Origin of the sequence: Methylophaga sp. UBA2513 (assembly GCF_002341285.1) — a bacterium.
GTDB lineage: Bacteria > Pseudomonadota > Gammaproteobacteria > Nitrosococcales > Methylophagaceae > Methylophaga > Methylophaga marina.
In genome coordinates, this window is record NZ_DDNT01000008.1 from 1 (window position 1) to 57,671 (window position 57,671).

The 57,671-nt window shown below is 40.9% G+C and carries 54 protein-coding genes (1 of these 54 running past the window's edge); 50 read left to right on the plus strand and 4 right to left on the minus strand.

All coding sequences use genetic code 11. The annotated features are described in order from the left end of the window. The first annotated feature begins 190 nt into the window (after nt 1-190). The 31 genes from B3V56_RS04445 to B3V56_RS04595 all read left to right on the plus strand — a co-directional run bounded on the left by B3V56_RS04445 (nt 191) and on the right by B3V56_RS04595 (nt 32,412). Nucleotides 191-862: a TorF family putative porin gene (locus tag B3V56_RS04445; protein ID WP_289281588.1), complete on the plus strand. Its 672-nt coding sequence runs from the start codon at nt 191-193 to the stop codon at nt 860-862. 1,356 nt (nt 863-2,218) lie between these two features. Continuing rightward, complete coding sequence (locus B3V56_RS04450) at nt 2,219-4,450, plus strand: TonB-dependent receptor (RefSeq protein WP_289284004.1); 2,232 nt, start codon at nt 2,219-2,221, stop codon at nt 4,448-4,450. A gap of 50 nt (nt 4,451-4,500) precedes the next feature. Then, nucleotides 4,501-5,184 (plus strand): Fe2+-dependent dioxygenase, encoded by a 684-nt coding sequence (locus tag B3V56_RS04455; protein WP_284722093.1) that lies wholly within the window; start codon nt 4,501-4,503, stop codon nt 5,182-5,184. A gap of 2 nt (nt 5,185-5,186) precedes the next feature. Further along, nucleotides 5,187-6,293, plus strand: a complete 1,107-nt coding sequence (locus B3V56_RS04460; protein ID WP_289281590.1) for an alpha-hydroxy acid oxidase — start codon at nt 5,187-5,189, stop codon at nt 6,291-6,293. A gap of 204 nt (nt 6,294-6,497) precedes the next feature. Then, a complete protein-coding gene (gene rfbB / locus B3V56_RS04465) occupies nt 6,498-7,571 on the plus strand; it encodes a dTDP-glucose 4,6-dehydratase (protein WP_289281591.1) in 1,074 nt (357 codons plus the stop codon). Beyond that, entirely contained in the window at nt 7,568-8,452 is an 885-nt protein-coding gene (gene rfbA, locus B3V56_RS04470; RefSeq protein WP_289281592.1) for a glucose-1-phosphate thymidylyltransferase RfbA, read from the plus strand. The genes rfbB and rfbA overlap by 4 nt, the downstream gene beginning before the upstream one ends. Further along, nucleotides 8,453-9,001: a dTDP-4-dehydrorhamnose 3,5-epimerase gene (gene rfbC / locus B3V56_RS04475; RefSeq protein WP_289281593.1), complete on the plus strand. Its 549-nt coding sequence runs from the start codon at nt 8,453-8,455 to the stop codon at nt 8,999-9,001. Then, nucleotides 9,001-9,879, plus strand: a complete 879-nt coding sequence (rfbD, locus tag B3V56_RS04480; protein ID WP_289281594.1) for a dTDP-4-dehydrorhamnose reductase — start codon at nt 9,001-9,003, stop codon at nt 9,877-9,879. The genes rfbC and rfbD overlap by 1 nt, the downstream gene beginning before the upstream one ends. 80 nt (nt 9,880-9,959) lie before the next feature. Beyond that, nucleotides 9,960-11,873, plus strand: a complete 1,914-nt coding sequence (locus tag B3V56_RS04485; protein WP_289284005.1) for a nucleoside-diphosphate sugar epimerase/dehydratase — start codon at nt 9,960-9,962, stop codon at nt 11,871-11,873. A gap of 72 nt (nt 11,874-11,945) precedes the next feature. After that, nucleotides 11,946-13,811 carry a glutamine--fructose-6-phosphate transaminase (isomerizing) gene (glmS, locus tag B3V56_RS04490; protein WP_289284006.1) on the plus strand — a complete coding sequence of 622 codons (1,866 nt, stop codon included), beginning with the start codon at nt 11,946-11,948 and terminating at the stop codon, nt 13,809-13,811. A 4-nt stretch (nt 13,812-13,815) separates the two neighbouring features. Further along, entirely contained in the window at nt 13,816-14,985 is a 1,170-nt protein-coding gene (locus B3V56_RS04495; RefSeq protein ID WP_289281598.1) for a nucleotide sugar dehydrogenase, read from the plus strand. Nucleotides 14,986-15,448: 463 nt separating this feature from the next. Continuing rightward, the gene (gmd, locus tag B3V56_RS04500) at nt 15,449-16,567 is read left to right on the plus strand and encodes a GDP-mannose 4,6-dehydratase (RefSeq protein WP_286305416.1); all 1,119 of its coding nucleotides are present in this window, start codon (nt 15,449-15,451) and stop codon (nt 16,565-16,567) included. Between the two features lie 3 nt (nt 16,568-16,570). After that, nucleotides 16,571-17,533 (plus strand): GDP-L-fucose synthase, encoded by a 963-nt coding sequence (fcl, locus tag B3V56_RS04505; protein WP_289284007.1) that lies wholly within the window; start codon nt 16,571-16,573, stop codon nt 17,531-17,533. A 30-nt stretch (nt 17,534-17,563) separates the two neighbouring features. After that, nucleotides 17,564-18,853, plus strand: a complete 1,290-nt coding sequence (locus B3V56_RS04510; protein ID WP_289281645.1) for a flippase — start codon at nt 17,564-17,566, stop codon at nt 18,851-18,853. Beyond that, entirely contained in the window at nt 18,850-19,530 is a 681-nt protein-coding gene (locus B3V56_RS04515) for an SAM-dependent methyltransferase (RefSeq protein ID WP_289281601.1), read from the plus strand. The genes B3V56_RS04510 and B3V56_RS04515 overlap by 4 nt, the downstream gene beginning before the upstream one ends. Nucleotides 19,531-19,630: 100 nt before the next feature. Next, complete coding sequence (locus B3V56_RS04520) at nt 19,631-20,227, plus strand: FkbM family methyltransferase (RefSeq protein WP_289281602.1); 597 nt, start codon at nt 19,631-19,633, stop codon at nt 20,225-20,227. Beyond that, on the plus strand, nt 20,224-21,117 hold the full coding sequence (locus tag B3V56_RS04525) for a glycosyltransferase (protein ID WP_289281603.1): 894 nt from the start codon (nt 20,224-20,226) through the stop codon (nt 21,115-21,117). Before B3V56_RS04520 ends, B3V56_RS04525 begins: the two co-directional genes overlap by 4 nt. A 17-nt stretch (nt 21,118-21,134) precedes the next feature. Further along, nucleotides 21,135-21,911, plus strand: a complete 777-nt coding sequence (locus B3V56_RS04530; protein ID WP_289281646.1) for a TIGR04325 family methyltransferase — start codon at nt 21,135-21,137, stop codon at nt 21,909-21,911. Next, complete coding sequence (locus tag B3V56_RS04535) at nt 21,904-22,632, plus strand: class I SAM-dependent methyltransferase (protein WP_289281604.1); 729 nt, start codon at nt 21,904-21,906, stop codon at nt 22,630-22,632. The genes B3V56_RS04530 and B3V56_RS04535 overlap by 8 nt, the downstream gene beginning before the upstream one ends. Continuing rightward, nucleotides 22,625-23,575, plus strand: a complete 951-nt coding sequence (locus B3V56_RS04540; RefSeq protein ID WP_289281605.1) for a glycosyl transferase — start codon at nt 22,625-22,627, stop codon at nt 23,573-23,575. The genes B3V56_RS04535 and B3V56_RS04540 overlap by 8 nt, the downstream gene beginning before the upstream one ends. 1 nt (nt 23,576) lies before the next feature. Next, entirely contained in the window at nt 23,577-23,936 is a 360-nt protein-coding gene (locus B3V56_RS04545; protein ID WP_289281606.1) for a sugar 3,4-ketoisomerase, read from the plus strand. Next, the gene (locus B3V56_RS04550) at nt 23,936-25,021 is read left to right on the plus strand and encodes a DegT/DnrJ/EryC1/StrS family aminotransferase (protein ID WP_289281607.1); all 1,086 of its coding nucleotides are present in this window, start codon (nt 23,936-23,938) and stop codon (nt 25,019-25,021) included. The genes B3V56_RS04545 and B3V56_RS04550 overlap by 1 nt, the downstream gene beginning before the upstream one ends. An 89-nt stretch (nt 25,022-25,110) precedes the next feature. Next, entirely contained in the window at nt 25,111-25,938 is an 828-nt protein-coding gene (locus B3V56_RS04555; protein ID WP_289281608.1) for a glycosyltransferase, read from the plus strand. 3 nt (nt 25,939-25,941) lie between these two features. Then, nucleotides 25,942-26,691 carry a glycosyltransferase family 2 protein gene (locus B3V56_RS04560; RefSeq protein ID WP_289281609.1) on the plus strand — a complete coding sequence of 250 codons (750 nt, stop codon included), beginning with the start codon at nt 25,942-25,944 and terminating at the stop codon, nt 26,689-26,691. Continuing rightward, nucleotides 26,688-27,305 carry a DapH/DapD/GlmU-related protein gene (locus B3V56_RS04565; RefSeq protein ID WP_289281610.1) on the plus strand — a complete coding sequence of 206 codons (618 nt, stop codon included), beginning with the start codon at nt 26,688-26,690 and terminating at the stop codon, nt 27,303-27,305. Before B3V56_RS04560 ends, B3V56_RS04565 begins: the two co-directional genes overlap by 4 nt. After that, complete coding sequence (locus B3V56_RS04570) at nt 27,289-28,209, plus strand: glycosyltransferase (RefSeq protein WP_289281611.1); 921 nt, start codon at nt 27,289-27,291, stop codon at nt 28,207-28,209. The genes B3V56_RS04565 and B3V56_RS04570 overlap by 17 nt, the downstream gene beginning before the upstream one ends. Next, entirely contained in the window at nt 28,209-29,498 is a 1,290-nt protein-coding gene (locus B3V56_RS04575) for an oligosaccharide flippase family protein (RefSeq protein WP_289281612.1), read from the plus strand. Before B3V56_RS04570 ends, B3V56_RS04575 begins: the two co-directional genes overlap by 1 nt. Further along, nucleotides 29,485-30,498, plus strand: a complete 1,014-nt coding sequence (locus B3V56_RS04580) for an EpsG family protein (RefSeq protein ID WP_289284008.1) — start codon at nt 29,485-29,487, stop codon at nt 30,496-30,498. Before B3V56_RS04575 ends, B3V56_RS04580 begins: the two co-directional genes overlap by 14 nt. 21 nt (nt 30,499-30,519) lie before the next feature. After that, entirely contained in the window at nt 30,520-31,470 is a 951-nt protein-coding gene (locus B3V56_RS04585) for an NAD-dependent epimerase/dehydratase family protein (RefSeq protein WP_289243990.1), read from the plus strand. Beyond that, entirely contained in the window at nt 31,467-32,018 is a 552-nt protein-coding gene (locus tag B3V56_RS04590) for a sugar transferase (RefSeq protein WP_289281614.1), read from the plus strand. The genes B3V56_RS04585 and B3V56_RS04590 overlap by 4 nt, the downstream gene beginning before the upstream one ends. Before the next feature lie 124 nt (nt 32,019-32,142). Continuing rightward, nucleotides 32,143-32,412 (plus strand): ComEA family DNA-binding protein, encoded by a 270-nt coding sequence (locus B3V56_RS04595; protein ID WP_289281615.1) that lies wholly within the window; start codon nt 32,143-32,145, stop codon nt 32,410-32,412. A 43-nt stretch (nt 32,413-32,455) separates the two neighbouring features. On the opposite strand, the gene glnD is transcribed toward B3V56_RS04595, so the two are convergent. Together glnD and map are read right to left on the minus strand one after the other, a co-directional pair. Continuing rightward, a complete protein-coding gene (gene glnD, locus B3V56_RS04600) occupies nt 32,456-35,074 on the minus strand; it encodes a [protein-PII] uridylyltransferase (protein WP_289281616.1) in 2,619 nt (872 codons plus the stop codon). Between the two features lie 15 nt (nt 35,075-35,089). Continuing rightward, a complete protein-coding gene (map, locus tag B3V56_RS04605; RefSeq protein WP_286305391.1) occupies nt 35,090-35,857 on the minus strand; it encodes a type I methionyl aminopeptidase in 768 nt (255 codons plus the stop codon). Nucleotides 35,858-36,128: 271 nt separating this feature from the next. On the opposite strand from map, the gene rpsB reads away from it, so the two are divergent. The 13 genes from rpsB to lpxA all read left to right on the plus strand — a co-directional run bounded on the left by rpsB (nt 36,129) and on the right by lpxA (nt 48,464). After that, a complete protein-coding gene (gene rpsB, locus B3V56_RS04610; RefSeq protein WP_289281617.1) occupies nt 36,129-36,881 on the plus strand; it encodes a 30S ribosomal protein S2 in 753 nt (250 codons plus the stop codon). Between the two features lie 105 nt (nt 36,882-36,986). After that, nucleotides 36,987-37,868: a translation elongation factor Ts gene (gene tsf / locus B3V56_RS04615; protein WP_289281618.1), complete on the plus strand. Its 882-nt coding sequence runs from the start codon at nt 36,987-36,989 to the stop codon at nt 37,866-37,868. A 3-nt stretch (nt 37,869-37,871) separates the two neighbouring features. Continuing rightward, nucleotides 37,872-38,597: a UMP kinase gene (gene pyrH, locus B3V56_RS04620; protein ID WP_289281619.1), complete on the plus strand. Its 726-nt coding sequence runs from the start codon at nt 37,872-37,874 to the stop codon at nt 38,595-38,597. Between the two features lie 8 nt (nt 38,598-38,605). Then, the gene (gene frr / locus B3V56_RS04625; protein WP_289281620.1) at nt 38,606-39,163 is read left to right on the plus strand and encodes a ribosome recycling factor; all 558 of its coding nucleotides are present in this window, start codon (nt 38,606-38,608) and stop codon (nt 39,161-39,163) included. A gap of 33 nt (nt 39,164-39,196) precedes the next feature. Beyond that, a complete protein-coding gene (locus B3V56_RS04630) occupies nt 39,197-39,940 on the plus strand; it encodes an isoprenyl transferase (protein ID WP_289281621.1) in 744 nt (247 codons plus the stop codon). Then, nucleotides 39,933-40,760, plus strand: a complete 828-nt coding sequence (locus B3V56_RS04635; RefSeq protein ID WP_289281622.1) for a phosphatidate cytidylyltransferase — start codon at nt 39,933-39,935, stop codon at nt 40,758-40,760. Before B3V56_RS04630 ends, B3V56_RS04635 begins: the two co-directional genes overlap by 8 nt. Continuing rightward, nucleotides 40,761-41,948 (plus strand): 1-deoxy-D-xylulose-5-phosphate reductoisomerase, encoded by a 1,188-nt coding sequence (gene ispC, locus B3V56_RS04640; protein WP_289281623.1) that lies wholly within the window; start codon nt 40,761-40,763, stop codon nt 41,946-41,948. It begins immediately after the preceding gene. Continuing rightward, the gene (rseP, locus tag B3V56_RS04645; protein ID WP_289284009.1) at nt 41,936-43,273 is read left to right on the plus strand and encodes an RIP metalloprotease RseP; all 1,338 of its coding nucleotides are present in this window, start codon (nt 41,936-41,938) and stop codon (nt 43,271-43,273) included. Before ispC ends, rseP begins: the two co-directional genes overlap by 13 nt. Nucleotides 43,274-43,331: 58 nt before the next feature. Then, complete coding sequence (bamA, locus tag B3V56_RS04650; protein WP_289281626.1) at nt 43,332-45,608, plus strand: outer membrane protein assembly factor BamA; 2,277 nt, start codon at nt 43,332-43,334, stop codon at nt 45,606-45,608. Between the two features lie 19 nt (nt 45,609-45,627). Continuing rightward, a complete protein-coding gene (locus B3V56_RS04655) occupies nt 45,628-46,134 on the plus strand; it encodes an OmpH family outer membrane protein (RefSeq protein WP_286305383.1) in 507 nt (168 codons plus the stop codon). 9 nt (nt 46,135-46,143) lie between these two features. Then, a complete protein-coding gene (gene lpxD, locus B3V56_RS04660; protein WP_289281627.1) occupies nt 46,144-47,160 on the plus strand; it encodes a UDP-3-O-(3-hydroxymyristoyl)glucosamine N-acyltransferase in 1,017 nt (338 codons plus the stop codon). A gap of 87 nt (nt 47,161-47,247) precedes the next feature. Beyond that, nucleotides 47,248-47,697, plus strand: a complete 450-nt coding sequence (gene fabZ / locus B3V56_RS04665; protein WP_286305381.1) for a 3-hydroxyacyl-ACP dehydratase FabZ — start codon at nt 47,248-47,250, stop codon at nt 47,695-47,697. Next, a complete protein-coding gene (gene lpxA / locus B3V56_RS04670) occupies nt 47,694-48,464 on the plus strand; it encodes an acyl-ACP--UDP-N-acetylglucosamine O-acyltransferase (protein WP_289281628.1) in 771 nt (256 codons plus the stop codon). The genes fabZ and lpxA overlap by 4 nt, the downstream gene beginning before the upstream one ends. Before the next feature lie 30 nt (nt 48,465-48,494). Here lpxA and B3V56_RS04675 read toward each other — a convergent pair whose 3' ends face one another. Continuing rightward, nucleotides 48,495-49,679, minus strand: a complete 1,185-nt coding sequence (locus B3V56_RS04675) for an ammonium transporter (RefSeq protein ID WP_289281629.1) — start codon at nt 49,677-49,679, stop codon at nt 48,495-48,497. A gap of 288 nt (nt 49,680-49,967) precedes the next feature. Between B3V56_RS04675 and B3V56_RS04680 the strand changes: the two genes are divergently transcribed. The 3 genes from B3V56_RS04680 to der are packed head-to-tail and all read left to right on the plus strand — an operon-like array spanning nt 49,968 to nt 53,174. Further along, nucleotides 49,968-50,609 carry a YfgM family protein gene (locus tag B3V56_RS04680; RefSeq protein ID WP_289281630.1) on the plus strand — a complete coding sequence of 214 codons (642 nt, stop codon included), beginning with the start codon at nt 49,968-49,970 and terminating at the stop codon, nt 50,607-50,609. Further along, the gene (gene bamB, locus B3V56_RS04685) at nt 50,599-51,771 is read left to right on the plus strand and encodes an outer membrane protein assembly factor BamB (protein WP_289281631.1); all 1,173 of its coding nucleotides are present in this window, start codon (nt 50,599-50,601) and stop codon (nt 51,769-51,771) included. Before B3V56_RS04680 ends, bamB begins: the two co-directional genes overlap by 11 nt. Further along, nucleotides 51,768-53,174: a ribosome biogenesis GTPase Der gene (der, locus tag B3V56_RS04690; protein ID WP_289281632.1), complete on the plus strand. Its 1,407-nt coding sequence runs from the start codon at nt 51,768-51,770 to the stop codon at nt 53,172-53,174. The genes bamB and der overlap by 4 nt, the downstream gene beginning before the upstream one ends. On the opposite strand, the gene B3V56_RS04695 is transcribed toward der, so the two are convergent. After that, nucleotides 53,171-53,509, minus strand: a complete 339-nt coding sequence (locus tag B3V56_RS04695) for a hypothetical protein (RefSeq protein ID WP_289281633.1) — start codon at nt 53,507-53,509, stop codon at nt 53,171-53,173. The two genes, der and B3V56_RS04695, sit on opposite strands and share 4 nt — an antisense overlap. A 116-nt stretch (nt 53,510-53,625) precedes the next feature. On the opposite strand from B3V56_RS04695, the gene B3V56_RS04700 reads away from it, so the two are divergent. The 3 genes in view from B3V56_RS04700 to B3V56_RS04710 are tightly spaced (at most 2 nt apart) and all read left to right on the plus strand, a layout consistent with a single transcriptional unit that may run on beyond the window. Next, nucleotides 53,626-55,806 carry a type I secretion system permease/ATPase gene (locus tag B3V56_RS04700; RefSeq protein WP_289281634.1) on the plus strand — a complete coding sequence of 727 codons (2,181 nt, stop codon included), beginning with the start codon at nt 53,626-53,628 and terminating at the stop codon, nt 55,804-55,806. A 2-nt stretch (nt 55,807-55,808) separates the two neighbouring features. Further along, nucleotides 55,809-57,140, plus strand: a complete 1,332-nt coding sequence (locus B3V56_RS04705; protein WP_289284010.1) for an HlyD family type I secretion periplasmic adaptor subunit — start codon at nt 55,809-55,811, stop codon at nt 57,138-57,140. Beyond that, on the plus strand, nt 57,137-57,671 hold the 5' portion of the coding sequence (locus tag B3V56_RS04710) for a helix-turn-helix transcriptional regulator (RefSeq protein ID WP_289281637.1). Its footprint extends 137 nt past the window's final position; the window shows 535 of its 672 coding nt (coding positions 1-535); it begins with the start codon at nt 57,137-57,139; the stop codon falls past the right edge of the window. Before B3V56_RS04705 ends, B3V56_RS04710 begins: the two co-directional genes overlap by 4 nt.

Below are 57,671 nucleotides of genomic sequence, written 5' to 3' on the forward strand. Positions count from 1 at the left end.
CTGCAGTCTCATGTTTGGAATGTAACACCTTAAAAATATATCAATTTTTTTGCAGATAATACCGGCTTTCATGAGCTAATTTTTATAAAAGTTACGTTCCCTGATACTCATCAGGAGTTGGGCAGATATGGGGCATGTTACAAAATATGGGCTATTGAGGAGATTTTGCCTGCTTATCATTATGATAAGTGTGCCCGGAACTTCCTTCGCTGAGACATCAGTCAGTGCCAGTCTAAAATCGAAATATATTTGGGGTGGCGTACTGATGGGGGATGGCGCTGTCGTTCAGTCTGACCTCAAATATACTTCTGAAAACGGTCTGTTTATCGGGGGAATGTTTTCTACGCTGGATTTTAGCAATTCCGGTAATAACCAACTTGATGTAAAAGCAGGGTACAGTGGTTCAGTGGGTGGGCTTGAGTATGAGGCTGGTTTCGTCAGGCATGGCTTCACTGGCGATGCCCCCACTGATGAGGACGCCGGTGTCCTGAGAACTTTCTTTTCAGGTTCAATTGGAAGTTTCAATTTCATTTTGAAAATTCCGCTTAACGATGCCAGCTGGACCTCGACGGGGGATATTTATACCAATATCGGTTTGGTGAAGACATTCCCGGCCGACTTTCATGTCAGCATCAGGGCAGCGGCGTATTATTTCGCTGATGATGCGGTCTTTGATAATGGCATGGTCGCTTTTGAGAAGAAACAGTCATTTGCTTTTCGCAATGCCACATTGACTATTGAGCATGCAGTTACCGGAATGCCTCTGGATTTAGGACTACATTATTCAATTGGTGGCGAGCGCCGCAATGGCATTGAGCTGGATGACCATGTCTGGATTAGTCTTAATATGCATCTCCCATGAAAACGTTGATGTTTTTTCACTAATTCTTCTAATGTTAGGAGGTAATTGAGTAAATCAGGCCGTTCAAATAATGTTTTATGTAGCCATGATTCACTGAACGTTGGTTCAGTAGCGAACTCCAACTCTCAATGGCGAGATATTTTGTTCGACTGACCTGTTCCACACTTTCTAATCCACCAAGTCCGTCCTCAGTCCCAGCTTCAGGCGGCGTGTACTGGTTCACTTAAGCCGGACACCATTTTGCGGGGAGGGGCAATATAAACATTATGGTGGATTCAAAGGGGGGAAGGACCGGTTCATTTAATGGCAAATAACAATGAAGCAGTTGCAATTATTTGAGCTAATATTACTTTCGCCATGCAATTCCAGTCCGCTTTAATTCAGTGCCTTATGAGCATAAAATAAGCGTTTTGGCGAAAGTGAAAGCGAGCCTAAGTCATTGAATGAATTATATTCCTCTGTGGCCTTCTAAGCCGAGGGTAGCAGGTTCGAGTCCTGCCGGGCGTACCATATCTCAAGTCATTTCCTGCGGTTTTCTAATCTCATCACTTTCGCCATCGCCGATAGCCTAAGCTTTCATTCAAATTTACTTCATCATTGCTATTGGCGCATCACATTAAGTTTATGGTTTCTAGTATTTCTAACTTTAAATGTTTGACTGAATTTCTATGGTTCTGATCCTGTGAGGACTAAGCTAAAACCCTTATTGTCTCTACTGCATAATGAAAATCAGCAAGCAGTTAATATCATCTGCAGATAGTTTGAGCTGAATATTCCTTATCAACACTAGCTCGTTAGTCTAGATATAGTTGTAAATGAGAGTAAGACAAAATTAGCCTTATCTTGTGCTTGCAACTCTAAAGGATAATCATTATTATTACCGCCTTCGATTTGTCGCGTGCGTCATTAAGGTCTACAAGTTTGCTAGTAGGAACACTGATATTTAATTTAAATAGATTGATATGTCAGGGTTATGAAGGTATTGAGCCTGGCTGATTAATGGAGAAAAGTCAGTCATAGTGGTGTAGCTGAGCTCAATTCTGCTTATGTAGCTTGTCAATGCAGTAAAAGTAGGAATTAATTTTCTGGCGGTACTGATTAGGTTGATAAAGTCCTAAGTATGAGTTTGAGCATCTCATCAATAGCGTTTTCTAGTTGGTCAGAAGCCACTTTTGATCTAAAACTAAGGCTTTGTTCTTCTGCCTTAAGCTTAAGTAACCTGTGCGCTAAGTTATAGTCCGACTCAATCTGCAATTACTAGACTTGATTCCCTGTCAGGGAAAGCGATGAATCATTTTTAATATTATATTGAATACTAATTGTTCGTATTTTAATTTATAGGGTGAAGGAATCTTAATGGCAAAAAAAGAGACAAAATTGGGGCGTAGTGGCTTTACTAGTCGAGCCAATAGTCAAAAATGGGTGATGTCGACATTGGCTATGGCACTATCATCAGCAATGACAACACCAGCCTTTGCTGAAGAAGTCGATCTCGATACTGTTGTTATCGAGGGAGACAAATCTACTGCAGAAAGTAATCCTTACGCAGAGCCTGATGCGCCTTATAAAGCCAACCGTTTATCTGATAACAAGCGTACGCGCGACATTGCCGAAACGCCACAAACCATGACTGTTTTGACAAAAGAGTCGATTATCGACTCAGGTAAGACAGAATTAAAAGATATTCTGAGCGCACAGCCTGGCATTACATTGGGTACGGGTGAGGGCGGTAATTCTTTCGGTGACCGTTATATTATTCGAGGCTACGAAGCACGTAATGATGTATTCACCGACGGTTTGCGTGACCCAGGCCTTATCACCCGTGAAACTTTTGCGCTTGAGCAAGTTGAAATTACAAAAGGTCCTAGTTCAACTTTTGCAGGGCGTGGGTCTACGGGTGGTGCCGTAAATAGCGTGACTAAAAAGGCGAGCCTGGATGATGACTTTACAACGCTATCGGGTGGACTGGGTACGGATGAATATCAGCGCTATACCCTGGATACGAATAAAGTGCTAAGCGATGACTTCGCTGTTCGCTTTAATGCTTTATACAGTGAGGCAGATGTCCCTGATCGAGATCCAGCAGAAAAACGACGCCAAGGTGCTTTGTTGTCTGCAGTTTATCAGCCGACCGATGAACTTAGCCTGACAGCAGATTATTATCACTTTCGTGCCGATGATCGAACGGATCCGGGTGTTGCTCTGGATCGAGATACCAACAAAATACTTAAGTATGATTATGTTGGCCAGGACGGACTAGACTTCCAACATTCCAAGGCAGATATTTTTACATTTGGTCTTGATGTTGAGTTAACAGAGGGCATGCGATTAGAAAATAAATCGCGTATTGGTAAAACTGAAAACGAGTATATCGTGACTGCTTACAGTGCTCGCTCAGCAGGTACGCGGTCATTCACCGGTTGGCAGGAAAATGATTACCTTGGCAACCAGACAAACTTAATTATCGATCAGAACCTTTGGGGCAAGCGCCATACGATAGTTACAGGTATTGAATTTGCTAAAGAAGAAATGGATGCCGGGAATTATGATGTTAACCCATCGAGCGTAGCGGTTGACCCATACAATCCCAACAATAATGCTTGGTCGGGTACGGCTAGTAGAAACGATGCATCGACTCAGTTAGAGCTGAAGACAGTCTCTGCTTATTTGATGGATACAATCACCCTGAATGAAGATTGGGAAGTCTTCGCTGGGATTCGTTACGATTATTTCGATTATGATCTGTGGACAGCTGCTAGGAATGGTCGCGGAGGACCTCAAGCTGAAATGGATCGTAGCTACAGCGATGGTTTCTGGAATGGTCACACCGGCGTTGTATTCTCGCCCTGGAAAAACGGTAATATCTATGCCAGCTGGAGCACTTCTTCCAATATCAATGGTGGTGAAGCTGATGCTGGTGGCAGTTGTGGTTATGGTGGTTTGTGTTCAGACTCTGATGGCAACTACAAGAGTGCGGATCCTGAGCAGTCTACCAATTTAGAAATTGGTACCAAATGGAACCTGCTTGAGAACAACTTGTTGTTAACAGCTGCGGTGTTTCAAATCACTAAAGATGACGTTATTGAAGGTGGGAATGACTCATATTCAGGTGGTGGTAGTCTTAACACGGGTGAAAACCGTGTTCGTGGTATCGAACTTGGTCTATCGGGTAACATCACAGATAGGTTGAGTGGTCAAATGGGGCTTGCTTTGATGCATTCAGAAACACTGAAAGCCTTTGATCCTGCTGATGAAGGTAAACCAAAAGCTAACTTCGCGAAACGTAGCTTTAATGGTCAATTAAAATATCAGGCCACGCAAAAATTCGCCTTTGGTGGGGTGGTGACCTATTCCAGTGGCATGTTTGGCGGACAGCCAGATGCGGCCGCTAATACTGATATCAGTATTCCTGGATATATTGTTTATGATGCCTTTGCTTCTTATGAAATCAACGACAACATGACAGTCCGTGCCAATATTCTTAATTTGTTTGATAAGGATTACTATACTGCGTTATATCGAGGTGGCAGCATCGTCTATAAAGGTGATGCAAGAAGCGCCAATGTCAATCTGACCTATAAGTTCTGATCAGGTTATGATAACGGGCCTTCGGGCCCGTTTTTTTTGGAGCTAATGACATGCTAATGGTTATACCTGAGGTGTTCTCAAAAACTGATCTCAGTAAACTCAATGAACACTTAGCAAAAGGAGAATGGCTTGATGGTAAGATAACTGCTGGAGCGCAAGCCAGCGCTGTTAAACAGAATCAGCAGTTGGATGAAAGCTCAACACTCGCACATCACCTCGGCGATATTGTGTTGGATGCACTAGCTCAACAACCTCTATTTATGTCGGCTGCCTTGCCACTTAAAATCTTTCCTCCGATGTTTAATCGATACCAAGGTAAACAAACCTATGGTAACCATGTCGATAATGCCATCCGTTTTGTACCAGGCACACCAACGCGTGTACGTAGCGATCTTTCTGCTACCTTATTTCTGAGTGAACCTGACGATTATAAAGGGGGGGAACTGGTTATTCAGGAGCAATTTGGTGAGCAGAACATAAAACTTAATGCAGGGGATCTCATTCTGTATCCTTCAAGTAGTCTGCATCAAGTTAAGCCTGTCATTGATGGCGAACGCCTTGCTTGCGTTATGTGGATGCAAAGTATGGTTCGTGACAATGAGCAACGTCAGATCTTGTTTGATCTGGATCAGAGTATCCAATCATTAACGACACAACATGAGCACCAACATCAGGATATTATGCGTTTAACCAACATCTATCAAAACCTGTTAAGACAATGGGCTGAGACGTAAGTATGGAAAAATCATTAAAGACGCCGCTAAACTCGATACCACAGGACTTAGTGTGTGCTGCTGACTATGCTCGCTATGCGAAACAACATTTAAGTCATGCTGTGTATGAATACGTTGTCGGTGGCGGAGCTGATGAAATCACCTTGAGACGTAATCGCCAGAAATTAGATGAGTATTTCATTCTACCTTCCGTGTTAAAGGATTGTACAAAAGGGGGAACACATACCACCGTGCTTGGACAGCCTTTTCGTCACCCTTTGATGTTAGCCCCTGTCGCATTTCAACAGCTTGCTCATCCACAAGCTGAGTTAGCGACAGCAGAAGCTGCCAATCACTTAGAGACAGGCATGATAGTCAGTACACTAGCGACACGTTCTCTCGAAGATATTGCTGCAAGTACATCCCAAACGAAATGGTTTCAGCTCTATTTTCAGCAAGATAAAGAGTTTACGCTGAGTTTGGTCAGACGTGCAGAGCAGGCTGGTTATAGTGCTTTAGTTGTCACTGTCGATGCTTCTCTGCATGGCATCCGTAATCGTGCTCAGCGTGCTGGCTTTGTCTTGCCTGAAGGTGTGGAGGCAGTGAATCTTAAAGATCGGCCTCCTCTGCCAAGACAAAGCTTTGAACCCAGTCAGAGTGTTGTTTTTCAGGGCATGATGAGTGAAGCACCAGTTTGGGAGGATATTCGTTGGCTGCAAAAACAGACGACGCTTCCCATTATCCTGAAAGGCATTCTGTCACCCATCGATGCCGTGCAAGCCCGAGAGTTGGGACTAGCTGGCGTAGTGGTGTCAAACCATGGTGGTCGCACGCTGGATTGCGTGCCATCATCCATTGAGATGTTGCCTGTCATAAGAGAAGCGGTGGGTACTGATTTTGTGGTTCTTTATGATGGCGCTGTAGAACGTGGTACGGATACTTTTAAAGCGCTGGCTTTGGGAGCTGATTTAGTTTGTCTCGGGCGGCCGCAATTTTACGCTTTGGCAGTAGCGGGGGCACTAGGCGTTGCCCATTTATTGAGGATTCTACGCGAAGAGTTGGAAGTGACGATGAGCTTGGCTGGTACCCCAACAATCGAGAGTATTACTTCTCATTCACTTCAATATTAAACTGGCCTAAACAAGTTCTTACTGTAATAAATAGTGACTAACAAAATATCGTTCTTAATGTAGATAGCTTTTACGTAGCTTTGCATTCATTGAAATGATGTGTCGACATTCGTAAAAAACACAGCTTCTGCGTTGCTTCCAGTTCTCACTAATGCTACTTTTAGCTGGCAAATATTCAATTCACTCAATATAGAAGAGCTATCTGTGTCAAGGAAAACACTTTTTGTTACCGGGGGGGCTGGATTTATTGGTTCAGCCTTGATTCGTCGTCTTATCGAAGTTAGTGATTATCACATTATCAATATTGATAAACTGACCTACGCAGGTAATCTGGAGTCACTTCTACCTGTTGCTGACAATCCGCGTTATCATTTTGAACAAGCCGATATCTGTGATGCGGAAAAAATGAATGCTTTGTTCAAGGAGTATCAGCCTACTGCAATCATGCATCTAGCGGCAGAATCACATGTTGATCGCTCAATAGACGGGCCTGCGGATTTCGTGCAAACCAATTTAGTGGGTACCTACGTCTTATTAGAAGCTGCCAGACAGTACTGGAAAACGCTTGATAAAGATGCTGCGGCACAATTTCGTTTCCATCATATCTCCACCGATGAGGTATATGGCACCTTAGGTGAAACAGGCTTGTTTGAAGAGACAACACCTTATCAACCAAATTCACCCTATTCAGCGACCAAAGCAGGGAGTGATCACTTGGTTCGTGCCTGGCATCACACCTATGGTCTACCCGTTGTCATGACCAACTGCTCTAATAATTACGGTCCCTATCAGTTTCCTGAAAAATTGATTCCACTGATTATCAATAATGCATTGGTGGGCAAACCCTTACCAGTCTATGGCAAAGGCGATAATATCCGTGATTGGTTGTATGTGGATGATCACGCGGATGCCTTACAGCTTGTTTTGGAACAAGGGAAGCTGGGCGAAAGCTATAATATTGGCGGCTTTAACGAACATACCAATCTTGATGTTGTGCATCGTGTTTGTGACATTCTGGATGAATTATTACCCGAATCTGAACATTGTCCTCATCGAGATTTGATTACTTTTGTCACGGATCGCCCTGGTCATGATCAACGTTATGCGATTGATGCTACTAAAATCAATCGTGAATTAGGATGGACGCCAAAAGAAACATTTACTACTGGCCTACGTAAAACAGTGGAATGGTATATCGACAACCGTGAGTGGAATGAGCGTGTCATGGATGGTAGTTATCAACAAGAGCGCTTAGGGTTGGGAGAACAGGCATCATGAGTCAACGAAAAGGGATTATTCTTGCCGGTGGCAGTGGTACACGACTTCATCCCGTCACACAGTCCATTAGTAAACAGTTACTGCCTGTGTATGATAAACCGATGATTTATTATCCATTATCGACACTGATGCTGGCCGGCATGAGGGAAATCTGCATTATTTCAACCCCCCAAGATACACCACGACTCCAGCAACTATTAGGGGATGGAAGTCAGTGGGGACTGGAATTAAGTTATGTGGTACAGGAAAAACCAGAAGGGATTGCCCAAGCATTTACCCTAACAAAATCCTTTATTGGTGATAGTAGTACGGCTTTAGTGCTGGGCGATAACGTTTATTATGGCCACGATTTAGCGGATTTAATGTCGGAAGCGGATGACAGACAAAAAGGGGCAACAGTGTTTGCCTATCCGGTGTTTGATCCAGAACGTTATGGTGTGGTCGAGTTTGATGATGCAGGAAAGGCATTAAGTATCGAAGAAAAACCGGCTAAACCTAAATCTCGCTATGCTATCACCGGGCTGTATTTTTACGATAACCAGGTTGTTGATATTGCAGAAAGTCTCAAACCTTCAGCACGCGGGGAGTATGAGATAACGGATGTGAACCAACACTATCTAGATAAGGGCGAGCTGCACGTGGAAGTCATGGGCCGAGGCATGGCTTGGCTGGACACAGGCACACATGATTCGTTACTTGAAGCATCACAATTTATTCAAACCATAGAAAAACGTCAGGGGTTGAAAGTGATGTGTCCTGAAGAAATTGCTTATCGACAAGGTTACATTGATGCGGATCAGCTTCTAGCATTAGCTAAACCATTAGTAAAAAGTGGCTATGGCGATTATCTGATGAACTTAATTCACGAAAAGATTTATTAAATGCAAGTTATTGAAACGACACTGCCGGATGTGAAAATTCTTAAACCCAGAGTCTTTGGCGATGAACGAGGGTTTTTTATGGAAAGCTTCAATAAAAAACAATTTGAAGCACTCACTGGCGTGGACACCGAATTTGTCCAAGACAATCACTCAAGATCTTCACAAAATGTTTTACGTGGTCTGCATTATCAAATCCAACATGCGCAAGGTAAATTAGTACGAGTGATTTCAGGCGAAGTGTATGATGTGGCTGTGGATTTGAGACAGTCATCATCGACGTTTGGTCAATGGGTAGGGGTTCATCTCAAAGCAGAAAATCATGATATGTTGTGGGTGCCGCCAGGCTTTGCCCATGGCTTTTTTGTATTAAGTGAATCTGCCGATTTTTTATATAAAACCACAGATTATTATGCGCCGGAACATGAACGCTGTTTGTTATGGAATGATCCCGCCTTGGATATCGACTGGCCTCTATTAGATAAATCGCCTTCTCTATCTGCGAAAGATCAGCAGGGAGCACATTTTAACGAAGCGGAATTCTACGATTAATGCGTATTTTAATAACGGGAAAGCATGGTCAGGTAGGGCATGAGTTAATAAGAAGCCTGTCGTGTCTTGGTGATGTTGTTACCACAGACAGTAAAACACTTGATCTAAGCAAGACAGATGAGTTAGCTGAAAAAGTAGAACAATTGGCACCTGATTTAATTGTCAATGCGGCAGCCTATACAGCTGTTGATAAAGCTGAGACTGAACAAGAGCTGGCATATAAGGTCAATGCTCTTGCCCCACAGATATTAGCTGAAGTCGCCAAAAATCGTGATATCCCGCTTATTCATTACTCAACCGATTATGTATTTAGTGGCAGTGGTGATAAAGCCTGGACCGAAGACGCGGAAACTCAGCCGCTCAATGTGTATGGCAGAACAAAATTGGCAGGTGAATTGGCTATTAGTAATGCCACAGATAAATATATGATCTTTAGAACCAGTTGGGTCTATGGTGCAAGAGGGGCTAACTTTCTCAATACGATGAAAAGGTTAGCGATTGATAAAGTGCAGTTATCCATTGTTCACGACCAGATAGGTACACCAACATGGGCTCGTCACATCGCTGACGTAACGGCGCAAGTCATTTCGCAAAGTCACCAACAAACAGACTTCTGGCAGAACCATAGCGGTGTATACCATCTATCTGGTGCCGGCCGAGCCAGTTGGTTTGGTTTTGCCCAGCAAATATTTAATTTAATGGCTGCACAAGGACACTCAGTGCCGAAGCTTCATCCTATCTCCACGCGTGATTATCCAACGCCGGCAAATCGTCCAGCTAATTCTTTACTCGATAATACAAAGTTAAAACAACATTTTGACCTTGCTTTGCCAGACTGGCAAACCACACTGGAGTGGGTAATGAGCGGAGAAGAGTGATAATCTTCTGTCTTCTTGAAGTGTATTAGCCAAAACTTACTGAGTGTATTACGTTGACATACCCATCAATTGTAAAAAAAATGGGCCTATGGTTTTTGAACAGACCTCGGCCAATAAAAAGAACGATCAGTGTCATACTGGATTTTTTAGCCATCCCATTCTCATTATGGTTAGCTTTTTCTTTACGCTTAGGTGAGTTTTATATTCCGCCGAACCAGCAGTTGTGGATCTTTGTTCTTGCCCCCGTTCTCGCTATCCCCATTTTTATAAAGTCAGGTTTATATCGGGCGATTATTCGTTATATCGGCATGGATGCTATCTGGACAATTGCCAAGGCTGTATTGCTGTTTACCTTGATTTTTTCTGTCATCGTGTTGACCGCTGATGACTTGGCCGGGTTAGTGCCCAGAACGGTTTATGCCATTCAAGCAATCATCTTGATGTTGTTTGTAGGGGGGAGTCGCATGATGGCGAGATGGTTGATAGTGAAAAGCGATCATCATCTCTGGAAAGAGCTCAATGCCGTTCGTTATATTCCACCTGTCTTAATTTATGGCGCTGGACGAGCTGGCGCACAAGCCGCAGCATTGATGAAATTGAGTAATCAGATGCGTCCCGTGGCGTTTATTGACGACAACGCAACATTGTGGCGACAACAAATTAATGGCATGACGGTTTATGGTGTTGACCAGCTTGCCAGGCTGATTGAACGTTTTAAGGTCAGAGACATTTTACTGGCAATGCCATCGGCGGGTCGTCGTCGCAGAAGTGAGATATTAAAACTGCTGGAGCATTATCCTGTCCACGTCAGAACATTACCTGATTTGATGGATATTGCAGAAGGACGCCTGGAAGTTTCTGATATTCAGGAAGTGGATATCGCTGATTTATTAGGTCGTGAACCTGTAGCACCGATTAATAATTTGTTAAGCAAAAATATCACGGATAAAGCGGTGATGGTGACCGGTGCTGGTGGTTCTATTGGTTCAGAGCTTTGTCGGCAAGTTATCCATTTATCGCCATCCTGTCTGGTTCTTTATGAAGCGAGCGAAATTAATCTTTATCAAATTGAGCGTGAACTGGCGTCATTAGCTTTAGATATTCCTGTTTACTCTATGCTGGGAACAGTGCTTAATCAGCAGCGTGTCGAGATGGTATGTCGGCGTTTTGGCGTGAATACTATTTATCATGCAGCGGCCTATAAACATGTGCCAATTGTTGAGAGAAATACCAATGAAGGTATCCGTAATAATGTGTTTGGCACACTGCATTGCGCGCAGGCTGCGATTGATGCCGAGGTGGAAACTTTTGTACTTATCTCAACCGATAAGGCTGTTCGTCCAACCAATACCATGGGGGCAACAAAGCGCTTTGCAGAGTTAGTGCTTCAGGCTTTTGCCGAATCAAAAACGTTGTATAACAAAACGCGCTTTACCATGGTCAGGTTTGGTAATGTCTTGGGCTCATCGGGATCTGTGGTGCCATTATTCAGAGACCAGATTGCCAAAGGTGGACCGGTAACGGTGACTGACCCTGAGATCATCCGCTATTTTATGACAATTCCTGAAGCTGCAGCCTTAGTTATCCAGGCTGGCGCCATGGGCAAAGGTGGTGATGTCTTTGTGCTCGATATGGGCGAACCGGTCAAGATTGTTGATTTAGCAAGACGCATGATCCATTTAAGTGGGTTCACGATACGTGATAAAGAGAACCCAAATGGTGATATTGAAATTGCCTATACTGGTCTCAGACCCGGTGAAAAGCTTTATGAAGAACTGCTCATCGGTGATAATGTATCGGCGACCGAACATGAGAAAATAATGCGGGCAGAAGAGTGTGTGATTGAGTGGCCAGCTTTGGTCACAATCATTCGAGAACTGGAACTCGCTAACAAATATGATGACTGTCAAAAAGCACGAGCTATATTGCTAGACACGATTGATGGATTTATTCCTCAATGTGAGTTAAGTGATTGGCTGGGGAACGATGTCTAGAAGTGCATTCTTTATATCGCCAGAGTCTCACTTAAACTATACTGGTGCTGTATTTCAAGAGGATTTAATTTAGTGTGTGGAATAGTCGGCGGAATCGCTGAAAGGAATGTTAGCCCCATCTTGATGGAAGGGTTACGAAGACTGGAATATCGCGGTTATGATTCGTCTGGAATGGCGCTGCTTGATGATATCAACGAACTACATCGTGTTCGATCTTTGGGAAAAATACAACAACTTCAGGATAAAGTTGATCAATTAAATGCCCCGTTTACTGGTCGAATCGGTATTGCTCACACACGTTGGGCGACACACGGAATACCTTCTGAAAATAATGCTCATCCACACATTTGTAACAATCAAGTGGCGGTCGTACATAATGGTATTATTGAGAATTATCAATCATTAAAACAAAAACAACTTGCTCAAGGCTATCGCTTTACTTCTGAAACCGATACTGAAGTCGTTGCTCATGAAATTCACGCAGAACTGCAACAGGATAATGATCTTTTACAGGCGGTTTTGCGTTCTCTGAAAGTCTTTGATGGGGCCTACGCTCTAGGCGTAATGGATAAGTCTCATCCAGATATGCTGGTGGCTGCCAGAAAGGGAAGTCCTTTGGTCATAGGAATTGGCATTGGTGAACACTTCATTGCTTCGGACGTCTCAGCGTTGCTTCCCGTTACACAGAATTTTATTTTTCTAGAAGACGGTGATGTTGCCAAGTTAACCCGGGACAAGGTCGAAATTTATAGTGCGGCAACAGGTGAAGTAGTTGAACGCCCTGTAAAACAGTCAAGCCTGAATATTACGTCGGTTGAGCTGGGTGAGCATCGCCATTACATGCACAAAGAGATCTTTGAACAGCCCCAAGCCGTGATTGACACGTTAGAAGGGCGTATCACACAGGATCAGGTTTTGGTATCGAGTTTTGGCCCCAAAGCTGAGCAAATCTTTAAAACGGTTGAGCAAATTCACATCATCGCTTGTGGTACCAGTTATCACGCGGGTATGGTCACTAAATATTGGATGGAAGACATTATCGGTTTGCCATGTCAGGTTGAAGTGGCCAGTGAGTTCCGTTATCGCAATCCGGTGATTCTGAATAACACGTTGTTTGTAATGATAAGTCAATCAGGCGAAACCGCTGATACACTGGCTGCACTGCATCAGATTAATCACTATAGAAAAGTCCATGATTTAGATGGCATTACTTCCTTAAGTATTTGTAATGTAGCAGAGAGCAGTCTGACACGTGATGCTGATATGACTTATCTGACGCATGCCGGGCCCGAAATTGGTGTGGCGTCAACCAAATCATTTACTACTCAGCTTGTTGTACTGGCTTTACTGCTCACAAGCTTAGGTAAAGTCCAAAAAAGATTAAGTAAAGAGCGTGAATCTATGATCGCAGGTGGTTTGCAGAAACTACCTAATTTGATTCGTATGGCCCTCGAACATGAAGAGGAGATTCGTGATATCTCCCAGTTATTCGCAGATAAACAACATGCTTTATTTCTAGGACGTGGCACGATGTTTCCGATTGCTCTGGAAGGGGCTTTAAAGTTAAAAGAAATCAGTTATATTCATGCAGAGGCGTATCCTGCAGGTGAACTGAAACATGGTCCTTTGGCTTTAATCGATGAAACCATGCCAGTTATTGCTATCGCCCCTCTTGATGATTTATTGGAAAAGTTAAAATCCAATTTACAGGAAGTCAAAGCTCGAGGCGGGCAGATGATTGTGTTTGAAGATGAACGCAGCGATATCAGTTCAGAGACCAGTTTCAAAGTAGTGAAAGCAACGACCAATGTCGGTCGAATTACCGCACCTATTACTTACAATATCTTATTGCAGTTATTGTGTTACCACGTTGCCTTAATCAAAGGCACTGATGTGGATCAACCGAGAAATTTAGCGAAATCCGTTACAGTTGAGTAAAAATATGAAAATAGCAATCGCAGGGACAGGGTATGTTGGCCTTTCACTGGCCGTCTTATTAGCTCAAAAGCATCAAGTCGTGGCTTTAGATATTATTGAGGAGAAGGTAAACCTGCTCAATAACAAAAAATCGCCAATCGTTGATGCTGAAATTGAAGATTTTTTGCAAAATAAAACACTAGATTTTCGGGCGACACTGGATAAAGCGGATGCCTATAACGATGCTGATTACGTCGTCATTGCCACACCAACCGATTACGACCCAGATACCAATTATTTCAATACAAAGTCTGTAGAAGCGGTTATTCAGGATGTAAAAAGTATCAATCCTGATGCTGTGATGATAATTAAGTCTACTGTACCAGTTGGGTATACTGCAGAAATTAAGCAACGTTTTGGTGTTGATAATATTTTCTTCTCACCAGAGTTTTTAAGAGAAGGCAAAGCGCTTTACGATAATTTATATCCTTCACGGATTGTTGTTGGAGAGAAAAGTGAGCGTGCAGAAACCTTTGCTAAGTTACTGGTTGAAGGCTCGCTTAAACCGGATGTCTCCGTTTTGGTGACTGACAGCACAGAAGCCGAAGCGATTAAGTTATTCTCGAATACTTACCTTGCTATGCGGGTGGCGTACTTTAATGAGCTTGATAGTTACGCAGAAGCACACGGTTTGGACTCACGTCAGATTATCGAAGGTGTCGGTTTAGATCCACGCATTGGTAGTCACTATAACAATCCTTCATTTGGCTATGGTGGTTATTGTTTGCCAAAAGACACTAAGCAATTATTGGCCAATTACGAAGATGTGCCTAATAACATCATCAAAGCGATTGTTGATGCCAATACTACAAGAAAAGACTTTATTGCTAACTCAATCATTAACAAAAATCCTAAAGTTGTCGGCATTTACCGGTTAGTGATGAAATCCGGTTCTGATAATTTTAGGGCCTCAGCTATTCAAGGTGTGATGAAACGTATTAAAGCCAAAGGTATTGAGGTTATCGTTTATGAGCCTGTACTTGAGGATGCTGAGTTTTTCAGATCAAAAGTTGTGAATGATCTCAATCAGTTTAAATCTCAGGCGGATGTAATTTTAGCTAATCGCCTCACTGAAGATATTATCGATGTGAAAGATAAAATCTATACACGAGATTTATTCGGTGGTGATGCTTAGAATGAGAAAATGATCACTGAGTAAACGTTTTATTAGTTATAAGATAAAGAAGTGGCATGGATGCCAATATGAAATATCTGAGTAGACTGCCATGGATGGCGGGGAAATTTTATTTCTGGCATCTGTGCCACCCAAGTAAGCCGAGCTAAACGCATAGCTATTGGGATGAGTTTTCACTTTCTTATAAAATTTCCTATCAAGTCATGTCTATGCTCATCTTCTCCTATTCATAAAACTTATATCTGGTTTCGCAAAAAGAATACTAATGTCATGAGTCTCTATGGCAGGGTAAGTTTAACTTTAAGTTTAAACAGCTTATAACTATTTATTTTCTATAAAAATATAAAATAAACTTTGATTGTTCAGAGGTATTATTAATACTAGTTCTGAATGATAACGTCATTCCGTTTATACTTAGCCGCAATTTTAAACAAATATTTAAGAAGAACAATCAGGATAGTCAATGAGTAAAGTTGCATTAATCACTGGCATTACAGGGCAAGATGGATCTTATTTAGCCGAGTTTTTACTTGAAAAAGGCTATATCGTTCACGGGATAAAACGACGTGCGTCAAGTTTTAACACACAACGCGTCGATCATATCTATCAAGATCCTCATGTCGATAATAAAAACTTTATATTGCACTACGGCGATTTAACGGACTCATCCAACCTGACTCGCATTTTACAACAAGTTAAACCTGACGAAGTATATAACCTAGGTGCGCAGTCTCACGTCGCAGTCTCTTTCGAGTCACCTGAATACACAGCTGATGTTGATGCGATGGGTACGCTTAGACTTTTAGAGGCTATTCGATTGTTAGGTCTTGAAAAGAAAACACGCTTTTATCAAGCATCTACTTCTGAACTTTATGGTTTAGTGCAAGAAATTCCCCAGAAAGAAACAACACCTTTCTATCCTCGATCCCCTTATGCTGTTGCTAAACTCTATGCTTACTGGATCACGGTCAACTACCGCGAGTCTTATGGCATGTATGCCTGCAATGGCATTTTGTTTAATCATGAATCTCCCCGCCGTGGTGAAACCTTTGTCACACGTAAAATTACCCGTGGTTTAGCGAATATTGCTCAAGGACTGGAAAAGAAGTTATACATGGGCAATATGGATGCATTGCGTGACTGGGGGCATGCAAAAGATTATGTGCGTATGCAATGGATGATGTTGCAACAAGACAAGCCAGAAGATTTTGTTATAGCCACCGGTGTGCAATATTCAGTTCGACAATTTATTAGCTGGTCAGCACAGGAGTTGGGCATCACGCTAGAGTTTGAAGGCGAAGGTACTACAGAAAAAGCTATTGTTGTCTCAATCGAGGGTGAAAACGCTCCTGCTCTGAGTATTGGTGATGTCATTGTCGAAGTTGATGAACGTTATTTCCGACCTGCTGAGGTGGAAACTTTACTGGGTGATCCTGCTAAGGCTAAACATGAATTAGGGTGGGAACCAGAAATTACCGTGCAAGAAATGTGTGCTGAAATGGTTGCTGAAGATCTTAATATTGCAAAACGTCATGCCTTACTGAAATTACATGGCCATGAAGTACCTGTGAGTGTTGAATAAATTATGAGCCTGAATATTTTTGTCGCTGGTCACAATGGTATGGTGGGATCAGCAATCATTCGTCAGTTAGAAAAAGACAAAAACAATCGCATTATCACTGCAGAACGTCGTGATTTAGATTTAACCAATCAGCAAGCAGTTAATCATTTTTTTCAATCTCATCAGATTGACCAAGTCTATCTCGCTGCTGCAAAAGTGGGGGGTATTCATGCCAATAATGAATATCCTGCTGAGTTTATTTATCAAAACATGATGATTGAAGCCAACATTATCCATGCTGCTCATCAGAATGATATTCAAAAGTTATTGTTTTTAGGCTCATCATGCATTTATCCCAAAAATGCAGAACAGCCTATGAAGGAAGAGGCTTTACTCACTGGTATTTTAGAGAGCACCAACGAGTCTTATGCTATTGCAAAAATTGCCGGTATTAAGTTGTGTGAAAGCTATAACCGACAATATGGACGAGATTATCGAAGCGTCATGCCTACAAATCTCTATGGTGAAAATGACAACTTCCACCCTGACAATTCTCATGTAATACCTGGGTTAATTCGACGTATCCACGAAGCAAAAGTGAACGGCGATAAACAGGTTATTGCTTGGGGAAGTGGAAAACCGATGCGTGAATTTTTACATGTTGATGATATGGCCGAAGCATCAGTATTTGTTATGAATTTGGATATCAGTAAGTATCAACGGCACACTCATCCAATGCTTTCACATATAAATGTCGGAACAGGAGTTGACTGTACTATTCGGGAGTTGGTTGAGACGGTTGCGGAAGTCATAGGGTATCAAGGCGAGATTGTCTTTGATGTTACAAAACCTGATGGAACTATGCGAAAACTGATGGATGTCACAACAATTAACTCTCTTGGTTGGAAAGCAGGTATTTCGTTAGTTGATGGACTTGTTCGTACATACAGCTGGTTTACAGAAAATTTAAATAACTCAAGAACGTAGTGACATCTTCAAGTGATAGATAAGCTGAAAGTGTTTACTAACCACCGAGGACTTAGGCGTTATTTAGAAAACACGACATGGCTAATGGCTGAAAGGCTATTAAGAGTTGTGATAGGTTTGTTTGTTGGGATTTGGGTTGCGAGATATTTAGGTCCTGCACAATTCGGTTTGTACAACTACGCACAAAGTTTTGTTTTTTTGTTCAGTGTTATTTCAACTTTAGGCTTGGATGGAGTTGTTGTACGTGAATTGGTAAATGATGATACTAAGAGGAACATTTTATTAGGAACTGCATTTGGCTTAAAACTAATCGGTGCAATTTTAATTTTCCCTATCTTAGCTGGCATATTCATTTTTATTGAACATGATTTATATACAAAACTCATAATTTTCATAATAGCGGGCTCACTAATATTCCAAAGTTTTAATGTAATTGATTATTACTATCAATCAAAAGTTCAGTCAAAATATGTAGCAATTGCAAACTCTATAAGCTTAGGGGTATCAAGCTTGACTAAAGTTGTGCTTATTTTAAATAACGCTCCATTGATTTCATTTGTATGGGTAATTGTCTTTGATACCGCGGTTCTTTGTTTGGGTTTATTGGTGAGCTACCGCTATGTCAGTGAGTTAAATCCAAGAGAGTGGTATTTTGATAGAGTAATGGCGAAAAGTCTTATAAAAAGCTCTCTACCATTAGCTTTCTCTGGTTTAGTTGCTTCTATTTATATGAAAATAGATCAGGTAATGATTAAAAACATAATGGGCGACGAGGCTGTTGGAGTCTATGCGGCGGCAGTTCGACTGAGTGAAGCTTTTTATTTTATTCCAATGATTATTGCAAATTCTCTATTTCCTGCAGTTCTCAATGCGAAGAAAGTTAGTCTAGATTTATACTACACACGACTACAGAGGTTATACACATTTATTGTCTGGAGTGCCGTTATAATCTCGGCCTTTATGACTTATACAAGTGACTGGTTGATAACCATTTTGTTTGGAGAAGAGTACATGGCTGCGACGGATGTACTAAAAATACACATTTGGGCGAGTGTTTTTGTTTATTTAGGTGTGGTCAGTGGTAGTTGGTATCTTTCTGAAAATTTACAAAGCTTAGCTTTCTTAAGAACATTTTATGGGATGTTAATCAACATTATACTTAATTTCTCACTGGTTCCCGTATATGGAATAGGGGGAGCAGCCTTTGCAACTCTGATCAGTTATGCCGTAGCTGGTTTTTTCTTCGACTTTTTTACAAAAAAAACTCGTGTGACGTTTTACATGAAGTTAAAAGCATTCTTTTTTAAGGTTAATTTATGATAATAAAATTGTTTAAATGGATTTTGCCTGATGCTCTTAAGAAGCAGCTAACCAACTTTCGGATACTTGCTTCTGAATACGGCCAGTTCAAAACAATCAAAAATTGGGATTGTGTGGATTCCACTGATGAAAAAATCCCATGGTACACATATCCGTCAATTGAGTATCTTAGAAATTTAGACTTTTCAGGTAAAAAAATATTAGAGTTTGGTAGCGGTAACTCCTCGTCTTTTTGGGCTTCAAGAGCGAGACAAGTTACATCTATTGAACATGATGAAGAATGGTATCTGAAGACAAAGAAAAAAATTATGGGCAACCAAAAAATAATATACAGAAATAAAGAAACATACACAGACATACCGTCAGGAAGTTATGATGTAGTTATTATTGATGGGATTGAACGTGAAGCATGTGCAAAAAAGATTAGTTCTTTTTTAAATAAAGAAACAAATCAAGGGGTGATGGTAATTTTAGATAACTCCGATTGGTATAAGAATACAGCAAAATATTTGAGGGACGAAATGAACTTTATAGAAATAGATTTTCATGGGTTCGGTCCAATAAATAACTATACATGGACGACTTCTATCTTTTTATCACGAGACTTTAATTTCCAACCAGTAGCCAATGTCCAGCCTGTTTTCTCTATGTCAGCAAGTATACAGCATGCAGATTAAGATTCTGAAGAAGTTCACCCTCGATTGTCTGATTAATTTTTTTTCCAAAATATGGTACGGGTACTATTCAACTCTTTCCTTCTCACAAGAAGGAGAAGATATGATCTTGCGTCGTATTTTTGATGGCAAAAAAAAGGGGGTTTATGTGGATGTAGGTGCACATCACCCTAAAAGGTTTTCAAATACTTATTCTTTATATAGAGAATTCGGGTGGAATGGTATCAATATTGAGCCGAACCCAGACTTGTTTAATTTATTTAATAGTTTAAGAAGAAGAGATATCAACTTAAATATTGGTATTTCATGTCAATCAAAAAAACTGGATTATTACATGTTTGATGAGCCAGCCTTAAATACATTTGATGTTAATGTTTTGAATGACCGATTAGCACAAACACGATACAAACATATTAAAACAATAAGTGTTGAGGTTGAGCCTTTATCAGATATATTTGATAAATACCTTAATGGGCAGCGAATAGATTTTTTATCGATAGATGTCGAAGGTTTTGATTTAGATGTGCTTAAGTCGAATGATTGGGAAAAATATCGCCCAAGCTGGGTATTAACTGAACAACTCAATTTAAGCAATATCGAAAGCTTAGATTTTGAGATACATGAATATATGAAGTCTATCAATTATGTTTTGTTTGCAAAAACATTTAATACTTTGTTTTACAAAGAGGCTAGGAAGTGACCTTAGCACCGATAGTTCTATTTGTGTATAACCGTCCGTGGCATACTCAGCAAACAATTGAAGCACTTCAAAAAAATAGTCTTGCTACAGATAGTGAGCTTTTTATATACAGTGATGCTCCAAAAAATGATAGCGCAATACCTCTAGTCAAGGCTGTAAGAGAATATATAAAATCAATCAAAGGATTTAAAAACGTATCGATCATAGAGCGTCGAACTAACTATGGCTTGGCGAGTTCAATAATTGATGGTGTTACGAGAATTACTAATGAGTTTGGAAAGGTAATCGTTCTAGAGGATGATCTTGTAACCAGTCCACATTTTCTTAACTACATGAATGATGGGTTGTCATTGTATGAAAATGATGAGAATGTAGCTTCCATACATGGATATATCTATCCAATCGATAAACTTCCAGAGACTTTTTTTATTAAAGGTGCTGATTGCTGGGGCTGGGCTACATGGAAACGAGCCTGGAATATTTTTGAGCCAGATGGAAAAGTTTTGTTGGAAAAGTTAACGTCTAGTGGACTGCAAAACGAGGCTGATTTCAATGGTAGTTATCAATATACGAAAATGCTTGAAGACCAAATTGAGGGCAAAAATAATTCTTGGGCTATAAGATGGTACATGTCAACTTTTCTAGAAAATATGTTAACTCTATATCCAGGAAAATCATACGTTCAAAACATTGGTAATGATGGCAGTGGTACGCACTGTTCACAAAGTGACTTTTTCTCTCAGGAGATTGGGTATCATTACAAAAAACTAACCAGAATAAAACTACATGAAAACACAATCGCGAAACAAAAAATGCAGTGTTTTTTTAAATCAACATCACTTAACCTTCTTAGAAGACTATTAAAAAAACTCAAACGAGTACTGAATTGAAAAGCTTGTTAAAGTCATTGATACCACCGATTTTTTTTACTTTCCTGAATAAGTTCAGAGGTCGGAAATATGGTTGGAAAGGAAATTATTCTTCTTGGGAGGAGGTATGTTGTCACTCGACAGGATACGATCAAGATGACATTTTGAATAAAGTTAAAGAATCAGCTCTGAAAGTTAAAAGTGGTGAAGCCGCATATGAGCGAGATAGTGTAGTTTTTGATGAAGTATGTTACTCATGGCCATTATTAAGTGGAATATTACTTTCTTCTGTGAGTTCAGGTTCTATCCGAGTGCTTGATTTCGGTGGTGGGTTAGGTAGTAGTTATTATCAAAATAAAAAGTTCCTTGAACTGTTTGATAAAGTTTCATGGAATATCATTGAGCAACCTAATTTTGTAAACATTGGCAAGCAATACTTTTCCGATGACTGCCTTAGATTTTATCCTGATTTAGACAGTTGTCTTGATGAACAGCAACCCAATGTATTATTGCTATCTAGTGTCATGCAATATATTGAAAAGCCATATGAATTAATGGAGCAATTATTGAAAAGAAGGTTTGATTATATCGTCGTAGACAGAACCCCATTTTCTCATGATGATAAAGATCAGTTAAAGCTTCAAGTTGTCTCTCCGGTAATTTACAGTGCTAGCTACCCATGTTGGTTTTTTAGTGAGACTTCATTTGTCGAACACTATCTTAAAAATGGATATAAATTGATAGAGTCTTTCACTAGTTTAGAAGTTAATAGTCGTGATTGTATGTTTAAAGGAATGATCTTCAAACGTGATTAATCAACTTAAGGCTTTATATATTAGGGAACAGTTCAACCCTGGTTTTATCGGTTTATTTATTAATCCGTTTTATTTTGCAAGAAAAGGCCTCTTTAATAGTGTAGCGAATAAGGTCGTTCACCTTGATGGCAAATTATTAGATATTGGCTGTGGTACAAAACCATATCGATCGCTCTGTGAAGTTGAGCAGTATATTGGCTTAGAAATTGATGATGAAGGAAACAGGAATCATCAGTTTGCTGATTCATTCTATGATGGTAAAACTATTCCCTTCGGAAATAACTATTTTGATAGTATCTTGACTAATCAAGTTTTTGAGCATGTCTTTAATCCTGATGAGTTTCTAAAGGAAATAAATCGCGTCACAAAGATTAATGGACTATTGCTTTTAACAGTACCTTTTGCTTGGGATGAGCATGAACAGCCGTATGATTATGCTAGATATTCTTCTTTTGGTTTGAAGCATATTCTTGAAAAGAATGGTTTTGAGATTATCGAAGCTGAGAAGACTAACAATGGTATCGAGGTTGTTTTTCAACTTTTAAGTGCTTATTTATTCAAAGTAACTAATACATCCAATTTATGGATAAACTTATTTCTTAGCATACTATTAACCGCACCAGTCAATACAATAGGACTTCTTCTCGGTAAAATACTACCTAAAAATGATGACTTATATTTGGATAATGTTGTCTTAGCAAAGAAAACCCAAAATGTATAACTACTGTACACTTTTTGATAGTAATTACTTAACTCGTGGCTTAGCGATGTATGAATCCTTAAAGCTACAAACAACAGCTTTTCATCTATATATTTTTGCATTCGATAATAAAGCTTATGACCTACTAATAAAACTTAATCTCGAGTTTGTTACTGTTATCTCTCTCGAACAGTTCGAAGACGAGAAGCTTTTAGCTATCAAGCATACACGTGGAGCAGGGGAATATTGCTGGACTTGTACACCGTCGACAATTAAATATTGTATTGAAAAGTTTAAGCTGCATGAATGCACCTACCTAGATGCAGATCTGTATTTTTTTGGAGACCCAGCAATCTTAATTGAAGAAATGGGCGATAAATCTATTTTGCTCACAGAACATCGTTATACTCCAGCGTATGATCAAAGCAGTACCAGTGGTATATATTGTGTACAGTTTATGACTTTTAAAAACACTTCCGATGGTATGAAAGCATTGAATTGGTGGCGTAATGCATGTATTGATTGGTGTTTCGCTCATTTTGAAGATGGCAAGTTTGGAGATCAAAAATATTTAGATGACTGGACTGACCGGTTTGAGGGGGTGCATGTACTCCAGCATTTAGGTGGGGGAGTAGCTCCTTGGAATGTTCAGCAATACGACTTATCTAGTTCTCAATTTAAATTGATTTTTTACCATTTCCATAATTTCAAATTTATTACTAAAGACAAAGTCGAGTTAGGTCTTTATTTTTTAAATAAAAAAAATATATCTCTTCTCTATAAACCTTATGTAATCCACTTACAGCAAATAAGCCAGATGATACAGTCTCTCGATAGATCAGGTTGTTATAGTGGTATTTCAGGAAAGATACCTTTTCATTGGAAAGAGCCAATTAGAGTTCTGAAAAGAAAAATGAAGGGAATATACAACGTCTATGATACCGATTTTATAACAAAGGAATAGAATGGCATATTTGATTGATTTACCAACGTTTGGTGATGAAAGAGGCAAACTGACAATCATAGAAAAGGTGCTCCCTTTTGAAATTAAACGGTTTTATTATGTTTATGATGTCAGAGGTAAAAGAGGTGGACATCGACATCACAAGACGGTCCAAGCTTTAGTTTCACTCGGAGGAAGTTGTGAAATATATATTAATAATGGTATTGAAGAACAAACGTTTATTCTAGATGAATCTGACAAGTGTTTGATTGTTGAACCTCAGGATTGGCACACGATGGATAACTTTACGCCAGGTTCAACATTATTAGTATTTGCCTCAGAGTATTACGATGTAAATGACTATATTGATGCGCCATACTGATGATTGAATATGAAAACTTAAGAAAGGTTAATGAGAAATTATTTGGAGATTACATAGAAAGTTTCCAAAATTTTCTAGAGAGTGGCTGGTATATATTAGGTAAAAATGTGTCTCTATTCGAAGATGCATTTGCTGATTATTGTCGTTCTGAATATTGTGTTGGTCTAGCATCAGGCTTAGATGCACTTATTCTAGCTATTGATGCATTTGACTTCCCTGAAGGCAGTGAGATTATTGTTCCTTCAAATACATATATTGCGACAATTCTTTCTATTGTTCGTAATGGGTTTAAACCTGTTTTAATTGAACCAGATATTAATACTTATAATATCGACCCGACTAAAATAGAAGAGAAAATTACCGATAAGACTAGAGCAATACTTGTCGTGCACTTATATGGTAAAGCCTGTGATATGGATTCAATATCTGCTTTATCAACAAAATATGATTTAAAAATTATTGAAGACTGTGCACAGGCGCATGGGGCAACTTATAAAGGCCAAAAAGTGGGAAGTTTTGGGGTCGGTTGCTTTAGTTTCTATCCGACTAAAAATCTTGGTGCATTAGGGGATGCCGGTGCTATCACATGTTCCGATAAAGACTATCAAGAACGTATTCAAGCTTTGAGAAATTATGGTAGTCAGGAAAAGTATTATAACGATGTTATTGGCTATAACTCCAGGTTAGACGAAATTCAAGCAGCTTTTTTATCTATAAAATTAAACGTCTTGGACAATATCAATAATCACAAACGTTCGTTAGCAAAGCTTTATTTTGATAACCTAAGTGACAAGTTTATCATGCCTGTTGTTGATGAAGATTATTTCGATGTTTATCACATATTTAATGTTAGAACTGAACGACGTGATGAGTTGAAAGAATATCTATTGAAGAACAACATTAAAACTGAAGTTCATTACCCTGTTCCTCCTGTTAAACAAAAAGCGATGAAGAATGTTCTGCATGGGAACTATCCAATCAGTGACGAAATTCATCAAACGACTCTCAGTCTGCCCATCTCATATTTTCATTCCCAGGATGACGTTTATGAAGTAATTGATGTTATGAATAAATGGCAGACCTAGTTTTTAATGATGATTTAAGTCATCTTTATCATTAATTAAGGTCAGGTATTAAAGAAAAGCTTGATTGAATGAGTTAGTTAAAATAAAAAATGAAAAAAAATAATGAAGAGTTGAAAATAAGTGTCATTTGCCCAATTTTTAATGCAGATAATTATATCTGTCATACCATCAACTCTATTATCAATCAGACCTATCAAAATTTTGAAATCATTATCATAGACGGTGGTTCATCAGATAGTACGCTATCTCTTTTAGAAGGTTATAAAAACAATATAAAGTCGCTTATCTCAGAGCCTGATAATGGGATGTATGATGCGCTAGTTAAAGGTTTTAAGTTAGCGACAGGCGATATCATGTGCTATTTAAATGCTGGAGACTTCTTATACCCTCATGCATTTGAGGCTGTAGCTGATATATTTACGGAACATGATATTTCTTGGATAACCGGATATCGCTCTGTTTGTAATGAAAAAAATATCATTACACATGTAGATTTACCTTTTAGATATACTTCCTCATTAATCAGGGTTGGAGCATACGGCAAAACTTTGCCATATATTCAACAAGAATCAACTTTTTGGCGTAAGAGTATACTTGACACTGTTGACCTGGAGTATTTGAGACAATTAAAGCTTGCGGGGGACTATTATCTTTGGTGGTCATTTAGTAATGAGCATCAGCTGGAAGTAATATCGTCTCCTATCGGCGTATTTAAAAAGCATTCGGGCCAACTCTCTGAAAATTTATCTCAATATAACCGCGAGATTTCTGATTTTGCTGAGCGTAAGAATGTTTTTCATTGGATTCAAGAGGCTTTTGAAATAATTTTCTGGGCACTGCATCCTAAATTAAGAGCTATGTTTTTCAAGTCAGTGTTAGAGTTTGAGCATCAACGAAACGTTTGGAAGAAGACATAAATAGTGAAAATTTCCATCATCACTGTGTGTTTTAATAGTGCTAAAACTATTAATGACACAATTCAATCTGTTGCTTTGCAAGACTACCCGAATATTGAACATATTATTGTGGATGGCGGTTCTCAAGATGGTACACGTGAGATTATTGCTTCATCAGACTCTGTTTCAAAATACATCTTTGAACCTGATGATGGTATCTATGATGCAATGAATAAGGGAGTAAAAACCGCTTCAGGCGACATTGTCGGTATTCTCAATGCCGATGATTTTTATGCAAATGAAAACGTACTGAGTAATGTTGCTGCTGCTTTTTCAGACCCTTTAATTGATATTGTGTATGGTGATCTTGTTTATGTTGATAAAGAAAATACGGATAGGATCATAAGATACTGGAAGTCACGATGCTTTGTCCCAGGTCTTTTTCAACGCGGCTGGATGCCTGCACATCCTACTTTTTTTGTCAGAAAACACTATTTTGATGAACTTGGGTATTACGATACTGAATTTAAAATTCAGTCTGACTTTGAGCTCACCATGCGGTTTCTAGAAATTTACCGTCTTACATCAGTTTACCTTCCTAATATAATGATAAAGATGCGAATAGGTGGAGCGAGTAATAACTCGTTAAGAAATATTATTAAAGGGAATATCGAGTCTTTTAAGGCATGTAAAAAAAATAACCTGAAAATTCCTTTTTATTTCAATTTAATAAAAACAGCATCACGACTCCCTCAATTTTGGCAGCGTCCATGAGACATTTATTGAAGCGTTATGGTTTTTTGGGCTCTATTAGGTTAGTGAGTGCATTAGTCGTAACCAAGATTTTTTATAAACCTGCACGCCTTATACGCTTGCCTTTTTATATTCGCGGACGTTCTGCCGTTAAATGGGGGAAACATTTTACAACGGGTGTTGGGGTCCGAATTGATGCGCTTGGAACAAAACCACATCAGATCGTAATTGGTAATCGAGTGCAACTTAATGACTATGTTCACATTGGTGCTGTTGATCAAGTGGTGATTGGTAATGATGTTTTGATTGCAAGTAAGGTCTTCATTACTGATCATAACCATGGCTGCTACAGTAATGAAGATATTGAATCATCACCAAGTGAGAATCCAACAGACCGGGAACTGTATTCTGCCCCGGTAATTATAGAGGATAAAGTCTGGATTGGAGAGTCTGTGTCAATCATGCCTGGAGTAACAATAGGTCAAGGTGCCGTCATAGGGGCTGGTTCAGTTGTTACTAAGGATGTTGATAAAAATACTATTGTAGTAGGTGTTCCAGCTAAAATAGTCAAAAAATATTGTTTCATTACAAAGCGATGGATCAAAGTAAGGAATCAGGATGAATCTACCAAATAAAAAAGTAGCAGTGCTTTTGGCTACACATAATGGAATAAACTGGATTGAAGAGCAAGTCCATTCAATACTGGAGCAAAGGGATGTTGATGTCAGACTGATCATATCTGATGACGGTTCAACTGATGGGACATATCCCCTTGTAAAGCAACTTGCAAAAACTGATGCAAGAGTGACTCTGTTATCAGATCATTCTGCCGTAAACGGTGCCGGGAAAAATTTTTATCGGCTAATTAGGCAGGCTGATATTTTAGATGCTGATTTTGTAGCTTTTGCTGATCAAGATGACATATGGCTGAGTAATAAACTTGAATACCAGACTCATACATTGATTAAACGAAATGTTGATGCGATATCAGGAAATGTGGTCGCTTTCTGGGATGATGGACAATGTGCTTTTATTAATAAAGCCCAACCTCTCAAGCAATTAGATTATCTATTTGAGTCAGCTGGACCTGGCTGTTCCTTCTGTGTAACTAGAGCCTTGTTTGATGAGCTTCATGACTTTGTTCAGAAACATACAGATGAAAACCTTCCAGATCTTCATGATTGGCTAATTTATGCTTATGCAAGAGCGGCTAATTATCAATGGTATATAGAACAAAGACCACTCTTAAAATATCGACAGCATCTACACAATGTGGTGGGTGTACATAAAGGCTTCCGAGCATCTATAAAGAGATTGGTGACAGTAAAGCAGCGTTGGTATAGAAATCAGGTTCAACTACTTTCATATTTACTTTTAAGCTATTGTCAGGAAAAAAAAACATCTTCATCTCTTATGCAGCGTATGGTTAGATTAAATTTCTCTGACAGGCTTGTACTGGCATTTAATGTCAGTAAGTTCAGGAGGGAACGCTCTCATCAATTAGTATTATCATTAATGCTAATTACATATGTATTCTGATGAAGTTATTTGATTTTATTAGTAAAAACTCATTGTGGAGTTTATTGGGTGGTGTTTTACCCGCATGCGCAGCTGTTATTTGTCTGCCTGTATTAGCTCTTCTACATGGAACTGAGATTTTTTCTTATGTTTCTCTTTTGTGTTCTATTTTTTTGTTCTTAGTTGTGTATGACTTTGGTTTATCGAGAAGCCTTCATCACTTTATACCCTCATTAGAGTCAGAGAAGGATATTAGTGAGTATCTCAAATCAGGGATGTTTATCGGGGGGCTCGTAGGACTCGTAGGAATGGCAACAATTTATTTCTTCTCTGAGCCTTTTATAACTGGTTGGTTAAAACCTGCCGAAAAAATTCAGAATGAGTTGATTAACTCATTCAAGATTGTTGCTCTTGGTCTCATCCCATCAATCTTAATTTCGGTGTATAGGGGAGCTTTAGAGGGAAAAGGTGAATTCAGAGTAGCTAATATTGCAAAAATGGTGTCTGGATGTAGCCTTTTTTTATTTCCCCTTCTTGTATATCCGCTCTCATCTTCGGTTTTTGCAGTAGCTGTTGCCTTGGTGACCTCTCGAATCTTTTCTTTCTATTTTTATTATTTATTATCCAGTAATTATTTACCTTCAATATATAGGGTGGGAGGTGTTAAGAAGTTAAAAAATATAATTAATTATAGTTTTTATGCCGCGATAGCTGGATTTATATCATCAGGTTTTATTTTCTTAGATAGATTCTTTGTCGCAGGATATCTTTCAACGAGTGAATTATCTGTTTATATATTAAGTCAGGACATTATGAGCCGTTACCTTCTTTTACCCTGGTCTCTCGCTATTGTTTTAGTGCCCATTATGGCTAAGCCTGATAAGAGTCGTGAACAAGCGTATGCAGTTACTAACTGGTATAAAAAGGTTAGCTTGCTCAACTTATTTTACCTGTTAGGATTACTGTTGGTTTCTTTCATTATCACCACTGTTTTTGCTACGGAAGTGATTGATAAATCAGTCAGTATTGTCGTTTTTATCCTAGCTATCGGTATTATGGCTGCTGCTTATTCACAGTTGCCTTTAGTCAGTTTATTTGCAAAAGGCAAAGTGAAGTTACTTATGTTCGTGTTTTTGTTTGAAAGTGTACTGTACGTAATTACTGCTCCTTACATCTTTCAATCGTATGGTGTTATTGGTGCTAGTTTTGTCTGGTCTGGCAGACTTACTTTGGAGGCTGTTTTCTTAAGAATTTTATTGAGAAAAACGGCAATGAATCCTGCTCTAGGACAAGCTAATGATGTACCGTAAACATGTTTGGTTGATTTATCCACTGCTGGGATTGACAGCTTTTTTATTATCAATTTCAGCTTCAGTAGATTGGATGCATTACAACTGGCATTATGAACATCGCGTTGCCAATCAAACTTGGTATCAGCTCTTTGATTCTTTTTCTCTCACTAAAGAAATACTTTTCTTTTGGTCAAGCAAGTTGTTAGGTGAACTGATTGGCTTCAAATGGTTTATTTTCTCTCTGACTATGGGGCTGACTACTCTCAAACTTTATTACTATGAGAGACTGAGTGACAAAAAGCCATGGTTAACCATTTTCTTTTATTGCTGTTTCTACCTTTTTTTATTGGAAGGGACGGTTCTTAGAGTTGCTTATGCCACAGCTTTCGTAATAGTGGCAATTTATTTCTTGTTTGATAAGAGGCCATTATTAAGCTTCGGCCTCATTCTCTTATCATCTCAGATTCACCTTACATGTTTAGTTTTCTTGATCATATTTCCAATCTATTACAGTAAATATTTTTTTACTGCATTACTAGTAAGCTTTGTATTATCACCGTTATTTATTTTATTTCATTTTTCATTATTTGACTTAATAGGGAGTGTTGCTGGCTATGTTAACCCTAAATATCAATTCTATTTTGGTGAAAAAATCATTGATACCCAAAACTCAACGGGATTATTTTTTTATTTTTTAGCTGTATTTTATGCATTAAACCTTTTTGTGGTTTATACACTTAGAAACTCTATTTTTTCTGACCCTAAAGCGAGAGTTTTAGTTGGGACAGGACTTATGGGTATTATATTTATGTCAACGATGTATACTCATGTCGCTCCTGCCACGCGGTTAGCGGAGTTGATGATGATTACGCTACCACTCTATTTGACGAGTGTTTTTTTGGAGTGGCAGAAAAATAAATATTATTGGGTATGTTATTCAATAATCATCTTTGCAGTGCTTTACGCTTTAGCAAGGTTTGTTTATCTGTACCCCTCACTAATTCCTTTTCTCAAATAAAACAGTTGTTAGATTAAATAAATGCGAATTTTAATTACGGGTGCAAATGGCTTTATTGGGCAGAATGTACTTGCTTCATGGTCTAAGGAGAAAGAAGTCGAGCTTGTCGCATTACAGCGAACAGCCTCAGATAAATCTATCCCCGAAATTGAATATTGGCTTTATCCAGAAATAAACAGCGAAACTATTTCATCACTGGATTTGAGTTCAATTGATGTGATTATTCATGCCTTGGCTGCTATAGATATTCCGAATAAAAACGAGGATGAGGCAAGAGCCGTATATCAAAAAGTAAACGTGGAGTTAACTCGAGTTTTAGCAAGTCAGGCTGCTATTGCGGGGGTAAAACACTTTATTTTTATAAGTTCAACCAAGGTAAACGGTGAAGAAACGAGTGAAACATTAGAGCCTTTCTGTGAGACTGACGTACCATTACCTGAGGATGAATACGCTCATTCGAAATTAGCCGCTGAAAATCACTTAAAAACTATCTGTCATGCATCCAATATGGCATACACGATAATACGTCCACCTTTGGTTTATGGGCCTGGAGTTAAAGGTAATTTCGAGAAACTGATAAAGCTTGTAGGAAAAGGAGTCCCACTTCCTTTCGCAAAAATGCAAAACTGGCGATCAGTACTTGCAATTGACAATTTGACTGACTTTATATGGACCTGTATTGAAAAGCCAAAAGCAAAAAATGAGACTTTTCTGATTGCTGATAAGGATGATGTGTCTACAACGGGTTTACTCATTGCCATTTCTGAAGCCTACAAGAAGTCGCTAAGGCTTTTTTATATACCAAAAACGCCGTTGCGATGGTTACTGGCATGTATAGGAAAAAAAAACATATATCGAAAGTTATATAGTTGTCTAATAGTCAGAAAAGACAAGGCAAAGGTGTTACTTGGCTGGGAACCGATCTCTGACTTACCTAGCCAATTAAGAAAAATGGTAGAGAGAGAGAAATGATAAGAATTTTAGATGTTTTTTTTGCTTTAACTGGACTGATTATATTCTCTCCTTTACTTGTCATATTGTTGTTTTTGGGAATTTTTGATTCTGGTAGCCCGTTATTTTTTCAGCAAAGGGTCGGAAGACAGAAAACGATTTTCACATTGGTTAAGTTCAGAACTATGCGTAAAAACACCGCTCATGTCGCCACACATTTGGCGGCTGAGTCTTCAGTAACGCATTTCGGGCGGTTCCTCAGAAGGACTAAACTCGATGAACTTCCTCAGCTTTGGAATGTATTAAAAGGCGATATGAGTTTGGTTGGTCCAAGGCCATGCCTGGAAAGTCAGCATGAGTTGATTGAAGCGAGAAACAAACTGAATGTGTTCTCAGTACGCCCTGGTATTACTGGCTTAGCTCAGGTCAATGATATTGATATGTCGACTCCTGAGTTACTTGCTGAAACAGATGCCAAAATGATTGCCTCGTTTTCAGTCAAACAGTATTTCTATTTAATTTTTCTCACTTTGACTGGCAAGGGAGCGGGGGACAGGATCAGGAAGTGAGTTGTGAGCAAGCTCACACAATGCAAAAAGTCTGTTTGATTTTCATTCGTTTTTTCATCTAACCTAAAGCTTCAGTTTCAGGAGAAACTGTTAATGGACTTAGTTTTAACATGGAGTATGGATTATGTTACGAAAATCATTTTTTGCATTGGTCTTATCGTTTTTTCTCAGCACTTCTCTAGCATATGCTGCCGACAAGATTGATCTCAATACAGCGACCTCAGAAGAGTTGCAGATGTTAAATGGTGTTGGACCTTCAACGGCAGATGCCATAATTGAATATCGTGATGCTCACGGAAAATTTAAAACGGTAGATGAGCTGACTAACGTCAAAGGTATTGGTGATAAAAAGTTAGAAAAACTGTCTAATGACCTGACTGTTTCTCAAAATTAAGCTTTCTATTTAAAAAAACGGCATGAAATACATGCCGTTTTTTTTAGTGTGACAAGTTGGTCAGCAGTTGTTCTTTTAGGTTATTTTCTTCCAGTTCATCAAGGGCATTCTCATCTGCTGTGGTAATGAAAAATACGTCTTCAACTTGGTCGCCGAGTGTATTAATTTTGGCGTTAATGAGCTGAACCTTACAGGCCAGAAACACTTGAGCGATAGCCGAAACCAATCCAGGTCTGTCATGTGTATGTAAGGACATCACGGTATGGTTTTGTTGAAGGTTGGTTTCAAACTCAATATTCGGCTGTGTTTTAAATAGCTTCATTGTTCTCGGTGTGATGGTGGGGCTATATGGCTTCACATGAGAAGTGTTGGCGAGTTGCTTTTCAAGCGAACGGGTAATTTGTCTGGTATCTAGTCGGTCACCGTTTACGATGAAGGTATTCAAAGCATCGTGCTCATTGGTGACATTGATTTTTGCGTCCAATACATTGAGTTGGCATTGCTCAAGCGCTGCCGTTATGGCGGCAAAAATGCCAGCCCGATCATGAGTGACAATAAAAATTTCTAGCGTCAGTTGATCATTATGTTTTCTCAGTGCGATTAATGGATCGTCATCCATATGATCTAAACGTTGCTCTGATTGCCAAACGAGTTCATCAATTGAATGCCTGAGGAAGTAGTCCAAATCATAGGCATGCCAGAGCTGACTGATATCTTCTTGACTACGGCCGTTAGATAGCAGTTGTTGCATCGCTTCCTGGTATTTTTTGTAGCTCTTTTCACGTGTACTTTTTGCTTGAGCCTCAGTATGTTCAATCCACTGGTGGGTACTGTGGTAAAGCTGTTTCAATAACGAATCTCGCCAACCATTCCACAAGTTATTATTAGTGGCTCTGATATCAGCAACCGTTAATAAATAGAGATAATTCAGTCGTTCTGTTGTCTCTACCAAGTCAGCAAATTTTTTGATGACAGTCGGATCTTCCAAATCACTTTTCTGAGCCGTCGTCGACATAGCAAGATGGTATCTAATCAGAAAAGCGACGATATTCGTATCATATTCACTGAGGTTATGTCGCTCACAGAATGCTTTTGCATCAACCACACCTAAGACGCTGTGATCTCCACCTCGGCCTTTGGCTATATCATGATAAATACCTGCGATATAGAGTATTTCCGGTTTAGGCTGTTGATTAAACACTTCAGAGCAAAGAGGGAACTCTTCTCTGTTTTCTTCACAGGAGAAGCGTCTTAAATTACCTACTAAAAATAGAGTGTGTTCATCAACCGTATAGGCATGAAATAAATCATGCTGCATTTGGCCGACGACGCGACCGAATTCAGGCAGGTAAGCACCTAAAACGCCTAATTCATTCATTCGACGAAACTCATGCGTCACGCCTTTTGGCTGACGAATAATTTCCATAAATAAAGTTCGGTTTTTTATATCACGGCGGAAATTATCATCAATTAAGTGTAAGTGGGCATGAATCTGACGGATAGTCGACGCTCTGACCCCTTTGAGCTCAGGGTTTTGCTGAAGAATAAGAAAGACTTCTAATAAGGCATATGGATAGTAGGCAAAGATGCCCGGGTTGATTGTTTCAAGATAGCCATTATGTGACTGGAAGCGACGATTAATTACTCTGACTTCACGAGGTTCATCGGCGAGGATAATCGTCTCTTCAAACAGCTGTAGTAAGAGACTATTCATTTGCCTGACAGAGCGGGCACAACGATAATAATCCTTCATGAATTTTTCAACAGCGAGTCGAGAGTCGTCGTCTTTATATCCCAATTTCTTAGCGAGTTCTCGCTGAAAGTCGATCATCAACTTTTCTTGTTTACGACCTGCAAGGTGATGCAGTACAAAGCGGATTGTCCACAAAAAGTTTTGCGCTTTTTGTAAAGTTTCATATTCGCTATTAGCCAGAAACCCTTTTTGACGAAGTCCTTCCAGGTTTTTAACATCAAAATGCTGTTGAGCTACCCAGTTGACGACCTGAATATCTCTTAACCCCCCAGGTGATTCTTTAATATTTGGTTCGAGGTTATTGGCCGTATCATTATAGCGCTGATGGCGATCTAACTGTTCTTGTCTTTTTAATTCAAAAAAGCGTCGAGTGTCCCAGGTTTTATTAGTGACTGTCAGTTGTTGCAGTGATTCAAACAACGCACTGTGGCCACACAGTAATCGTGCCTCTAATAAGTTAGTGGCGATAGTGATGTCATCTTCTGCTTGCTGACGACATTCCTGTATCGTTCTGACGCTGTGACCAATTTCTAAGCCCACATCCCAGAGTTGAGTCAGAAAACTGGATAAAGAATCTGGTGGCGTGTCTGAGATGGATTCATCAAGTAAAATTAATACATCAATGTCAGAATAAGGATGGAGCTCTCCGCGTCCGTAACCACCTACGGCAATCAGACTGACAGGTGTGTCATCACTGATATGTTGCTGCCAGATTTGCGTCAGAATCTCATCAACAAACGAGGCGCGTTGATACACCAAGTCTTCAATAGAACTCCCAGCATCGAATTGTTGCTGGAGATATAGCTGGCCTTGCTTTAAAGCTTGTCGACAAATTTCATTGGTGACCTCTGCATCAGAAGGAATCACTAAGTTTCCAACTTCCCAGATAGATAGAGTCTGCTGAGGCATACAACACCTTATAGATTAAACGGTTTCTTCTTCACGTAAGGTCAGAATGTCATATCCGCTATCAGTCACTAAAATGGTGTGTTCCCACTGTGCTGATAAAGAACGATCTTTGGTTACGACGGTCCAGCCATCAGGCAGTTGCCGAACATGACGTTTGCCTGCATTAATCATTGGCTCAATAGTGAATGTCATGCCTGCCTTGAGTTCGAGTCCTGTGCCCGGAGTACCGTAGTGAAGGACTTGGGGATCTTCGTGAAAGACCTGGCCGATACCATGACCACAGTACTCACGAACAACGGAAAAGTTTTCTTTCTCGGCATAAGTCTGAATGGCATGACCAATATCACCCAGACGGATGCCTGGTTTAACCATTTCAATACCGACAAACATGGATTCACGGGCAACACGACAAAGACGCTGGGCCAAGATAGAAGGCTTACCAATCTGAAACATTTTGCTGGTATCACCATGGTAACCATCTTTGATAACGGTGATGTCGATGTTGATAATGTCGCCGTCTTTGAGTTTTTTCTCACTGGGTATGCCATGGCAGATGACATGATTAACAGAGGTACAGATGGAGCGAGGAAAACCATGATAATTTAACGGGGCAGGAATGGCTTGTTGTTCGTTGACAATGTAGTCATGACAAATCTGATTGAGTTCTTCAGTGGTGATACCGGCTTGGACATGCGGTTCAATCATGGTCAAAACGTCAGCGGCAAGTTTTCCCGCTACACGCATTTTTTCAATTTCTTCGGCAGTTTTTATACTGACAGCCATTTAAATTCCCTGCTAATTTTGAAATGAAGTTTCTGATATCAGACATAGTTTGCCGTAAATCGGCTTTGGTCACCAGTGATCATTCTAGGCCAAGCTGGTAATTGTTCTTTTCGCTTTGTTTTGTTGCTTAAGTGTGGAATAATATGCGCGCCGAAAGAAGGCAAAATCACACATGTGCCGTCACAGGTGTCGGGGTGCTATTAGGTCTGACCTAATTAGTCGACAACTGGGGTACGTGGAGGTTCAACCCCATACTATTAAAGGTATAATCATGGCTAAAACAACAATGCGCCAAATGCTTGAAGCAGGCGTACATTTCGGGCACCAAACCCGTTACTGGAACCCAAAAATGGGCCCATACATCTTTGGTAAACGTAACAATATCCATATCATCAACTTAGAACATAGCTTGCCAATGTTCAACGATGCGTTGAATTTTGTCAGCAAACTGGCGTCTAAAAAAGGTCGTATCATGTTTGTCGGTACCAAACGTGCTGCACAAGATGCGATTCGTGAAGATGCTGAACGTGCAGGTATGCCATATGTCAACCGCCGTTGGTTAGGTGGCATGTTGACTAACTTCCAAACCGTTCGCCAATCAATTAAACGTCTGGATGCTATCCAGGACATGATCGAGTCTGGCAAAACTGAAGGTCTGAAGAAAAAAGAAGTCTTAGATCTGGCTCGTGAACAAGAAAAATTAGAAAAAAGCATCGGTGGTATCCGCAAAATGGGTGGTTTACCTGATGCAATGTTTGTTATTGACGTTGAACATGAACGTATTGCTATTCAAGAAGCCAAAAAATTAGGCATTCCTGTTATCGCTATCGTCGATAGTAACAGTAATCCAGATGGCGTTGATTACGTTATCCCTGGTAACGATGACTCAATGCGTGCAATCCGTCTATACACTGCAAACATTGCTGATGCCATTCTGGAAGGCCGTGCTTCTGTGACAACAGCAGATACAAAAGAAGAATTCGTAGAAGTTGCTGAAGAAAGTGCTGAATCAGCCAGCGAATAATTTCTACTAGTTTAATTCAGCAGGCTCGCCCGTGGGTGGGCCTGTGTTGTATATGAGCTCAGTGATGAGCATTCATAAAACAATCAGATTAAAAGGGTTAGAGCAATGGCAATTACTGCAGCTTTAGTAAAAGAACTACGTGAGCGTACAGGCTCAGGCATGATGGAGTGCAAAAAAGCACTCGTCGAAGCAAATGGTGACATCGAAGTCGCTATCGAAGAAATGCGTAAATCAGGTTTGGCAAAAGCGGATAAAAAAGCAGATCGTATCACTGCTGAAGGTATCATCGCTATTGAAACAAGTGCTGATAACAAACATGCCGTCATGTTGGAAGTGAATTCAGAAACTGACTTCGTAGCGAAAGCAGATGCTTTTGTTAATTTCGTATCTGCGGTAGCGAAAAAAGCGTTGGAAGCACAACCTGCTGATCTGGACGCGTTAAAACAATTAACACTGGATTCTGGTGAAACAGTTGAAACTGTGCGTCAGGCACTGGTAGCTAAAATTGGCGAAAACATTCAAGTTCGTCGTTTCACTGCATTAAATACTGAAGATGGCATTATCGGTTTCTACCGTCATGGTGACCGCATTGGTACTATGGTTCAGTTAACTGGTGGCAACGAAGAATTGGCTAAAGATTTAGCTATGCACGTTGCTGCAAATCGTCCACAAGCCATTTCTCCAGATGAGTTATCTCAAGAGTTGCTGGATAAAGAACGTGATATCGTGGCGACACAAGCACGTGATAGCGGCAAACCTGAAAACATCATTGCGAAAATGATTGAAGGTCGTATGGCGAAATTTGTCAACGAAATCAGCCTGGTTGGCCAACCATTCGTTAAAGACCCGGACGTGACAGTTGAAAAACTGATCAAACAAGCTGGCGCTTCAATTGACGCTTTTGAGTTCTTTGAAGTGGGGGAAGGTATTGAAAAAGCAGAAGATAATTTTGCTGAAGAAGTTATGGCTCAAGCCAGAGGGAAGTAATTTATGACACAAACGGGAAGTCAGCCAGTTTTTAAGCGTGTCTTGCTCAAACTGAGTGGCGAGGCATTGATGGGGGATGCGGAGTATGGCATCCAGCCAGAAGTGATTTCCCGTTTTGCCAAAGAGATATCTGAGCTGAGCGCGCAAGGCGTTCAGCTCGGTGTCGTCATCGGTGGCGGAAATATATTCCGTGGTGCTGGTCTCGCCGCTAGTGGCATGGACCGTGTCAGTGCCGATCATATGGGCATGTTAGCGACAGTGATGAATGCCTTGGCATTACAAGATGCTTTGGAGCGAAACGGTACTTTCTGTCGTGTCATGTCAGCTATCAGAATTCATGAGGTCTGCGAAGATTATTTACGCCGTCGTGCTATCAGACATCTTGAGAAAGGGCGTGTAGTTATTTTCGCTGCCGGAACGGGCAATCCTTTTTTCACGACTGATTCAGCAGCGAGTTTACGTGCTGTGGAGATCGGTGCTGAACTGATGTTAAAAGCGACGCAGGTTGATGGTGTTTATAACGCTGATCCGAATAAAGAGCCAAATGCCGTTCGTTATGATGAATTGAGTTATGACGAAGTCATCAATAACCGTCTTGCTGTGATGGATACGACAGCTGTTGTGATGTGTCAGGAGCAAAAAATACCTTTACGTGTTTTTGACGTACACAAAGAAGGTAATCTGACAAAAATTATCTACGGCGAAGAAGTTGGAACATTAGTCAAATAGGATTGAATATGATTGAAGATATCAAGAAAGATGCTGCTGATCGTATGAAAAAAAGTGTTGCTGCACTGAATACAGCAATGGCAAAAATTCGTGCAGGACGTGCTCACACCAGCTTGTTGGACCATTTGCATGTCTCTTACTATGGTTCTGATGTGCCATTGAGCCAAGTGGCAAATGTGGGTGTTGAAGACTCAAGAACATTAACGGTAACACCATGGGAGAAAGATATGGTGTCTGTCGTTGAAAAGGCCATCATGACATCTGATCTGGGTGTTAATCCAAACAGTGCCGGCATGACTATTCGGATTCCCATTCCTCCTTTAACGGAAGAACGCCGTCGTGACCTAGTCAAAGTGGCAAAAAATGAAGCTGAAAATGCACGTATCGCTGTTCGTAACATTCGCCGTGATGCTAACAGCACGCTAAAAGATCTACTGAAAGAAAAAGAAATTTCTGAAGATGAGCAACGTGGTGCTGAAGAAGATATTCAGAAGCTCACCGATGCAACCATCAAACAAATTGATGATGTGCTTGCAGAAAAAGAAACGGACTTGATGGAAGTGTAACCGGCTGGTTACACTCTCATTGACCACCTCTGAATGAACCCTCAGAAAAAGAATATTCCTAAGCATATCGCCATTATCATGGATGGTAATGGCCGTTGGGCAAAACGCCGTTTACAACCACGTTTTATGGGGCACCGAGCTGGTGTGAAAACGGTGGCAGAAATAGTGAAACGCTGTGCCGAACTTGGTGTCGAAGTGCTCAGTTTATTTGCCTTTAGCAGTGAAAACTGGCGTAGACCAGGTAAAGAAGTGTCACTGCTTATGGAATTATTTAGTCACGCCCTCGACAATCAAGTCAAAAAGTTACACGAGAATAATATTAGATTGTGCATTATTGGCGACGTCGATAAATTTTCTCCCGTATTACAGCAGAAAATAGTCGATGCACAGTCACTCACACAAAATAATACGGGACTGATAGTCAACATCGCTGCAAACTATGGTGGGCGTTGGGATATCACACAATCCGTTCGTCAGCTTGCAAAAAAGGTGGCTGCTGGTGAATTAGACCCTGACGATATTAACGAAGACGATATCAGTTCATCACTATCAACCGCTGAACTCCCCGAACCAGATTTATTTATCCGCACTGGCGGAGAACAGCGCGTCAGTAATTTCCTGTTATGGCAAATGGCCTATACAGAGTTTTTCTTCACAGATGTATTGTGGCCCGAGTTCGATAAAAAACAATTAGATGTGGCTATCAGCTCATTTAGTCAGCGTGAAAGACGTTTTGGTCGTACTTCTGAACAGTTGCAAGGTCAATCGGATGCTTAAACAACGTTTAATCACAGCAGCCATTTTAATTCCCCTGGTTGTTTGGGCTATTTTTGCCAGTTCCTTAGTGACATTCACTACACTTATCGCTGCCGTAGCCATACTGGCTGCTTGGGAGTGGCATCAAATGATAGGGATAAAAAGCCCGACAATGCGTGTGATGCTGGTGATAGACCTGATTGTTGTATTGTATTTGGCCATTACACAAATTAATCCATATTTTGTGATCAGCATTGGCATTATTATTTGGCTTTTAGCGACATTAACCATACTCGCCTATTCAAATAACTCTCTGTCTGAACGGTTATCCTATTTATTCAAGAATAAAATTTTTGGTGCGATTAGCAGTATTCTGATACTCACTGTATTTGTTGTCTCTGCTGTCACATTGAAAACCTTTAGTGAAACCGGTGCTTTTCTCTTCTTTTTTGTCATGGTGACAGTGTGGTTAGCAGATACCGGTGGTTATTTTGCTGGTAAACGCTTTGGTAAACATGCGTTGGCACGATCTGTCAGTCCGAACAAAACATGGGAAGGTGTCGCGGGTGCCATTGTGCTTGCTTCAATATGGGCAGCTGCTTTTTATTCAGTAACATCACCTTCGACAATCACGTGGTTTGAATGGATGTTAATTTCTATCGCCACGGTGGCTTCATCCATTATCGGTGACTTATTTGAAAGCCTCTACAAACGTGCCTTTTCTGTTAAAGATAGCGGGAATTTACTACCAGGACATGGTGGTATATTAGATAGAATTGATAGTCTTTTAGCTGCAGTGCCTATCTTCACTTTCCTGATATTAATCATGGGTAGTGTCTAGATGAAATCAGTGACGATTCTTGGTTCTACTGGTTCCATCGGTTTGAGCACATTGGACGTGTTGAGTCTTCATCCTGAAAAATTCAAAGTCTATGCATTAACAGCCAATCAATCTGTTGAAACTATGTTGCAGCAATGTCTGCAGTTTCAACCTGAAATTGCTGTGATGTTAGATGCCAAAGCTGCAGACAAACTGGCTGAAGTGCTTCGTAAAGAAGGCTGTAATACAGTTGTAAAAAGTGGCACCCAGTCACTGGAAGATGTTTCGTCATCATCCAGAACCGATATCGTCGTTGCCGCAATCGTGGGTGCTGCTGGCTTATTACCCACTCTTGCCGCTGCCAAAGCGGGCAAGCGAATCTTACTGGCTAACAAAGAAGCATTGGTCATGAGTGGTGCCTTGTTTATGAAAACTGTGGCAGAAAACGGCGCAACTCTTCTCCCCGTTGATAGTGAACATAATGCCATCTGGCAATGCCTGCCCGTAGCAAACACGCAGCATCATGATTTCAACGGCAAAGGGGTAAGGAAGATAATTCTTACCGCTTCAGGTGGGCCTTTCAGAGACTATGAGCTGGATAAATTAGAAGAGGTGACACCAGAACAAGCTGTTGCTCATCCTAATTGGTCCATGGGGCAAAAAATTTCCGTCGACTCAGCGACTATGATGAATAAAGGTCTTGAGGTGATTGAGGCCCATTGGCTATTTGGCTTACAAAGCCAACAAATCGAAGTCGTGTTACACAGACAGAGTGTTATCCACTCAATGGTGGATTATGAGGATGGCTCGGTTTTAGCTCAGATGGGCAATCCGGATATGCGGACTCCTATTACGAATACCTTATCGTGGCCAGAGCGAATCGCCTCTGGTGTGGCACCATTAGACTTAGTGAAAGTAGGCCGGCTTGATTTTAGTGAAGCTGATTTTTCACGTTTTCCTTGTTTACGTTTAGCCTATAAAGCATTAAACGATGGTGGTACGGCTACAGCTATTTTGAATGCTGCTAATGAAGTAGCAGTGCAAGCCTTTTTGGATGAGCAGATACGGTTTACTGAGATTGCGAAAATTATTGAAGACGTTTTAACCGAGCTACCTATTCATGAGGCTTCATCACTCGAACAAATCCTGGCAGATGACGCTGCCGCAAGAGACTTGGCTATGAGCAAGATAGGTTTATGCACTCACTAGTCTTCTTTTTAATCGCTTTAGCCATACTAATTATCATTCATGAATATGGTCATTTCTGGGTCGCCAGACGTTGTGGCGTCAAAGTGCTACGGTTTTCGGTGGGCTTTGGTAAACCTATCTGGCAAAAAGTGGGTAAAGATGGCACTGAGTATGTGTTAGCGCCTATTCCAATGGGCGGTTATGTCAAAATGCTCGATGAACGGGAAATGCCGGTAAGTGAAGAGCAAGCTCAATTTGCATTTAACCGTCAGTCTTTGGCAAAAAGAGTGGCTATCGTCTCTGCTGGCCCTATAGCCAACCTCATTTTTGCCATACTGGCTTATTGGATGTTGTTTGTCGTTGGTGTATCTGGAATTAAACCCATCATTGATGATGTGCATCCAGCCTCAATCGCCGCTCAGGCGGGTCTCAATCCGAGTGATGAAATTTTACAGGTGGATGGTAAACAAACCCCAACCTGGAATAGTGTTTATAAGGCACTCATTCAAAAAGCAGAATATGGTGAACGAACTGAGATTTTAGTACTGACGTCAGGCATTGAGCAGCAATATGCTTTAGTCATACCTCAAGTCAGTATTGATCAAGCAAGTAGTATTTTGGACAAAATAGGTATTGAGCCTTTGCGTCCAGCTATTAAACCGGTACTGGGTGAAATTGTGCCTGACTCACCAGCCCAAAAAGCCGGGTTAAAAGTGGGGGATGTTCTCCTGTCCTCACAGCAACAAACCATTGATAACTGGTCGAAATGGGTTGAATTGATCCAAGCAAGTGCTGGTAAAGAGTTGAATATTGAAGTTCAACGTCATGAGCAACGCTTAACTCTCACATTAACACCACAAGCTGGTGATGATGGAAAAGGACGAATTGGTGCCGCGGTCGATGCAAGTCAGAGCACGATACCTCAGGATCTTCAAGCGGAATTAAGTTATGGCCCTGTTGAAGCGGTCTGGCAAGCGGTGATACAAACTTGGGATTTTTCTTCTTCGACGCTGAAAAGTTTATGGGGAATGATAACCGGGAAAGTCTCAACCGATAATCTTGGCGGGCCGATTAGTATTGCACAAATTGCAGGTAGCTCGGCCGAGCAGGGTGTGACCTCATTTATCAGTTTTCTTGCCATGATAAGTATTACACTTGGCATATTGAACCTTTTACCTATCCCAATGCTTGATGGTGGACATCTCGCCATGTTTGCAGTGGAGGCTGTCAGAGGTAAACCAATCTCTGAAATAACTCAGATGCAGATACAAAAAGTGGGCTTTTTGATTTTGATTATGGTGATGTTTATTGCCTTTTTTAATGATCTCACAAGAGTGTTTGGATAATCAGATTAATTGCAGGTACACTTACTCTTTCGTCGACGGATAGTTATTGCTGATAACAATGAATAAATTACTGCCTATACTCCTGTTTTTGTCTTTTATCTCAGTCGCAAAGGCTGAGTCCTTTACCATCGAAGATATTCGTATAGAAGGATTGCAGCGGATTTCTGCTGGTACAGTCTTTAACTATCTCCCTGTGAAAGTCGGGGATACGATGACGGATAATGATGCAAAAGGCATTATTCGCTCATTGTTTAAGTCTAAATATTTCAATGATGTTGAAGTAGAAAGACAAGACGGTGTATTGGTTATCAAAGTCAAAGAACGTCCAGCCATATCCAGTATCGAACTTGTCGGCAATAAAGACATGGACTCAGCAGAGTTGCTGAAGTCGCTTCGGGAAATCGGTTTTGGTGAAGGCCAGGTTTTTGAGCAAGCCATGCTAGAGCGTGTAGAGCTTGAACTTGAGCGTCAATATTTCAGTCGAGGCAAATACGGTGTGGCGATTAGTTCTGAGGTAACACCGTTATCACGAAATCGTGTAGCTATTCGTATCACGATGGCAGAAGGCGTGGTGGCGACTATCAGTGATATTAACATTGTTGGTAATCATGCTTTTGATGATGAAGAGCTGATGACAGATTTTCAGACCACAACCGGTTCATTACTGTCATTCCTGACGAAGGACAATCAATATTCTCGTCAAAAATTATCCGCGGATTTAGAAACCTTACGTTCTTTTTACTTAGATCGTGGTTTTGTGGATTTTACGGTTGAGTCAACTCAAGTCTCTATCAGTGATGATAAGAAACACATGTTCATCACAATCAATATCAGTGAAGGCGAGAAATATAAAATTAACGAAGTGCGATTAGCCGGTAATTTGATCGTACCTGAAGAAGAATTATTTAAGCTGGTTACGATTCGAGAAAACTCGGTATTTTCACGTAAAGCCATCACTAAGAGTACTGAAAATTTAACTAATCGCTTAGGTAATGATGGCTATGCCTTTGCAAACGTCAACGCGGTGCCTGAGATTGACCGTGAAAAGCGTGAAGTAGATTTGACGTTCTTCGTCGATCCAGGTCGTAGAGCCTACGTCAGACGTATCAATATTTCAGGTAACAGTAAAACACGTGACGAGGTTTTACGTCGTGAATTCCGCCAACAAGAATCTGCATGGATCTCCACTGAAAAAGTTGAACAGTCTAAGGCCAGGGTATCTCGTCTTGGTTATTTTGAAAATGTGAATGTGGAAACTATTCCGGTGGCTGGTGTACAGGATCAGGTTGATTTAGATTTTGGTGTTACAGAAACGCCATCAGGTAGTTTGTCAGCAGGTATCGGCTTCTCACAGTCAGATGGTCTGATTTTCAATGCCAATGTGACGCAGAAAAACTTCTTGGGTAGTGGTAAACACATTCGATTTGGCTTCAATAATAGTAGCATTAACACGATATATAGCTTTGGTTATACCAATCCATTTGTTACAGTCGATGGTATCAGTCAGGGCTTCAATGCTTTCTATCGTGAAACAGATGCTGATGAAGCAAACATAGCAACATACACTCTTGATGCATTCGGTGGGGATATCACTTTCGGTATTCCAATTTCAGAAGAAAATCGTATCAATCTTGGGGTGGGTTATGAACGCACTCAAATTGATCTTCCTTCAGATAACACTATTTCGCGCTATTCTGATTTCATCGATCGTGAAGGTGACACCTTTGATACCGTTACATTGAATCTTGGCTGGTCGAGTGATGACCGTAATAACGCATTATTACCAACAAGCGGTGTGTCGCAAACGTTGACAGGTGAGTTTGCTGTACCAGGGCCATCATTGCAGTACTACAAGCTCAAATACAAAGCGAATGCTTACCATCCGATCAACGACACCTTCACTTTCGCGTTAAGAGGTGAGTTCGGATATGGTGAATCCTATGGTGATACTGAGGAGTTTCCTTTCTTCCAGAATTTCTATGCTGGTGGTATCAGAAGTGTTCGCGGCTTCCAGGCCAATACCTTGGGTGTCAAAGAGGATGACGAACCGTTAGGTGGTAATTTACTGGTTAGCGGTGGTGCGGAAGTCATTTTCCCCGTGCCATTTATGAAAAAAACGTTAAAATCTTTCCGTCTTAGCGCCTTTACTGACTTTGGTAACGTTTATGATGTGGATCAAGATTTTGATGCTGGTTTACTGAGGTATTCAGCTGGTTTGTCCGCTATCTGGATTTCCCCATTTGGTGCAATGTCGTTTAGTATAGCGGCACCGTTGAAGAAAGAAGACGGTGATGAGACTGAAGCATTCCAGTTCTCATTGGGTTCGACGTTTTAATTAATTATTGGAGTTGAGTGTGAAGAATTTGAAGTTTATTTGGCTATTATTTGCATTGTTCATCGCCGCCCCTGCTAGTTATGCAGCAGATTTAAAAATTGGTGTTGTAAATGCAGGCGTGGTGCTTGATAAATCACCACAAAAAGCAGCAGCACTCGCGCGTTTGGAAAAAGAATTCTCCGCAAGAAGTAAATCATTAGAAGCAAAACACAAAGCACTTCGTGCTGCACAAGAAAAATTAAATAAAGACGGGGCTATCCTCAGTGCAGATCAACGTCGTGACAAAGAACGTGACTTATTAAGCGATCAACGTGAACTGCAACGCCTGCAAGATGAGTACAGTGAAGACTTGTCGATCCGTCGTAATGAAGAGTTAAGAAAACTTGAAAAAGACATTGCAGAAACCATTGTCGATCTGGCAAAAAAAGAATCGTATGACATGGTGTTGTATCAAGGTGTCATCTTTGCCAGTGATAAAGTTGACCTGACAAATAAAGTCTTGGAAATGTTGAAAGCTAAAAAATAGAGTACAGTTGTGGGTTTGACACTTGCTCAAATAGCAGAAGAAATCAATGGTAGAGTTATCGGCGATGCTACTTACGAAGTTAGCAGCGTCGGTACTCTATCAAATGCTGAATCATCTCAACTAAGCTTTTTATCTAATTCGAAATATAAAAAGTTTTTAAAACAATCCCAGGCTGGGGCTATCATCGTCTCAAAAGACATGTCCGAATATGTCGTGACAAATGCCATTGAGGTTGATGATCCTTATGTTGCCTATGCCAAAGCAGCTAGTCTTTTACATCCGGTAAAAAAGCACTCTGCTGCCATCCATCCATCTGCAGCCATTGATCCTTCAGCCGAGATAGGTAGCAATGTCACTATCGGTGCACATGTTGTTATTGAGCCAGGCGTTATCATCAAGGATAATGTAATTATAGGCCCAGGCTGTGTTATTGAGCATGACGTCATTCTTAGAAAAGGGGTAACACTCCGTCCTAATGTGACATTATGTTTTGGTGTGGATATCGGCGAGCGTACTATCATCCACCCAGGCGTTGTGATTGGTGCAGACGGTTTTGGCATTGCCAATGATAACGGGCACTGGATTAAGGTGCCTCAGGTTGGCTCAGTTAAAATAGGTAGCGACGTTGAAATCGGCGCTAACACTACGATTGACAGAGGCGCTATCGAAGATACCGTAATAGCAGACGGTGTAAAACTCGATAATCAAATACAAATTGGCCATAACGTGACTATTGGAAAACATTCGGTCATAGCGGGTTGTACAGGAATTGCGGGTAGTACATCTATTGGTGAATATTGTGCGATAGGTGGTGGAACCGGCATGGCTGGACATATCAATATCGCCAATGGGGTGCAGTTGACTGGCATGAGTATGGTGACAAAGTCCATCAATGAAGCAGGTGTCTATTCGTCAGGTATACCGGTTGAGCCAACGAAACAATGGCATAAAAACGTGATTAGATACCGTCAGATGGATAAATTATTTGATCGTGTGAAACAGCTTGAAGAGCAAGATAAAGACTGATTGCAATGTTGTTTTGCTTTACCAAAGTCTGCTCTCACAGTAACATTGTCGGTCTTTTAAATACAATGATAGTCAAGGGATATTAGCTTGAACACGATTGATATACATGAAATTCAACGCCTGTTACCTCATCGATACCCTTTCTTGTTGATTGACAGGGTTATAGAGTTTACCCCGGGTGAGCGTTTGGTCGGCATTAAAAATGTGACATTTAATGAGCCGCATTTTACAGGTCATTTCCCTCAGCGCGTCATTATGCCTGGTGTATTAATCCTTGAATCCCTTGCGCAAGCGACAGGGTTATTAGCGTTCAAGACAGCGGATCAAATCCGTTCTGATGAAGCATTATACTATCTGGCTGGTATAGATAATGCTCGGTTTAAACGACCTGTTGAACCCGGTGATCAACTTAGACTTGAAGTTAAGTTAGAAAAGAATAAACGTAACCTGTGGAAATTTACGGGCGAAGCGAGTGTTGATGGCGAAGTTGTTGTCAGCGCCGATATCATGTGTGTTAACCAAGAAATGCCAAAGTGATACATCAAACAGCTATCATTGATCCAAGTGCCGTTATCGCTGATAACGTCAAAATTGGTCCTTTTTCTGTTATCGGCCCAAAGGTAAAGATTGGCGAAGGGACTGAAATTGCCTCACATGTCGTTATAAATGGACCAACGAAGATTGGTAAGAATAACCGCATCTTTCAATTCGCTTCTATTGGTGAAGAACCTCAAGATAAAAAATTTCATGGTGAAGACACCACATTAGAGATTGGTGATAACAATCTTATACGTGAGTCCGTCACAATCAACCGTGGCACTGTGCAAGGCGGAGGCGTAACTCGTCTTGGCAGTAATAACTGGATTATGGCTTATGTCCATATCGCTCATGACTGTATTATTGGTAACGATAATATCTTTGCGAATAATGCATCACTTGCCGGTCATGTGATTATCGATGATTTTGTGATTCTGGGTGGTTTTACTTTAATCAGTCAATTCAATTACATGGGATCACATTCCTTTAGTGCTATGGGCAGTGTGATTTCAAGAAATGTACCCCCGTATGTGCTGGTTTCTGGTCACATGGCGAAACCCTTTGGGATTAATGTTGAAGGATTACGCAGACGTAATTTTACTGATCTGCAAATTAAAAATATTAGACAAGCATATAAATTTTTATATCGCTCTGGTTTGAAGTTAGAAGAAGCTGAGATACGCATCGATAACATGAATCAAGAATCAGATGAAATTTCTCTATTATCTGATTTTCTCAAGAACCAGGAGGGTGGCATAATCCGATAACAATCGGATTATGCATTATTCCATTCTTAGTTAGTCATTATTCGGCGTTGCTGTAATTTTGTGAATACTTAAATCCGCACCTTCATATTCTTGTTCCTGAGACAGCCTTAACCCCAAGACGAGTTTAAGCAAACCATAAACGCTAAATCCGCCAACAAATGCGATAAGTACACCTAATCCAGTGCCAATGAGCTGTGACATCAAACTAACACCGCCCATACCACCTAAAGCGACTTGACCAAAGATACCAGCTGCAATACCACCCCAAACACCACAAAGACCATGTAGTGGCCACACCCCAAGTACATCATCAATTTTCCATTTGTTTTGTGTGAGTGTGAATGTGAAGACGAATAGTGAACCCGCAACCAAACCTGTCACCAGGGCTCCTAATGGGTGCATGATATCGGAGCCTGCACAGATTGCTACTAAACCTGCAAGAGGTCCATTATGCACAAAGCCTGGATCGTTTTTACCCAATAGGCACGAAGCAAGTATGCCGCCAACCATTGCCATAAGTGAATTGATAGCAACCAACCCACTTATTCCATCAATAGCCTGAGCGGACATGACATTAAACCCAAACCAGCCTACAGTAAGGATCCATGCACCCAGTGCCAGAAAAGGGATATTTGAAGGTGGGTGTGCAAATATTTCACCTTTTTTACCATAACGTCCATGGCGTGGACCGAGGTGCAAGACTGCTGCTAATGCAATCCAGCCGCCCACGGCATGAACAACAATTGAACCAGCGAAATCATGAAAGCCGGCACCATATGTATTACTCAACCACTCTTGAATACCATATGCACCGTTCCATGAAATACCTTCGAAGAAAGGATAGATAAAACCAGCAATAAAAAATGTCGCTATGAGTTGAGGGTAAAACTTAGCACGCTCGGCAATACCACCAGACACAATAGCCGGTATCGCAGCAGCAAAGGTAAGTAGGAAAAAGAACTTAACCAGCCCATAACCATAATTTTCATTCAATGTTGGAGCCGCATCAAAAAAATGTAAATTGTAGGCGATACCGTAACCAATAAAGAAATAAGCGATAGTGGATATGGCAAAATCGACAATAATTTTTACCAGTGCATTGACCTGATTTTTCTTTCTAACTGTCCCGACTTCTAGAAAAGCAAAGCCAGCGTGCATGGCTACCACCATTATGGCACCAAGCAGTATAAACAAAACATCATTTGCGTTATTCACTATCCTATCCCCTCGTTGGTTTAGATATAAAGCACCAAAATAGCAAGAGTCGCACCAAATTAGAAAAAACAATATAAATCAATTGGATGGTTGTAATAAACCTACCAGTGTTGGGTTTTATTGATTTAAATTGGTGCAATATTGTTAGCTTTAGCACTAGATTGGTGCTTCGTGATATCTCATGGTGCATGTGATTAAACGAATTGTTGATCCACAAGCAGCATATAAAAACGTATAATCAACGGCTTTATATAAAGTTGATCAGTAAACCGATGTTGAGGAGACCGCATGGATATCTATGCATCTGATGAAGAGAAAGCAGAAGCAATAAAACAATGGTGGCGTGAAAATGGCCGCTCTGTCTTTATTGGTGTGATACTGGGTATCGCAAGCATTTTTGGTGTACGTTACTGGATGAACTATCAGCAAGTTCAAACTCAGCAAGCGGCTATGATCTACCAGCAAGCGATTGTGTCAGTAAGCAATCAAGATTCTGAAGCTGCTCAAGCCAGCACAGAAAAACTGATGCAGGATAACAAAAATAGTGCCTACGCCGTTTTCGCCGCGCTCCAAATGGCACAAAAAGCGAGTGAAGCAGGTGAGTATGAGAAAGCGAAAGATTACCTGCGTTGGGTGAAAACGAATGCAGAGTTATCAAGTCACCAAGCGTTAGCAAAACTACGTTTAGCAAAAGTTGAGTTTGATCACGGACAATTAGAACAGGCTCTAGAGCAAGTAGCATCCAATGATGTGGAGGCCTTTGATTCTCTTTTTGCTGAGCTGGAAGGTGATATTAAATCTGCTCAGGGAGAGCCGCAACAAGCGCAAACAGCGTATCAGAATGCCTTGAAAGGGCTCAATTCTGGTGAACCTAGACATACCCTGATTGAAATGAAATTAGATGATGTGGCCGTTGCACATGAAAGTTAATTTGCGCTTATTAACCATTGGTCTCTCACTCACCGCACTTACTGCATGTAGCACCGTAGGCGATTGGTTCGCAGAAGAATCCTATGAGGAACCACCAGAGCCTCTAACTGAATTTGCCAGTGAGTTCAATGCCAAAGTCCTATGGGATAAAGGTGTTAATGATGGTGCAGGTGAAAAGAAACTCGACCTGGCATTATGGTGGCAAAATAATAAAATTTTTGCTGTTGATCATGAAGGTGAAGTGACCGCACTGAATGCTGAAACGGGACGTGAAATCTGGGATTCCGATCTGGATTTTAATGTTGTGACCGGCATCGGTGGTGGTATGGAAGCAGTCTATGTCGGCTCAGATAAAGGTTTGCTGGTTGCTTTGAACGAAGCCGATGGCAAAGAGTTGTGGCGGACACAATTAACTAGTGAAGTGTTGGCTCCGGCGACTTCAGCAAATGGTATTGTTGTGAGCCGTACCTCTGATGGACGTGTCACGGGTATTTCAGCAGATGATGGTAAGGTCATTTGGTCATACCAGCGCGCTGTCCCTTTACTTAGTTTACGTGGTGCCGGAAGACCTGTGATTGCTGGTGATACCGTCATTGCTGGCTATGACAACGGTAAATTGGTCGCCCTGACATTGAACGACGGTAAAGTGATATGGGAAAAGAGTATCGCTATTCCACGTGGCAGAACCGAGCTGGAACGTTTAGTTGATATTGATGCTGACCCGGTAGTGATTGAAGATACTGCCTACCTTGTGACTTACCAGGGACAATTGGCTGCTGTAGATATCAATTCTGGTCGTGTGTCATGGTCACGTGATATGTCATCACAAATCGGGCTGGATGCCGCTTACCGAGACGCTGTTTATGTGACAGATGATCAAGGTTATGTCTGGGCTGTCCAGGATGGTAGTGGTGATGCACTGTGGCGTCAGACAAGGTTGCTGAGACGTCAGGTAACCGCGCCTGCGATTGCGGGTAATTACATAGTCGTAGGTGATTTTGAAGGATATATTCACTGGATAGCGAGAGATGATGGTCGCTTTGTTTCACGTCAGCAACTGAGTGATGGTCCAATTTACAGCAAACCATTAGTTATCAATGGCATTGTCTATGTTACTGCAGCTGATGGCAGTCTTTCCGCTTTGAGAGTACCTGAAAATTGAAACCAGTAATTGCGTTGGTTGGTCGTCCGAATGTCGGCAAATCGACCATATTTAACCGGCTAACAAGAAGCCGTGATGCGCTTGTAGCGGATTACGCTGGTCTGACGCGTGACCGTATCTACGGTACCGCGAAAGAGCCTGGTTATGATTTTATATTGATTGATACCGGTGGCCTTACCGATCAAACAGACAATATGTCTGATCTTATGCGTAAACAGGCAAAACTGGCGATTGATGAAGCGGATCTCATCTTATTCATCGTCGATGGTCGTGCAGGACTGATGCCTACTGACTCCGATGTCGCCCAGCTTTTACGAAACGACGGCAAACCCGTTTGTCTTGTAATAAATAAAACGGAAGGTGAACGTCGTGAAATTATCTCTGCCGAGTTCTATGCATTAGGTCTGGGTGAGCCTCAGGTTATCTCTGCAACTCAGGGCAGAGGTATAGATGCGCTGTTAGCCGAAATCAAAGATCGCATCCCAGCGGTTGAGAAGCTGGAGGCCGATGAACCTGAGCAATTTGATGAGAATGAAATTCGACTGGCAGTGTTGGGCAGACCTAATGTAGGTAAATCTACGCTGATTAACCGTTTGCTTGGTGAAGAGCGCGTGGTGGCATTCGATGAACCTGGCACAACCCGTGATAGTATTCATGTTCCATTTGAAAAAGATGGCGTCAAGTACACATTGATTGATACAGCAGGTGTCAGACGACGTTCTAAAGTCTCTGAAAAACTTGAAAAGTTCAGTATATTAAAAACATTACAGGCTTTAGAAGATGCTAATGTAGTGATGCTGGTCCTGGATGCGCATGAAGGCATAGTCGAGCAGGATCTGCATTTAGCAGGACTGATTATTGAAAGTGGGCGTGCTGTCGTTATTGCTGTCAATAAATGGGACGGCCTGGAAAAAAGTGAACGTGAATGGGTAACGACAAATATCGAGCGTCGGTTACCTTTTCTGAATTTTGCCAAAACGCATTTTATTTCAGCATTACATGGCAGTGGTGTTGGCCTCTTATTCAAATCAGTCAGACAAGCATTTCAGTCTGCCATGATAAAAGTCCCTACTTCACGCCTGACTCGGGTATTGGAAGATGCGGTTGCTGATCATCCACCGCCACTGGTCCGAGGTCGTCGTATCAAATTCCGTTATGCTCATCTAGGCGGAAAAAACCCGCCTAGAATCATCATTCATGGAAATCAGACTGAATCAACGCCGAACAGTTATAAACGTTATCTGGAAAATACCTTCAGAGACGTTCTAAAGTTACAGGGCACACCGGTGATGATTGAGTTTAAAACCAGTGACAATCCTTACCGTGATAAAGCCGTTAAAAGTGCGGCACAAAACACACCTCAAAGAAAACAGCGTCCTCCGCGTAAAAGTCGTAAAAATTAGAGCAATCCGGGGTCATCGCTCATCAGATTTTCGAGACTGTTGAGCTTGTCTCGGATTTTTTCACGCGTAGCCAATTTCTCGCGCGCAGCGAGAGGCAGATCTGTAAATAGTATGACTTGTTTGTCTATCAAGGTATTGATCAAATCTTCCAACACCCGGATCAAAGATAAGTCTGATGCGTTAAGCGCAGACAGACTATCTGCTTTGTTTTCTGATTGTGTTAAATAAGCGACCAGTTCGTCAGAGTTTACTGATAGCTTTTCTGTTGCGCCAGCTTGAGGGTTATCGTAAACAGCAATGATGTTAGCTGTTTCATCTCTTTCTACATAAACCATATCTATTCATGACCCCATTAATGTAATGCCATAGCACATTATGGCGTGATATGCTTTACAGTAAACTAAAAAACTGTGAAATTCATCAAGTTTATTAACTCACTATTGTTAAGAAGATGTATACGGAGTCTGTCATCAACACAAATAAAAAAGAGCAGTGGGATGCTCAGGATAGCTACCGTACTCATGATGATCCGTTACTGGCCTGCTTGACGGTTCTCGCCAAAATTCTTAATAAACCACATAGTCCAGAATCATTGATTGCTGGTTTGCCCCTTGTGGATAATAAACTTTCACCCTCTTTATTCAGTCGCGCTGCAGACCGCGCGGGCTTGTCTTCTCGCATAGTGAAGAGAAAACTGACAAAAATCTCAAATCTTGTTTTGCCAGCCATCCTTTTATTGAACAATGCCAATGCCTGCATTCTTCTTGAAATCAACAAAACAAAAGCAAAAGTTATTTTCCCTGAAACAGGTGAAGGGGAGTCCGAGCTGTCTCTTGATGAACTAGCAGAGCAGTATTCGGGATACAGCATCTTTATCAAACCTGTTCATCACTTTGATAAACGAACAGAATTCTCTGCTATACCGCGTGCTGAACATTGGTTCTGGGGCACAATTTTGCGTTTCTGGCCCATCTACGGCCAAGTATTTATTGCATCCATCCTGGTGAATAGTTTTGCTCTGGCTTCACCGTTATTTGTGATGAATGTCTATGACCGTGTTGTGCCAAATAATGCCACAGAAACACTCTGGGTATTAGCCATTGGTGTCGCCACTGTATTTGTCTTTGAGTTATTACTGCGCACACTTCGTGCGTATTTTATTGATATAGCCAGTAAAAAAGCAGATGTGATTCTTTCCGCCACCATTTTTGAAAAAGTGATGGCGGTAAAAATGTCCGCGCGGTCGAATTCTGTCGGGTCATTCGCTAACAGTATGCAAGAGTTCGAGTCGTTCAGAGAGTTTTTTACATCGGCGACACTGACAACCTTGGTTGATTTGCCATTTTCATTATTATTTATTGCTGTTATCTGGCTGGTAGCAGGGCCTGTCGCGTATATACCTTTAGCCGTCATACCTCTGACGATACTGGTGAGTTTGATTATTCAGTTCCCTTTATCAAAAATGATTCAACATTTATTCAGGCACTCCGGACAGAGAAGTTCGATATTAATTGAAACGCTTACCGGCTTGGAGACTATCAAGAGTATTGGTGCAGAGACTCCTATTCAGCGTAAATGGGAGCAGACGGTTGGTTTTATGACTAAATACAGCCAACGCGCTCGTATTTTATCTGCCACGGCTATCAACTTTACTTCCTTCCTGCAACAGATGGCATCCATCACCGTTGTTGTGTTTGGTGTGTATTTAATTACAGAAAATGAAATCACTATGGGGGCCTTAATTGCCAGCACTATTTTGACAGGGCGTGCATTAGCTCCGATGGCACAGTTAGCCGGTATATTGACTCGCTATCATCAATCTAAAGCGGCGTTGAGTTCATTGAATAGCTTGATGGCATTGCCTGTTGAAAGACCATCTGGACGAGAGTTTCTGCATCGGCCTGAATTCAAGGGTGGTATTGAATTTAAAAAGGTGAGCTTTCGTTATCCAGAACAACCCATTGATGCTTTATCAGATGTCTCTTTTAAGATTAATGCCGGAGAAAAGGTGGCATTTATAGGCCGCATTGGTTCTGGGAAAAGTACCATTGAAAAACTGATGTTGGGTTTGTATGAACCCAATGAAGGCTCTATTTTGTTGGACGGTACTGATATTCGACAGGTCGATCCTGTCGATCTAAGAAAGAATGTTGGCTACGCACCACAGGACGTCGTACTGTTCTACGGCAGTATTCGTGAAAATATCACCATGGTGGCTCCCTTCGCTGAAGATCATGAAGTATTAAAAGCGGCGGACATTGCGGGGGTGACGGAATTTGTCAATCGACACCCATCGGGTTTTGATATGCCTGTCGGGGAGAGAGGTGAAGGTTTATCTGGTGGACAGCGTCAAAGCGTAGCCGTTGCTAGAGCATTGTTGTTAAATTCACCTGTTGTGATGCTGGATGAACCCACTAATGCCATGGACAACAGTACAGAAGAACGTTTTAAAGCCAAATTAGCAGAGCACATTGAGGATAAGACCCTTCTACTGGTGACTCATAAAGCCTCACTTTTGAGTTTAGTTGATAGAGTGATCGTGATGGATCAAGGGAATATTGTTGCCGATGGCTCCCGGGAACAAATTCTGTCTGCCCTTAAAAATGGTCATATTAAAGTGAGTAAGGGCTAGTTATGGCTTGGTTCAAAAAAACGCATTCAGACGATCTGGAGTTCATGTCAGAAGTCAGTGCCGCTTCACTGGAAAGTTCATCTCGAGTTGGTCACTCTTTACTACTGCTTACAGCACTGTTTTTCATCTGCGCTTTCTGGTGGGCCAGTATTACAGAGTTAGATGAGGTGACGCGGGGGCAGGGCAAAGTAATTCCATCCAGTAAAGTTCAAGTCATACAGAATCTGGAAGGTGGTATTCTCTCTGAAGTACTGGTACATGAAGGAGACATCGTCAATAAAGATGATGTATTACTTAAGATTGACGATACGCGGTTTTCCTCGTCATTTCGTGAAACCCAGTTAAAGTACTGGGAGCTACTAGCTCGTAAAGCACGATTGACGGCCGAAATGGAAGGCAAACCATTAGAATTACCTGAAGAAGTCCTAAAACAACAACCTGCCTTAGCTGCTAGTGAACGCGCACTTTATCAATCACGCCAACTTGAATTACAAAGTAATATTGATGTTCTTGAGCAACAGGTAAAACAACGACAGCAAGAGCTGCTAGAAAACCAGGCGAAGCTCAATAAGCTGACAACCAGTTACGATTTGAGCCGCCAAGAGTTGGAAATGTCTGAGCCATTGGTCTCTGTGGGCGTTATATCTGAAGTTGAATTATTAAGACTTAAGCGAGCGACCAATGATTTACGTGGCGAAATGGATACGACCAGGTTAGCGATTCCTCGTATCCGGTCAACACTTAACGAAGCTAAGCAAAAAATAAAAGATACGACGCTGAGATTCAAATCAGAAGCAGCATCTCAGCTTAGTGAGGTACAGTCTGAATTAGCCATAACCAAAGAAACAACGACTTCTCAGGAGGATAGAGTGAGGCGTACCTTGGTGCGTTCGCCTGTGAAGGGTAAGATAAAGCAGTTAAAAATTAATACCGTTGGTGGGGTTATACAACCAGGAATGGATCTGGTTGAAATTGTGCCAGTGGAAGATAATTTATTAATTGAAGCCAATATCCGCCCTTCGGATATTGCTTTTTTAAGTCCAGGCCAACAAGCGATGGTGAAATTGACGGCATATGATTTTTCCATTTATGGTGGACTTCCTGCTACATTAGAGAGAATAAGTGCTGATACAATTACAAATGATGAGGGAGAGAGTTTTTATCTGATTTATTTAAGAACAGATAAAAGCTATATAGAGAGTAGTAAAGGTCCATTAGAGATTATTCCAGGTATGACTGTGACAGTTGATATTCTTACGGGTAAAAAAACAGTGCTGGATTATTTGTTTAAACCGATACTCAAAGCTAAAAATGAGGCAATGAGAGAACGTTGATTAATCCGACCATGCCCACCATGCCAGTGAAGGCAGACAACCCAATGCTTTATTGCATCGGTCAAGATGCAAATCAACTTGTGCACATCAAACAGATTTTGTCTGAGCAATATGATGTGCATGATTTTTCATGTGTTGATGACGCACAGTCGGCACTTGCTCAGAAAAAACCGAATCTTATTTTATGTCACTTGAGCTGTCTAAATAGTGAGGCTGAATCTTTATTCAGTCACAGTGACGCAAGCGCAGAACGTGTGCGGGTGCTTATTTTAGGTCCAAAATTGTCTGTATTGGAACAGATATCCATTTTAAAGCAAGGGGCCAGAGGCTATTTTCAGGAAGAGTTACTGGATGATAAGTTGCTGATAGCAATTGAATTAATTCAGAGGGGTGAAGTCTGGGTCGAGCGTCATGTGATTGCCGGTCTGATTGATGAGCTAAATCATGCGCCAACACTCTCAAGCGAACAGCAGCAAAAACTCGATAGCTTATCCCGGAAAGAATTAGAAGTCGCTGAGCTAGTGAGTCACG

Coding starts and splice junctions, on each gene's coding strand:
- B3V56_RS04545 (WP_289281606.1), top strand. CDS start 23,577: ATGGCATATTTGATTGATTTACCAACGTTTGGTGATGAAAGAGGCAAA.
- tsf (WP_289281618.1), top strand. CDS start 36,987: ATGGCAATTACTGCAGCTTTAGTAAAAGAACTACGTGAGCGTACAGGC.
- B3V56_RS04495 (WP_289281598.1), top strand. CDS start 13,816: ATGAAAATAGCAATCGCAGGGACAGGGTATGTTGGCCTTTCACTGGCC.
- B3V56_RS04580 (WP_289284008.1), top strand. CDS start 29,485: ATGATGTACCGTAAACATGTTTGGTTGATTTATCCACTGCTGGGATTG.
- B3V56_RS04635 (WP_289281622.1), top strand. CDS start 39,933: ATGCTTAAACAACGTTTAATCACAGCAGCCATTTTAATTCCCCTGGTT.
- ispC (WP_289281623.1), top strand. CDS start 40,761: ATGAAATCAGTGACGATTCTTGGTTCTACTGGTTCCATCGGTTTGAGC.
- frr (WP_289281620.1), top strand. CDS start 38,606: ATGATTGAAGATATCAAGAAAGATGCTGCTGATCGTATGAAAAAAAGT.
- B3V56_RS04590 (WP_289281614.1), top strand. CDS start 31,467: ATGATAAGAATTTTAGATGTTTTTTTTGCTTTAACTGGACTGATTATA.
- B3V56_RS04540 (WP_289281605.1), top strand. CDS start 22,625: ATGTATAACTACTGTACACTTTTTGATAGTAATTACTTAACTCGTGGC.
- B3V56_RS04630 (WP_289281621.1), top strand. CDS start 39,197: ATGAACCCTCAGAAAAAGAATATTCCTAAGCATATCGCCATTATCATG.
- rfbA (WP_289281592.1), top strand. CDS start 7,568: ATGAGTCAACGAAAAGGGATTATTCTTGCCGGTGGCAGTGGTACACGA.
- rfbC (WP_289281593.1), top strand. CDS start 8,453: ATGCAAGTTATTGAAACGACACTGCCGGATGTGAAAATTCTTAAACCC.
- rseP (WP_289284009.1), top strand. CDS start 41,936: ATGCACTCACTAGTCTTCTTTTTAATCGCTTTAGCCATACTAATTATC.
- B3V56_RS04460 (WP_289281590.1), top strand. CDS start 5,187: ATGGAAAAATCATTAAAGACGCCGCTAAACTCGATACCACAGGACTTA.
- bamB (WP_289281631.1), top strand. CDS start 50,599: ATGAAAGTTAATTTGCGCTTATTAACCATTGGTCTCTCACTCACCGCA.
- rpsB (WP_289281617.1), top strand. CDS start 36,129: ATGGCTAAAACAACAATGCGCCAAATGCTTGAAGCAGGCGTACATTTC.
- B3V56_RS04565 (WP_289281610.1), top strand. CDS start 26,688: ATGAGACATTTATTGAAGCGTTATGGTTTTTTGGGCTCTATTAGGTTA.
- map (WP_286305391.1), bottom strand. CDS start 35,857: ATGGCTGTCAGTATAAAAACTGCCGAAGAAATTGAAAAAATGCGTGTA.
- B3V56_RS04570 (WP_289281611.1), top strand. CDS start 27,289: ATGAATCTACCAAATAAAAAAGTAGCAGTGCTTTTGGCTACACATAAT.
- B3V56_RS04695 (WP_289281633.1), bottom strand. CDS start 53,509: ATGGTTTATGTAGAAAGAGATGAAACAGCTAACATCATTGCTGTTTAC.
- B3V56_RS04585 (WP_289243990.1), top strand. CDS start 30,520: ATGCGAATTTTAATTACGGGTGCAAATGGCTTTATTGGGCAGAATGTA.
- B3V56_RS04515 (WP_289281601.1), top strand. CDS start 18,850: ATGATAATAAAATTGTTTAAATGGATTTTGCCTGATGCTCTTAAGAAG.
- B3V56_RS04680 (WP_289281630.1), top strand. CDS start 49,968: ATGGATATCTATGCATCTGATGAAGAGAAAGCAGAAGCAATAAAACAA.
- glnD (WP_289281616.1), bottom strand. CDS start 35,074: ATGCCTCAGCAGACTCTATCTATCTGGGAAGTTGGAAACTTAGTGATT.
- bamA (WP_289281626.1), top strand. CDS start 43,332: ATGAATAAATTACTGCCTATACTCCTGTTTTTGTCTTTTATCTCAGTC.
- B3V56_RS04595 (WP_289281615.1), top strand. CDS start 32,143: ATGTTACGAAAATCATTTTTTGCATTGGTCTTATCGTTTTTTCTCAGC.
- fcl (WP_289284007.1), top strand. CDS start 16,571: ATGAGCCTGAATATTTTTGTCGCTGGTCACAATGGTATGGTGGGATCA.
- rfbD (WP_289281594.1), top strand. CDS start 9,001: ATGCGTATTTTAATAACGGGAAAGCATGGTCAGGTAGGGCATGAGTTA.
- B3V56_RS04450 (WP_289284004.1), top strand. CDS start 2,219: ATGGCAAAAAAAGAGACAAAATTGGGGCGTAGTGGCTTTACTAGTCGA.
- B3V56_RS04485 (WP_289284005.1), top strand. CDS start 9,960: ATGGGCCTATGGTTTTTGAACAGACCTCGGCCAATAAAAAGAACGATC.
- B3V56_RS04555 (WP_289281608.1), top strand. CDS start 25,111: ATGAAAAAAAATAATGAAGAGTTGAAAATAAGTGTCATTTGCCCAATT.
- pyrH (WP_289281619.1), top strand. CDS start 37,872: ATGACACAAACGGGAAGTCAGCCAGTTTTTAAGCGTGTCTTGCTCAAA.
- B3V56_RS04700 (WP_289281634.1), top strand. CDS start 53,626: ATGTATACGGAGTCTGTCATCAACACAAATAAAAAAGAGCAGTGGGAT.
- gmd (WP_286305416.1), top strand. CDS start 15,449: ATGAGTAAAGTTGCATTAATCACTGGCATTACAGGGCAAGATGGATCT.
- B3V56_RS04575 (WP_289281612.1), top strand. CDS start 28,209: ATGAAGTTATTTGATTTTATTAGTAAAAACTCATTGTGGAGTTTATTG.
- B3V56_RS04455 (WP_284722093.1), top strand. CDS start 4,501: ATGCTAATGGTTATACCTGAGGTGTTCTCAAAAACTGATCTCAGTAAA.
- B3V56_RS04705 (WP_289284010.1), top strand. CDS start 55,809: ATGGCTTGGTTCAAAAAAACGCATTCAGACGATCTGGAGTTCATGTCA.
- B3V56_RS04550 (WP_289281607.1), top strand. CDS start 23,936: ATGATTGAATATGAAAACTTAAGAAAGGTTAATGAGAAATTATTTGGA.
- B3V56_RS04520 (WP_289281602.1), top strand. CDS start 19,631: ATGATCTTGCGTCGTATTTTTGATGGCAAAAAAAAGGGGGTTTATGTG.